The 57,671-nt window shown below is 70.1% G+C and carries 46 protein-coding genes, 9 tRNA genes, 1 other RNA gene and 1 pseudogene (2 of these 57 cut by a window edge); 34 read left to right on the forward strand and 23 right to left on the reverse strand.

Annotated elements, in window-relative coordinates; translation table 11 throughout:
* Positions 1-278: the 3' end of a class IV adenylate cyclase gene (locus tag ACZ601_RS20700; protein ID WP_469539936.1), read on the forward strand. 310 nt of this gene lie to the left of the window's left edge; the window shows 278 of its 588 coding nt (coding positions 311-588); the start codon falls outside the window, past its left edge; the stop codon is at positions 276-278.
* 168 nt (positions 279-446) lie between these two features.
* Here ACZ601_RS20700 and ACZ601_RS20705 read toward each other — a convergent pair.
* Positions 447-534, reverse strand: a tRNA-Ser gene (locus ACZ601_RS20705).
* A 131-nt stretch (positions 535-665) separates the two neighbouring features.
* On the opposite strand from ACZ601_RS20705, the gene ffs reads away from it, so the two are divergent.
* The 6 genes from ffs to ACZ601_RS20735 all read left to right on the forward strand — a co-directional run bounded on the left by ffs (position 666) and on the right by ACZ601_RS20735 (position 9,697).
* Positions 666-762: signal recognition particle sRNA small type (ffs, locus tag ACZ601_RS20710), an RNA gene on the forward strand.
* A 120-nt stretch (positions 763-882) separates the two neighbouring features.
* Positions 883-3,084 (forward strand): DNA polymerase III subunit gamma and tau, encoded by a 2,202-nt coding sequence (locus ACZ601_RS20715; protein WP_469539938.1) that lies wholly within the window; start codon positions 883-885, stop codon positions 3,082-3,084.
* 200 nt (positions 3,085-3,284) lie between these two features.
* The gene (gene purD / locus ACZ601_RS20720) at positions 3,285-4,538 is read left to right on the forward strand and encodes a phosphoribosylamine--glycine ligase (RefSeq protein WP_469539940.1); all 1,254 of its coding nucleotides are present in this window, start codon (positions 3,285-3,287) and stop codon (positions 4,536-4,538) included.
* Between the two features lie 382 nt (positions 4,539-4,920).
* Positions 4,921-6,804, forward strand: coding sequence for a M48 family metalloprotease (locus ACZ601_RS20725; protein WP_469539943.1), 1,884 nt, complete (start codon positions 4,921-4,923; stop codon positions 6,802-6,804).
* Positions 6,805-7,155: 351 nt separating this feature from the next.
* Positions 7,156-8,619 carry a N,N-dimethylformamidase beta subunit family domain-containing protein gene (locus tag ACZ601_RS20730; RefSeq protein WP_469539945.1) on the forward strand — a complete coding sequence of 488 codons (1,464 nt, stop codon included), beginning with the start codon at positions 7,156-7,158 and terminating at the stop codon, positions 8,617-8,619.
* 163 nt (positions 8,620-8,782) lie between these two features.
* The gene (locus ACZ601_RS20735; protein ID WP_469539948.1) at positions 8,783-9,697 is read left to right on the forward strand and encodes a phosphoribosylaminoimidazolesuccinocarboxamide synthase; all 915 of its coding nucleotides are present in this window, start codon (positions 8,783-8,785) and stop codon (positions 9,695-9,697) included.
* 71 nt (positions 9,698-9,768) lie between these two features.
* On the opposite strand, the gene ACZ601_RS20740 is transcribed toward ACZ601_RS20735, so the two are convergent.
* The 8 genes from ACZ601_RS20740 to ACZ601_RS20775 all read right to left on the reverse strand — a co-directional run bounded on the left by ACZ601_RS20740 (position 9,769) and on the right by ACZ601_RS20775 (position 14,681).
* Positions 9,769-9,841: transfer RNA gene (locus ACZ601_RS20740), tRNA-Gly, on the reverse strand.
* A 22-nt stretch (positions 9,842-9,863) separates the two neighbouring features.
* Positions 9,864-10,475, reverse strand: coding sequence for a response regulator (locus ACZ601_RS20745; RefSeq protein ID WP_469539950.1), 612 nt, complete (start codon positions 10,473-10,475; stop codon positions 9,864-9,866).
* On the reverse strand, positions 10,472-11,920 hold the full coding sequence (locus tag ACZ601_RS20750) for a sensor histidine kinase (protein WP_469539954.1): 1,449 nt from the start codon (positions 11,918-11,920) through the stop codon (positions 10,472-10,474). The genes ACZ601_RS20745 and ACZ601_RS20750 overlap by 4 nt, the downstream gene beginning before the upstream one ends.
* A gap of 13 nt (positions 11,921-11,933) precedes the next feature.
* On the reverse strand, positions 11,934-12,749 hold the full coding sequence (locus ACZ601_RS20755; RefSeq protein ID WP_469539957.1) for an ABC transporter permease: 816 nt from the start codon (positions 12,747-12,749) through the stop codon (positions 11,934-11,936).
* Positions 12,746-13,786, reverse strand: coding sequence for an ABC transporter ATP-binding protein (locus ACZ601_RS20760; protein ID WP_469539959.1), 1,041 nt, complete (start codon positions 13,784-13,786; stop codon positions 12,746-12,748). The genes ACZ601_RS20755 and ACZ601_RS20760 overlap by 4 nt, the downstream gene beginning before the upstream one ends.
* 168 nt (positions 13,787-13,954) lie before the next feature.
* Positions 13,955-14,027, reverse strand: a tRNA-Gly gene (locus ACZ601_RS20765).
* Between the two features lie 81 nt (positions 14,028-14,108).
* Positions 14,109-14,180 (reverse strand) — tRNA-Gly (locus tag ACZ601_RS20770).
* 165 nt (positions 14,181-14,345) lie between these two features.
* Entirely contained in the window at positions 14,346-14,681 is a 336-nt protein-coding gene (locus ACZ601_RS20775) for a histone-like nucleoid-structuring protein Lsr2 (RefSeq protein WP_199884437.1), read from the reverse strand.
* A gap of 471 nt (positions 14,682-15,152) precedes the next feature.
* Between ACZ601_RS20775 and purS the strand changes: the two genes are divergently transcribed.
* The 4 genes and pseudogenes from purS to ACZ601_RS20795 form a co-directional block, all read left to right on the forward strand.
* A complete protein-coding gene (purS, locus tag ACZ601_RS20780; RefSeq protein ID WP_311304249.1) occupies positions 15,153-15,419 on the forward strand; it encodes a phosphoribosylformylglycinamidine synthase subunit PurS in 267 nt (88 codons plus the stop codon).
* The gene (gene purQ, locus ACZ601_RS20785) at positions 15,416-16,096 is read left to right on the forward strand and encodes a phosphoribosylformylglycinamidine synthase subunit PurQ (protein ID WP_469539962.1); all 681 of its coding nucleotides are present in this window, start codon (positions 15,416-15,418) and stop codon (positions 16,094-16,096) included. The genes purS and purQ overlap by 4 nt, the downstream gene beginning before the upstream one ends.
* Complete coding sequence (purL, locus tag ACZ601_RS20790; RefSeq protein WP_440574933.1) at positions 16,093-18,342, forward strand: phosphoribosylformylglycinamidine synthase subunit PurL; 2,250 nt, start codon at positions 16,093-16,095, stop codon at positions 18,340-18,342. The genes purQ and purL overlap by 4 nt, the downstream gene beginning before the upstream one ends.
* A gap of 82 nt (positions 18,343-18,424) precedes the next feature.
* Positions 18,425-18,742: pseudogene (locus ACZ601_RS20795) on the forward strand (M23 family metallopeptidase); the annotation flags it as partial.
* A gap of 51 nt (positions 18,743-18,793) precedes the next feature.
* Here the strand turns inward: ACZ601_RS20795 and ACZ601_RS20800 are convergent.
* Positions 18,794-20,374, reverse strand: coding sequence for an MFS transporter (locus tag ACZ601_RS20800; protein WP_469540101.1), 1,581 nt, complete (start codon positions 20,372-20,374; stop codon positions 18,794-18,796).
* A 133-nt stretch (positions 20,375-20,507) separates the two neighbouring features.
* On the opposite strand from ACZ601_RS20800, the gene ACZ601_RS20805 reads away from it, so the two are divergent.
* From ACZ601_RS20805 to purM, 4 genes are all read left to right on the forward strand, one after another.
* Positions 20,508-21,158: a TetR/AcrR family transcriptional regulator gene (locus ACZ601_RS20805; protein WP_440574931.1), complete on the forward strand. Its 651-nt coding sequence runs from the start codon at positions 20,508-20,510 to the stop codon at positions 21,156-21,158.
* Positions 21,159-21,271: 113 nt separating this feature from the next.
* On the forward strand, positions 21,272-22,072 hold the full coding sequence (locus ACZ601_RS20810; protein ID WP_469539965.1) for a maleylpyruvate isomerase family mycothiol-dependent enzyme: 801 nt from the start codon (positions 21,272-21,274) through the stop codon (positions 22,070-22,072).
* Between the two features lie 611 nt (positions 22,073-22,683).
* A complete protein-coding gene (gene purF / locus ACZ601_RS20815; RefSeq protein WP_327338096.1) occupies positions 22,684-24,210 on the forward strand; it encodes an amidophosphoribosyltransferase in 1,527 nt (508 codons plus the stop codon).
* A 60-nt stretch (positions 24,211-24,270) separates the two neighbouring features.
* The gene (gene purM / locus ACZ601_RS20820) at positions 24,271-25,344 is read left to right on the forward strand and encodes a phosphoribosylformylglycinamidine cyclo-ligase (protein ID WP_440574929.1); all 1,074 of its coding nucleotides are present in this window, start codon (positions 24,271-24,273) and stop codon (positions 25,342-25,344) included.
* 162 nt (positions 25,345-25,506) lie between these two features.
* Here purM and ACZ601_RS20825 read toward each other — a convergent pair whose 3' ends face one another.
* On the reverse strand, positions 25,507-25,761 hold the full coding sequence (locus tag ACZ601_RS20825; RefSeq protein WP_266780548.1) for a DUF3073 domain-containing protein: 255 nt from the start codon (positions 25,759-25,761) through the stop codon (positions 25,507-25,509).
* Between the two features lie 334 nt (positions 25,762-26,095).
* Positions 26,096-27,196, reverse strand: coding sequence for a Leu/Phe/Val dehydrogenase (locus tag ACZ601_RS20830; protein WP_469539968.1), 1,101 nt, complete (start codon positions 27,194-27,196; stop codon positions 26,096-26,098).
* A gap of 181 nt (positions 27,197-27,377) precedes the next feature.
* Here ACZ601_RS20830 and ACZ601_RS20835 point away from each other — a divergent pair, with 181 nt between their 5' ends.
* Together ACZ601_RS20835 and bldC are read left to right on the forward strand one after the other, a co-directional pair.
* Positions 27,378-28,223, forward strand: coding sequence for a DUF8083 family protein (locus ACZ601_RS20835; RefSeq protein ID WP_440574927.1), 846 nt, complete (start codon positions 27,378-27,380; stop codon positions 28,221-28,223).
* A 576-nt stretch (positions 28,224-28,799) separates the two neighbouring features.
* The gene (gene bldC, locus ACZ601_RS20840) at positions 28,800-29,006 is read left to right on the forward strand and encodes a developmental transcriptional regulator BldC (RefSeq protein ID WP_003949541.1); all 207 of its coding nucleotides are present in this window, start codon (positions 28,800-28,802) and stop codon (positions 29,004-29,006) included.
* 515 nt (positions 29,007-29,521) lie between these two features.
* On the opposite strand, the gene ACZ601_RS20845 is transcribed toward bldC, so the two are convergent.
* From ACZ601_RS20845 to hrpA, 3 genes are all read right to left on the reverse strand, one after another.
* The gene (locus tag ACZ601_RS20845) at positions 29,522-30,034 is read right to left on the reverse strand and encodes a DUF6274 family protein (RefSeq protein ID WP_469539971.1); all 513 of its coding nucleotides are present in this window, start codon (positions 30,032-30,034) and stop codon (positions 29,522-29,524) included.
* Positions 30,035-30,174: 140 nt separating this feature from the next.
* Positions 30,175-30,249: transfer RNA gene (locus ACZ601_RS20850), tRNA-Asp, on the reverse strand.
* 126 nt (positions 30,250-30,375) lie between these two features.
* Positions 30,376-34,320 (reverse strand): ATP-dependent RNA helicase HrpA, encoded by a 3,945-nt coding sequence (gene hrpA, locus ACZ601_RS20855; protein WP_469539972.1) that lies wholly within the window; start codon positions 34,318-34,320, stop codon positions 30,376-30,378.
* A gap of 166 nt (positions 34,321-34,486) precedes the next feature.
* On the opposite strand from hrpA, the gene ACZ601_RS20860 reads away from it, so the two are divergent.
* The 3 genes from ACZ601_RS20860 (at position 34,487) to ACZ601_RS20870 (ending at position 36,768) form a co-directional block, all read left to right on the forward strand.
* Positions 34,487-34,906 (forward strand): hypothetical protein, encoded by a 420-nt coding sequence (locus ACZ601_RS20860; protein WP_469539975.1) that lies wholly within the window; start codon positions 34,487-34,489, stop codon positions 34,904-34,906.
* Positions 34,907-34,972: 66 nt separating this feature from the next.
* Positions 34,973-35,869: a DsbA family protein gene (locus ACZ601_RS20865; RefSeq protein ID WP_469539980.1), complete on the forward strand. Its 897-nt coding sequence runs from the start codon at positions 34,973-34,975 to the stop codon at positions 35,867-35,869.
* Entirely contained in the window at positions 35,866-36,768 is a 903-nt protein-coding gene (locus tag ACZ601_RS20870) for a cytochrome c biogenesis CcdA family protein (RefSeq protein WP_469539983.1), read from the forward strand. The genes ACZ601_RS20865 and ACZ601_RS20870 overlap by 4 nt, the downstream gene beginning before the upstream one ends.
* Before the next feature lie 38 nt (positions 36,769-36,806).
* Here the strand turns inward: ACZ601_RS20870 and ACZ601_RS20875 are convergent.
* From ACZ601_RS20875 to ACZ601_RS20890, 4 genes are all read right to left on the reverse strand, one after another.
* Positions 36,807-36,883, reverse strand: a tRNA-Phe gene (locus ACZ601_RS20875).
* A 22-nt stretch (positions 36,884-36,905) separates the two neighbouring features.
* A tRNA-Asp gene (locus ACZ601_RS20880) sits at positions 36,906-36,980 on the reverse strand.
* 39 nt (positions 36,981-37,019) lie between these two features.
* Positions 37,020-37,092 (reverse strand) — tRNA-Glu (locus tag ACZ601_RS20885).
* A gap of 80 nt (positions 37,093-37,172) precedes the next feature.
* A complete protein-coding gene (locus ACZ601_RS20890) occupies positions 37,173-38,732 on the reverse strand; it encodes a metallophosphoesterase family protein (RefSeq protein ID WP_469539986.1) in 1,560 nt (519 codons plus the stop codon).
* A gap of 125 nt (positions 38,733-38,857) precedes the next feature.
* On the opposite strand from ACZ601_RS20890, the gene ACZ601_RS20895 reads away from it, so the two are divergent.
* The 6 genes from ACZ601_RS20895 (at position 38,858) to ACZ601_RS20920 (ending at position 47,711) form a co-directional block, all read left to right on the forward strand.
* Positions 38,858-39,208, forward strand: a complete 351-nt coding sequence (locus ACZ601_RS20895; RefSeq protein ID WP_311304231.1) for a metallopeptidase family protein — start codon at positions 38,858-38,860, stop codon at positions 39,206-39,208.
* A 350-nt stretch (positions 39,209-39,558) separates the two neighbouring features.
* The gene (locus tag ACZ601_RS20900; protein ID WP_469539991.1) at positions 39,559-40,047 is read left to right on the forward strand and encodes a hypothetical protein; all 489 of its coding nucleotides are present in this window, start codon (positions 39,559-39,561) and stop codon (positions 40,045-40,047) included.
* Between the two features lie 210 nt (positions 40,048-40,257).
* Entirely contained in the window at positions 40,258-42,573 is a 2,316-nt protein-coding gene (locus ACZ601_RS20905) for a DEAD/DEAH box helicase (protein ID WP_469539993.1), read from the forward strand.
* A gap of 321 nt (positions 42,574-42,894) precedes the next feature.
* Entirely contained in the window at positions 42,895-45,888 is a 2,994-nt protein-coding gene (locus ACZ601_RS20910; RefSeq protein WP_469539995.1) for an FG-GAP-like repeat-containing protein, read from the forward strand.
* A gap of 138 nt (positions 45,889-46,026) precedes the next feature.
* Complete coding sequence (locus tag ACZ601_RS20915) at positions 46,027-47,547, forward strand: amino acid permease (protein ID WP_469539999.1); 1,521 nt, start codon at positions 46,027-46,029, stop codon at positions 47,545-47,547.
* 90 nt (positions 47,548-47,637) lie between these two features.
* A tRNA-Lys gene (locus ACZ601_RS20920) sits at positions 47,638-47,711 on the forward strand.
* A gap of 147 nt (positions 47,712-47,858) precedes the next feature.
* Here the strand turns inward: ACZ601_RS20920 and ACZ601_RS20925 are convergent.
* Both ACZ601_RS20925 and ACZ601_RS20930 read right to left on the reverse strand, forming a co-directional pair.
* Positions 47,859-48,416, reverse strand: a complete 558-nt coding sequence (locus ACZ601_RS20925; protein ID WP_469540002.1) for a flavoprotein — start codon at positions 48,414-48,416, stop codon at positions 47,859-47,861.
* The gene (locus ACZ601_RS20930) at positions 48,413-49,684 is read right to left on the reverse strand and encodes a helix-turn-helix domain-containing protein (protein WP_469540104.1); all 1,272 of its coding nucleotides are present in this window, start codon (positions 49,682-49,684) and stop codon (positions 48,413-48,415) included. The genes ACZ601_RS20925 and ACZ601_RS20930 overlap by 4 nt, the downstream gene beginning before the upstream one ends.
* 175 nt (positions 49,685-49,859) lie before the next feature.
* On the opposite strand from ACZ601_RS20930, the gene ACZ601_RS20935 reads away from it, so the two are divergent.
* From ACZ601_RS20935 to ACZ601_RS20970, 8 genes are all read left to right on the forward strand, one after another.
* A complete protein-coding gene (locus tag ACZ601_RS20935) occupies positions 49,860-50,294 on the forward strand; it encodes an ATP-binding protein (RefSeq protein WP_469540004.1) in 435 nt (144 codons plus the stop codon).
* A 39-nt stretch (positions 50,295-50,333) separates the two neighbouring features.
* On the forward strand, positions 50,334-51,617 hold the full coding sequence (locus tag ACZ601_RS20940; RefSeq protein ID WP_469540106.1) for a UDP-N-acetylglucosamine 1-carboxyvinyltransferase: 1,284 nt from the start codon (positions 50,334-50,336) through the stop codon (positions 51,615-51,617).
* Complete coding sequence (locus tag ACZ601_RS20945) at positions 51,614-52,846, forward strand: metallophosphoesterase (protein ID WP_469540006.1); 1,233 nt, start codon at positions 51,614-51,616, stop codon at positions 52,844-52,846. Before ACZ601_RS20940 ends, ACZ601_RS20945 begins: the two co-directional genes overlap by 4 nt.
* Positions 52,846-53,385 (forward strand): dCTP deaminase, encoded by a 540-nt coding sequence (dcd, locus tag ACZ601_RS20950; RefSeq protein ID WP_469540008.1) that lies wholly within the window; start codon positions 52,846-52,848, stop codon positions 53,383-53,385. Before ACZ601_RS20945 ends, dcd begins: the two co-directional genes overlap by 1 nt.
* Entirely contained in the window at positions 53,382-53,918 is a 537-nt protein-coding gene (locus ACZ601_RS20955) for a dCTP deaminase (RefSeq protein ID WP_469540011.1), read from the forward strand. The genes dcd and ACZ601_RS20955 overlap by 4 nt, the downstream gene beginning before the upstream one ends.
* A complete protein-coding gene (locus tag ACZ601_RS20960) occupies positions 53,915-55,036 on the forward strand; it encodes a glycosyltransferase family 4 protein (RefSeq protein WP_469540014.1) in 1,122 nt (373 codons plus the stop codon). The genes ACZ601_RS20955 and ACZ601_RS20960 overlap by 4 nt, the downstream gene beginning before the upstream one ends.
* Before the next feature lie 99 nt (positions 55,037-55,135).
* The gene (locus tag ACZ601_RS20965) at positions 55,136-56,218 is read left to right on the forward strand and encodes a serine hydrolase domain-containing protein (protein WP_469540016.1); all 1,083 of its coding nucleotides are present in this window, start codon (positions 55,136-55,138) and stop codon (positions 56,216-56,218) included.
* An 84-nt stretch (positions 56,219-56,302) separates the two neighbouring features.
* The gene (locus ACZ601_RS20970) at positions 56,303-56,455 is read left to right on the forward strand and encodes a hypothetical protein (RefSeq protein ID WP_469540018.1); all 153 of its coding nucleotides are present in this window, start codon (positions 56,303-56,305) and stop codon (positions 56,453-56,455) included.
* An 83-nt stretch (positions 56,456-56,538) separates the two neighbouring features.
* Here the strand turns inward: ACZ601_RS20970 and ACZ601_RS20975 are convergent, their stop codons facing one another.
* Complete coding sequence (locus ACZ601_RS20975) at positions 56,539-57,111, reverse strand: GNAT family N-acetyltransferase (RefSeq protein ID WP_469540021.1); 573 nt, start codon at positions 57,109-57,111, stop codon at positions 56,539-56,541.
* Positions 57,112-57,369: 258 nt separating this feature from the next.
* On the reverse strand, positions 57,370-57,671 hold the 3' portion of the coding sequence (locus tag ACZ601_RS20980; RefSeq protein WP_469540022.1) for a hypothetical protein. It continues 61 nt past the right edge of the window; 302 of the gene's 363 nt are visible here — the last part of the coding sequence; the start codon falls outside the window, past its right edge — the gene reads right to left on this strand; it ends in the stop codon at positions 57,370-57,372.

Below are 57,671 nucleotides of genomic sequence, written 5' to 3' on the forward strand. Positions count from 1 at the left end.
AGGAGAACTACCGCGAGGAGTGGCGCCTGGGCGAAGTCGCCTTCGATTTCGACACCTGGCCGGACCTCCCCACCTTCGTCGAGATCGAGGGACCCGACGAAGCATCCGTCCGGCGGGCTGCAGATCTGCTCGACCTCGACTACGCACTAGCCCGGTTCGGCAGCGTCGACGAGGTCTACAAGAGCGAGGCAGGCCGGGACATCCTCGCCGAACCCACCCTCCTCTTCGCCGATGCCGACAAGCAGGAGTCGGCGAAGGCCGCCGCCCCGAGCGAGTGATCGTGAGTGCCGGTTCCGCGCTCGGGGTCCCGGTGCAGGAGGACGTCCTTCCCCTGTGGTGGTGGTCGGTGAGTGCCGGCGACTGCTGGAGACAACTTCAACGGGTCAACGTCGAAGGCCCCCGCAGCGAGCTGCGGGGGCCTTCGACGTATTGCCCGGTGAGAGCAATGGCGGAGGATACGAGATTCGAACTCGTGAGGGGTTGCCCCCAACACGCTTTCCAAGCGTGCGCCCTAGGCCACTAGGCGAATCCTCCGGGGCAAACAATACAAGACGTTGAGGAGTGCTCGCGAACCCGTTCCCCGTCGGCGGTCCCGAGGGGGTTCCGGCGGGGGTGTGAGGGGTGGGGAGGTGGACTTGTGGGGGCGGGGATCGGCTAAGGTGGGCGTCAGCCCCTCACGTGGCGCTATCTGACTGAACTCCCCCAGGGCCGGAAGGCAGCAAGGGTAGGTTGGCTCTGGCGGGTGCGTGGGGGGTCCTTGCGTTTCCGGGACCGTTCGGTACGTGTCCGGGGCGCCGGGTTTTCGGGGTGGTCGTGCCCTCGGGGCCGGTGGTGTGCCTGGCCCGGGGCCGGTTGTCGGTCCGCCCCTATAGCCTCGTATGTGTGTCGTCCCTTGCGCTGTACCGCCGCTACCGCCCCGAGTCGTTCGCCGAGGTCATCGGTCAGGAGCATGTCACTGAGCCGTTGATGCAGGCCCTGCGGAACAACCGGGTCAATCACGCGTACCTGTTCAGTGGTCCGCGCGGCTGCGGCAAGACGACCAGCGCGCGCATCCTCGCCCGCTGTCTGAACTGCGAACAGGGGCCGACGCCCACGCCCTGCGGGGAGTGCCAGTCCTGCCAGGACCTGGCGCGCAACGGGCCGGGCTCGATCGATGTGATCGAGATCGACGCCGCTTCGCACGGTGGTGTGGACGATGCCCGTGATCTGCGGGAGAAGGCGTTCTTCGGGCCCGCGTCGAGTCGTTACAAGATCTACATCATCGACGAGGCGCACATGGTCACCTCTGCGGGGTTCAACGCCCTGCTGAAGGTGGTCGAGGAGCCGCCGGAGCACCTCAAGTTCATCTTCGCGACCACGGAGCCCGAGAAGGTCATCGGGACCATCCGGTCGCGCACCCACCACTATCCGTTCCGGCTGGTGCCGCCGGGGACGCTGCGCGACTACCTCGCGGAGGTGTGCGCCAAGGAGAACAGCTTCGTCGAGGACGGGGTGTTCCCGTTGGTGGTGCGGGCCGGGGCCGGCTCCGTGCGTGACTCGATGTCGGTCATGGACCAGCTGCTGGCCGGCGCCGCCGACGACGGTGTGACATACGCCATGGCGACGTCGCTGCTCGGTTATACGGACGGCTCGCTGCTCGACTCCGTCGTGGACGCCTTCGCGTCGGGCGACGGGGCCGCGGCCTTCGAGGTCGTGGACCGGGTGGTCGAGGGCGGCAACGACCCTCGGCGCTTCGTCGCCGACCTGCTGGAGCGGCTGCGCGATCTGGTGATCCTGGCCGCGGTGCCGGACGCCGGGGAGAAGGGGCTCATCGACGCCCCCGCCGATGTCGTCGAGCGGATGCAGGCCCAGGCCTCCGTCTTCGGGGCCGCCGAGCTGAGCCGCGCCGCCGACCTGGTCAACGAGGGGCTCACCGAGATGCGCGGGGCGACCTCGCCCCGGCTCCAGGTCGAGCTGATCTGCGCCCGGGTCCTGCTGCCCGCGGCCTTCGACGACGAGCGCTCGCTGCAGGCGCGGCTGGACCGGCTGGAGCGCGGCGCGTCCTTCGCCACCACCGGCCCTGGGCCCGCCATGGGGTACGTCCCCGGGCCCGAGGCGCTCGCCCACGCCCCCGTCGCCCCACAGCCCGCACAGGCGCCACAGGCCCCACAGGCGCCGCAGCCCCCCGCTGCCGCCCCGTACCCCGCCGCGGCGCAGCCGGACCCCGGATCGGGACCCGCCGCCGCGCGTGCCGCCGCCCGGGGGGACGCCCCGCCGCCCGCCCCGGCGCAGGCCGCCCCGCCCACAGAGCCCGTACAGTCGCCGCCCGCCCCGGCTGCCGGTCAGCGGCCCGGCGCCTGGCCCGCCGCGGCCGCGCCCGAGCAGGGGCGCCGGCCCGGAGGCTGGCCGACCGCCTCCACCCCCGGCCAGGCACCGGCCCCGCAGGCCGCCGCCCCCGCACCGCCGGCACCGGCGGCACCCGCTCCGGGGCCCGCCGCCCCGGAACCGGCCCCGGGCATGACGCAGGGCGCCGGACAGGTGCGCAACATGTGGCCCGACATCCTGGAGGCGGTCAAGGGCCGCCGCCGCTTCACCTGGATCCTGCTCAGCCAGAACGCCCAGGTGACCGGCTTCGACGGCACCACCCTCCAGATCGGCTTCCTCAACTCGGGCGCCCGCGACAACTTCACGAGCAGCGGCAGTGAGGACGTGCTGAAGCAGGCCCTGGCCGAGCGGTTCAACGCCCAGTGGAAGATCGAGGCGATCGTCGACCCCTCGGGCGGCGCCGGACAGCCCCCGCCCACCGGCGGTGGCCGCCCCGTGCCCCCGCCCGCACCGCCGCGCCCGGCGCCGGCCGCGCCCCAGCAGCAGTACGAGCCCCGGCCGGCCCAGGAGCGGCCGCAGCAGCCGGGAGGTGGTGAGACGGCTGCGGCGTCGCCCGCGTCGCCGCCGTACACCGCTCCCGAACGGCCCCGTTCGGTCGCCCCGGAGGACGACACCGCAGAGGCCGACGATCCGGACCTGGTCGACTCCGCCCTCTCCGGCCACGAGCTGATCGTCCGCGAGCTGGGCGCCACGGTGGTGGAGGAGTTCACCAACGAGTAGGGCGCGTGCCACAGGGGGAACTTCCCGACGGCGCCCCCGGCGCCCCCGGCGCCCCGACGCCCGTCAAGGCGACCGCGCCCCGGCGTCCGTCAAGGCGACCGCGCCCCGGCGTCCGTCAAGATCGCCCCGCCCCGCGCCCCCGGTGTCCACAACCCGGCGTCCGTCAAGGCCGCCCCGCCCCGGCGGCTAGGCTCCACCCCGTGAAGGTTCTCGTCATCGGCGGCGGCGCCCGCGAACACGCCCTGTGCCGCTCTCTCTCCCTCGACCCCGATGTCACCGCTCTGTACTGCGCCCCCGGCAACGCCGGCATCGCAGAGGTGGCCGAACTGCACCCGGTCGACGCACTCGACGGCGCCGCCGTCGCGCGCCTCGCCACTGATCTGGGCGCCGAGCTGGTGGTCGTCGGCCCGGAGGCGCCGCTTGTCGCCGGGGTCGCCGACGCCGTCCGCGCCGCGGGCATCCCCTGCTTCGGCCCCTCCGGTGAGGCGGCCCGGCTGGAGGGCTCCAAGGCGTTCGCCAAGGACGTGATGGCCGGGGCCGGTGTCCCGACCGCCCGTAGCTACGTATGCGCCACCGCCGCCGAGATCGACACGGCGCTGGACGCGTTCGGCGCTCCGTACGTCGTCAAGGACGACGGTCTCGCCGCCGGCAAGGGCGTCGTCGTCACCGAGGACGTCGACGTGGCCCGCGCCCATGCGCTGGCCTGCGACCGCGTGGTCATCGAGGAGTTCCTGGACGGGCCCGAGGTGAGCCTCTTCGCGATCACCGACGGCACCACCGTGCTGCCCCTCCAGCCCGCCCAGGACTTCAAGCGCGCTCTCGACAACGACGAGGGCCCGAACACCGGCGGCATGGGCGCGTACTCCCCGCTGCCGTGGGCCGACCCCAAGCTGGTCGAGGAGGTCATGCAGTCGGTCCTCCAGCCGACCGTCGACGAGCTCCGCCGCCGAGGTACGCCCTTCTCCGGGCTGCTGTACGCGGGTCTCGCGATCACTTCGCGCGGGGTGCGGGTCATCGAGTTCAACGCCCGTTTCGGCGACCCGGAGACCCAGGTGGTCCTGGCCCGGCTGAAGACCCCGCTGGCCGGTGTCCTGCTGGGTTCCGCCAACGGCACCCTGGACGAGCTGCCGCCGCTGAAGTGGCGCGACGATGCCGCGGTCACCGTGGTCATCGCCTCCCACAACTACCCGGACACCCCGCGAACGGGTGACCCGATCCGGGGCCTCGACGAGGTCGCGGCACAGGATGCGCCGCATGCGTACGTCCTGCACGCCGGAACCCGGCGGGACGGCGACGCGGTCGTCAGCGCGGGCGGCCGGGTGCTCTCCGTGACCGCGACCGCCAAGGACCTCGCGGGCGCCCGCGAGCGCGCCTACGCGGCGGCGGCCCGGATCCGGCTCGACGGCTCCCAGCTCCGCACGGACATCGCGAAGAAGGCGGCGGAGGAGGCCTGAGCCACCCTCCGCCGTAGTGGGCCGCCCACAGTCGTCGCGGACGCGGCAGTCATAGCCGACGCGGCAGCCGTAGCGGCCGCGGACGCGGACCAAGGGGCCCGCCCCACGGCCCGCACGCCGCCGCTCCCCGCCGCTCCGGCCACGGCCCCACCTCCCGCCGACGCGCCGCTGCCCCATGGACAGCGGCGCGTCAGCAGCTTTGCCCAAAGCCATTCCATCGAGTGACGGCTGAGCCATCCGGATGACGCCCGCCGAAGCCCCAACTAGGGTGCGGCGCAAGCTTTCCGGCACATGGCCCACCGGCATTGCGATGTCAGTGACGGGTGCCACAGTGGGGGAGTGAGCAACACCGTCGCGAGGGCAGAGGGGGTGACATCCAGCCGTGTCCGATACCGGTGCAGGTGAGGAGTTGGGTGCGCAGGCGGCGCGCGCCCGTGCGCTGGCCCTGCTGCGCATCCGCAGCAGGGCGACGGCAGTGGCGCTGCTGCCCGCGGCCGTCGCCGTCGTGCTGTTCGCCGCAGGCGCTCAGGGATTCGTCGAAGGCGGTGGCTGGGACGCGGTGCGCTGGGCCGTGACGGCCTGCGCCGTCATCTCCCTGCTGGTCGCGGCGGCCGTCGCCGTCGCGGTCGTACGGGCCAAGCCGGCGGTCAGCCCGACCGTCCCGCTCAGCGAGAAGGCGGCCCCGGATCTCTACCGGCTGGTCCGTGATCTCGCCGATCGCCTCGATGTGCCCGCGCCCTCGGCCATAGCGTTGACGCCCGACTGCGACAGCTGGCTGGAGGACCGCACCCATCCCGCCGCAGACCGTGCGGCCAAGGATGCCGCCCGCCGGGATCCGGGCGGACCCGGGGCGGGCCCGGGGCGCCGCAGGGTGCAGGCCGCGCCCGTGCTGGTCATCGGCTCGCCGTTCCTCTGGTGGATGCGGGTCGCGGAGCTGCGCGCCGTGCTCGCCCCGGTCGTCGCGGGCACCGGCCCCTCCGCCCACCCCGACATAGCCGCCGCCCGGCGCTTCGTCCGGGGACTCGACGGGGTCGTCGCCGACGCGGCCGCCCCTGCCCAGGGAGCCGTACGCGGGGTTCTGCGGCTGCCGCACGCTCTCATCGGCCGGATCGCCCGGCTGCTGCTGCGCAGCTGTCACAGCCACGCCTCGGAGATGGAGCGCGGTGTCGCCGCCGCCGCGTCCACCCGCGCCCAGGCGGTGGACTACGGGCTGCGGATCGTCGCCCAGGAGCAGGTCGGGCTCGCCTACGCGGGCTGGGACCGGCTGCTCACCCGGGTCGCGCTGCCCGCCTGGCGGATGGGGCGCTGGCCCTCCCGGCTGGACGCCGGAGTCGTCTCCGCCCTCACCGAGCTGTCCCGGCGCGACCGGCTGGCCGACGGGTTCACCTCCCGGCTGGGCGAACGGCCCGCCTGCGATCTCCTGGAGGAGCCGGGGGCGGCCGACGAGGCGGCGTCCCTGCTGGCCGCCCGGCTCTTCCACGGCGGCCCCGCGCAGGCGGGGCCCGGCTGGTCCCCGGTGGACTGGCAGCAGTACCCGGAAGAGGTCGTCGACCGGAAGTGGCGCACAGAGGCGGCCCGCCTGCACCGCGTCCTGGACGACATGGGCGTGCCGCCCGCGGCCTCCGCCGGTGTGTCCGACGCGGCTGGTGCTGCGGTGCCCACCCTGGCCCGTGTCGTCGAGCACCTCGTCGCGGGCAACGGCAGCGGTGAGGAGCTCGCGGCAGGGATCAGCGCCGCGGTGGCCCGCGACGAGGCCCAGGCGGAGGCAGAGGCCCAGAACCCCCAACCGGTAGCCGCCGGAACCAACGGCTCCACCAGCTCGAACGGCTCCACCGGAACCAACGACTCCAGCGGCTTCAACGACTCCACCAGCCCCGCCAACGTCAACGGCTCAGGCAGCTCCCCTGGCTCCAACGGCTCCAACGGTTCCAACACCTCCGTCGGCTCCGCGAGCGCCGGTGGGGACGTGCTGGAATTCTGGGGGCCCGACCCCCTCCCGCTGTTCCCGCTCCAGCCGCCCCGTACGGGCACCGAGCTGCTCGCGGACCACGTCGCGGCGATGGTCTGCTGCGCGGCCGTCGACACGGCGGGCGCGGCCCCGGGGCTCGACTGGCTCGACGGGCCCACGCTGCTGGTCGACGGGGAACGCCGGTCCGATCTCGGCACCCCGGTGCTCAGCCTCGTCGAGGACGGTGACGCGGGGCCCCTGCGCTCCTGGCTCTCCTCGGTCGGCGTGCGCACCGACAAACCCGTCCGTCTCGCCTGAAACAGGTTCGAACCTAGAGTGGCCGAAGCGCTCCGGGATGCTCCGTGGTGCTCCGGGAGGTGCCGGAGTGGACGGTCCGGGGTGGATGTTCCGGGGTGGACGTTCCGGAGTGGAAGTTCCGGGATGTCCGGGGCGCTCCGGTCCGATTTCGGGGGCTCCGCGTGTACAACTCTGCTGATATAGAGGCATATCGCCGGTCCGGCACGCCCAATACCCGGAAGCTCAAGTTCCGTTAACGTTAATTCGCGACGAACGGTGACGGAGTGGATGCGTTATGTGATGTGCTGGGGACCGACGCTGACAGTCAGCGCACCACATGTTGTTCCGGGGGCCGAGAGAGGGAAGCGCGTTATGGGGGCGGAGCAGATTCGTCGTTGGGAATCAGGTGCCCTCGCGCACGCGGTCACCGACCCCTTCGGGCAGGGGCCGCTGCCCTGGCTGCGCGGCAGCGAGAACTACTTCGACGACACCGGCCAGGTCGTGCCCTGGTACGCCGATCCGACGCTGCCCCGCGGCTCCACCGGCGGCGGCACCCGTACCGCCGACGACGTGCACCGGCAGATCAAGGGCTTCAGCTCCACCGGCGCGGCGGCCCCCGGCGAGGCGATCGACTTCCACATCACCGTGGACCCGCCCCAGCAGTTCTCCGTGGACATCTACCGCATCGGCCACTACGGGGGCGACGGCGCCGCGAAGATCACCACGAGTCCGCGGCTCTCCGGCATCGTCCAGCCCGCCCCCCTCACCGCCGACCGCACGGTGTCCTGCCACCACTGGTGGCAGTCCTGGCGGCTCCAGATCCCCGCCTACTGGTCGATCGGCGCCTACGTGGCCGTGCTCACGACGGTCGACGGATACCGCTCCCACATTCCGTTCACGGTCCGCGACGACCAGCCGGCCGACCTGCTCCTGATCCTCCCGGACATCACCTGGCAGGCATACAACCTCTACCCGGAGGACGGCCGTACGGGCGCAAGCCTCTACCACGCCTGGGACGAGCAGGGCCGGCTGCTGGGCGAGGAGGACGCGGCGGTCACCGTCTCCTTCGACCGCCCCTACGCGGGCGCGGGCCTCCCGCTGCACGTCGGCCATGCCTACGACTTCATCCGCTGGGCCGAGCGCTACGGCTACGACATCGCCTACGCCGACACCCGCGACCTGCACGCGGGCCGGATCGACCCGACCCGCTACCGGGGCCTGGTCTTCCCGGGCCATGACGAGTACTGGTCGGTTCCGATGCGGCGCACCACGGAACGCGCCCGCGACAACGGCACCTCCCTGGTCTTCCTCTCCGCCAACACCATGTACTGGCAGGTCAGCCTCACACCGTCGGCGTCCGGCGTCCCCGACCGGCTGCTCACCTGCCGCAAGCGGCGCGGCCCGGGAAAGCCCTCGCTCTGGCGCGAGGTCGACCGCGCCGAGCAGCAGCTCCTCGGCATCCAGTACGCGGGCCGGGTCCCCGACCCCCACCCCCTGGTCGTGCGGAACGCCGAGCACTGGCTGTGGGACGCGACCGGCGCGGGCGAGGGCGACGAGATCGACGGGCTGGTCGCGGGCGAGGCCGACCGCTACTTTCCGCGCACCACGCTTCCCGAGCACGACAACCGCATCCTGCTCGCCCACTCCCCGTACCAGGACAGCGAGGGCGTGACGCGGCACCAGGAGACGTCCCTCTACCGCGCCCCGTCCGGTGCGCTCGTCTTCGCCTCCGGCACCTTCGCCTGGTCCCCGGCGCTGGACCGCCCCGGCCATGTGGACCCGCGCATCCAGAAGGCCACCGCCAACCTCCTCGACCGCATCTGCAAGCGCGACTGAGGATCTACGACTGAGGGGCCCACCAAGCGTCCGGATCCCCGCCCGCCCGGATCTCCGCAGGCCCCCCGGGCCACCGGCGCGCCCGTCGTACCCCTCCGCAGCCGTCCGTACCCGGATACGGGACAATCGGAACGACTCCTGGATCAACCTACGCGGAGGCAGCGTGTCCGGATTTGTAGAAAAGCCCGAGCCCGTGCAGGTTCCGGGCCTTACCCACCTGCACACGGGCAAGGTGCGCGACCTGTACCGGAACGAGGCCGGTGACCTCGTCATGGTCGCCAGTGACCGGATCTCCGCGTACGACTGGGTGCTGCCCACCGAGATTCCGGACAAGGGCCGCGTGCTGACGCGGCTCTCGCTGTGGTGGTTCGACCAGCTCGCCGATCTCGTACCGAACCACGTGCTGTCCACGGAGCTGCCGCCCGGCGCCCCCGAGGACTGGGCCGGCCGCACCACGATCTGCAGGTCGCTGCGGATGGTTCCGGTCGAGTGCGTCGCACGCGGCTATCTGACGGGTTCCGGCCTGGTCGAGTACAACGCCTCGCGCACCGTCTGCGGCATCGGCCTCCCCGAGGGCCTCACGGACGGCTCCGAGCTGCCGGGGGCGATCTTCACCCCGGCCACCAAGGCGGCCGTCGGCGACCACGACGAGAACGTGAGCTACGAGGAAGTGGCCCACCAGGTCGGCACCGAGACCGCCGCGGCACTGCGCCGCACGACGCTGGACGTGTACGGCCGGGCCCGTGACATCGCACGCGAGCGCGGCATCGTCCTCGCGGACACCAAGTTCGAGTTCGGCTTCGCGCCCACCGCCGACGGCGGCGAGGAGCTGATCATCGCGGACGAGGTGCTGACCCCGGACTCCTCGCGCTTCTGGCCGGCCGCCACCTGGGAGCCGGGCCACGCGCAGCCCTCGTACGACAAGCAGTTCGTGCGCGACTGGCTGACGTCCCCGGCATCCGGCTGGGACCGCAGGAGCGAGCAGCCGCCGCCGGCGCTCCCGCAGGAGATCGTGGACGCGACCCGGGCCAAGTACCTGGAGGCGTACGAACTCCTCACCGGCACTCCCTGGACGTAACCGCCCCGAGACACCCAGAGGCGCACGAAAGAAGCCCCCGGCCGAAAGGCCGGGGGCTTCTTTCTTCTACGAGCGGACGACCAGGTTCGAACTGGCGACCTCAACCTTGGCAAGGTTGCGCTCTACCAACTGAGCTACGTCCGCAAGCGCCGAAGCGCGAGGACCACTATACCCAACCCCGCTCCCGTGCGAGACGCACCGCGGCATGACGGTTCTCGGCCCCCAGCTTCGAGGCCGCGGAGGAGAGGTAGTTCCGTACCGTCCCCTGCGACAGCGAGGCCCGCTCCGCGATCTCCGCGACCGGCGCCCCGTCCGCCGCCAGTTCCAGCACCTCGGCCTCGCGCACGGTCAGCGGCGAGTCCCCGGCCGCGATCGCGTCGGCCGCCAACTCCGGGTCCACGTAACGGTTGCCGGCGTGCACCGTGCGGATGATCCCGGCCAGCTGGCGGGCGCTGACGGTCTTCGGTACGAACGCCCGCACGCCCGCCGCGAGGGCGCGCTTCAGATGGCCGGGGCGGCCGTGACTGGTCACGATCATGGTGCGGCAGTCCGGGAGTTCGGACCGCAGGGATGTGGCGACGCTCACACCGTCCGCGCCCGGCATCTCCAGGTCCAGGACCGCCACATCGGGGCGGTGCGCACGGGCCATGGCGAGCGCCTCGGGCCCGGTCGCCGCCTCCGCGACCACCACCAGGTCGTCCTCCAGCGCGAGCAGAGCGGCGAGCGCGCCCCGGATCAGGTGCTCGTCGTCGGCGAGCAGCACCCGCACCGTGGTCATCGTCTTTCCTCCAGAGGGGCGGTACGGATCTCCGTGCGCGGGGTGTGCGAGGCGTGCGAGGCGTGCGAGGTGTGCGAGGCGTGCGAAGTACGCGCGGTAGGCGCGGTACGCGGAATTCTCGCCGTCAGCCGGAAGAGCCCGTCGCCCGCCGTCCCTGCGTCCAGCGAGCCGTCGAGCGAGCCGAGCCGTTCACGCAGTCCGGGCAGCCCGGTACCGCTTCCGTCGGTACCGCTTCCGTCGGTACCGCTCCCGTCCGTACCGCTCCCGTCCGTACTGCTTCCGCCCATCCCGCTTCCGTCCGAACCGCTCCCGACGGCGCCGTGCTCCCCCGAGCCGCTGTCCGAGGACGCGGGAGTCATCGGCGCGCCGTCGTTCTCCACGTCCAGCACCACCTCGTCGGCAGCGGCGGTGAGCCGGATCGTGCAGCGTCGGGGGTCGCCGTGCCGCAGCACGTTGGTGGCGGCCTCGCGCACCACCCAGCCGAGGGCGGCCTGCACGGGGGCGGCCAGGTCTGCGCCGCTGTCGCCCACCACCGCGCATTCGATGCCGGCCGCCCGCAACACGCCCTTGGCCCCGGCCAGTTCCGTACTCAGATCGGCCTCCCGGTATCCCCGTACGACATCGCGCACCTCCTGCTGGGAGGAGCGGGCGATCCGCTGCACCTCGACCATCTGGTCCACCGCCTCCGGCCTGCCGCGCCGGGCCAGTTCCATCGCCAGTTCGCTCTTGAGCGCGATGACGGCGAGATTGCGGCCCAGCACGTCGTGCATGTCCCGGCCGAACCGCAGCCGCTCCTCCGCGACGGCCAGCCGGGCCTGTACGTCCCGGGCCTCCTCCGCCTGCCACATCACGCTCAGGCTCCAGGCGCTCGGCCGGTAGGAGACCAGCACCAGCACACAGCCGAAGAGCGTGGCCGGCACCACTCCGGCCAGCACTCCGCCTCGTACCCCCGCTGCGGCGAGGACGCCGGTGGTCAGGGCGACGAGGGCGAGCGACTGGATCAGGAACGTACGGACCGGTACCAGCAGGACCTGCGTCATGACCAGCGCGAGCGGTACGTTCATGGCCATCATCAGCAGCCCCGGTGGGTCGATCCCGTCCACAGCGGCCAGCCCTGCCAGCAGCCCCAGCGCCACCAGCAGCAGGGCCAGCGGTGCCATCATCCGCCGCCGGGGAAACGTGGCGGTGCCGTTGTAATCGGCGCACGACGGCCGCACGTTGCGGTTGCTCAGCACGCACTGGGCCAGGCAGACCACGAGCAGGGCCAGTCCCAGCGTCAGCGGGAGCGGCGTGTGGCGGATGCCCGACGCGAACGGGGCCAGCTGCCACGACAGGGTGAAGATCCAGGGGATCGTCGACATGGTGAGCCGCGTGTACAGGTCGATCCGTTCCAGCTTGCTGCGTTCCTGCCAGCTCCGGCGCCAGCCACGTACGCGCGTCAACACGCCACCACATCCCTCAGCGTCGCGGATCCCAGCGGAACCACCGTCTGCCAGCAAACACCGCGAGCACAGTCCAGACCAACCCGGTCAGCGCGGCCCCCAGTAGCTCGGTGCCCGCCGTGCCGCCCAGCCAGCCGGCCCGTACGAGTGTCATCACGCCGGTCAGCGGCAGCAGCTCACACACCGACGCGATCCGGTCCGGAAGCACTTCCAGCGGTACGAAGAGCCCGGAGCCCGCCATCGAGACGAAGAACAGCGGGAGGGTCGTGAGCTGAGCCGTCTGCACGGTGCGGGTGATCGCTGAAGTGGCCGCGGCCAGTGCCGTCAGCAGCACCAGGCCCATCGCCAGCCCCAGCAGAAGCAGCTCGGGGCGTTCGGGGGCGCCGAGTCCGAGGAAGGCGGTACCGGCCACGATGATCAGCACGGTCTGCGTCAGGGCCAGGGCGCCCGCAGGCAGCGCGGTGCCGGTCAGGATCTCCCCGTCGGTGACCTCGCCGGTGCGCAGCCGCTTCAGCACCAGCTCCTCGCGCCGCGCCACATAGGTGGCGACCATGTTCATGTAGACGGCCTGGACCAGCACCGTTCCGATGCCGCCGGTGAGCGCCGCTCCGGCGACGGTCAGCCCGGTCCCGCCGAGGTCGATCTGCTCGAACGCCGATTTCATGGCCAGGACCATGGCGGCGGGCATGAGCAGGGCTACGAAGACCGCCGTCCGGTTGCGCAGGAGCAGCGTCAGTTCGGCCCGGCCGAGGGCGGTCAGCCTGCCCAGGACCGTGGTGGTGGCAGGGGAGCCGGTCGTCGTGGTGTTCGCGGGCGTCGTCACGGTCGTCATGCCGCAGCCACCTCTTCCGTCTTGTTGCCGTTGCCGTTGCCGTCGCTGTTGCCGTTGCTGTTGCCGGTTTCTTGCGCGTTCGCGTTCGCGGTCCCGCTCCTGGCCCCGGTCTCGTTCTCCGCCGCGGACCTCGCGATGTCGAGGAAGGCCTCTTCGAGCGAGGCCGACCGGGCGTCGAGCCCGGTGAGCCGGACGTCGGACTCCGTGGCCCAGCGCAGCAGTTCGGCCAGCGAATCCTGGAGGCGGTGGGTACGGATCTCGACCCGCGGTCCGTCGGCCGCGGCGCGCAGGCTCAGCGGCAGCTGCCCTGCCGCGATTCCGGCGGGGAGCTCGAACCGGATGCGGGACGGGCGCTCGGCGGTCACCTCCGCGGTGGTGCCCGAGGTCACGATCCGCCCCCGGTGCATGATCGCCAGCCGGTCGGCGAGCGCTTCGGCCTCCTCCAGGTAGTGCGTGGTGAGCAGCACGGTGATGCCGCCCTCCTGGAGCCGGCGCACCAGCGCCCAGGTGTCGCGCCGCCCCTCGGCGTCGAGGCCGGTGGTCGGCTCGTCGAGGAAGAGCACCTCGGGCCTGCCGAGCAGGGCCAGTGCCAGGTCCAGCCGCCGCCGCTCACCGCCGGAGAGCTGCTTGACCCGGACGCGCGCCCGGTGGCCGAGCCCGACCAGATCCAGGGCCTCGCCGGTGGGCCGGGCCCCGCTGGTGCATCCGGCCCACATCCGTACGGTCTCCGTGGTCGTCAGGTCGGAGGGGAAACCGCCCTCCTGGAGCATCACCCCGATCCGGGGGCGGACGGCGGCGCGTTCCTGGAACGGATCGTGGCCGAGCACCCGTACCGTGCCGCCGTCGGGGCGGGCCAGCCCTTCCAGCAGTTCGACGGTCGAGGTCTTGCCGGCGCCGTTCGTGCCGAGCAGGGCGAACAGCTCGCCGCGTGCCACGGAGAAGGAGACGCCGGTCACAGCCTCGAAGCCGCCCGCATAACTGCGTCGGACACCGTCCGCCTCGATCACGCACTCATGGGGAATTTCGTCGAAGGTCATGGCTCAAGGCTTCCTCCCGGACGGCGCCGGGAGCAGTGCGAGCTGTCATCGCAGTGCATGACAAACGTCATGGGGGAAAGACACACGAAGAAGTCCCCGACACACGAAGAAGTCCTCGACACACGAAGAAGCCCCCGATCAAAAGACCGGGGGCTTCTTGCTTCTACGAGCGGACGACCAGGTTCGAACTGGCGACCTCAACCTTGGCAAGGTTGCGCTCTACCAACTGAGCTACGTCCGCATTGCAACCACTCGGCTTTCACCGGTGGAGCGAGCACTACTCTACCCGATCCACCGGAGTGGTTGAGAAAGAGTGATGCAGAGCGGGTGACAGGAATTGCACACTGCGCCTTCCCCCTGGAAGGGGGATGTTCTACTACTGAACTACACCCGCACGCTGCTTGAGGTCCGGCTTTTCGGCCTTGCCCTTCGGCGTGCTCCAGACTCTAGCCGACCTGCGGGGGTGTCGCGCAAGTCGGCTCCCGCGAGGTGTCGTCGAAGCGGCCGGTGCCGGGCGTCGGGCGGCCCGCGTCAGGCGCCGGCCGCCCCGCGCTTCCGCTCAACTGGCTTCCTGGAACGCCTCGTAGACCTTCTTGGGAATCCGGCCGCGGGCCGGCACCTCCATCCGGTGCGAGCGGGCCCAGGCGCGTACGGCCGCCGGGTCGGGCGCGAGCGAGGTGTGCCGGTACGAGACGGGAACCTTGCCGTGCTTGCTGGCGTTTGTCTGCTTTCGGCCGGCCGCCACGTACGGGGCCAGGGCCTTGCGCAGTTTCTTTGCATTGGACGGATTGAGGTCGATCTCGTACGACTTCCCGTCCAGCGCGAAGGTGACCGTTTCCGCTGCCGCTCCCCCGTCGATGTCGTCGGAGAGTGTGACCACTACGCGCTGCGCCACGGATATCGGTCCTTTCCTGCGGCATCTGCACGTCTGACATGCGCGGATGCCGGCCTTCCGGCTGTGAGCGCGGATGAGGGCCGACTGTTGCCGGCCGTTCCGGGGCAATACTGCTTTCCCCGCTAATCATTTGTACAGCGATGAGTACCGCATTGTGAAGCCCACCCAATTACGTGCGCGTGTCAGTCTGCTATCTGTGCGGCTGGTGGGGATTTTTGTCGCAGGATTTTCCGCATCTGCTGTGACATCCGCCGCCGCATCTGCCGTGACATCCGCTGCCGCGTCCGCCGCGACATCCGTCCTGACATCTGGCGTGGCACCCGCCGTGACATCTGCTGTCCATATCCCGGCGTGATCAGGGGCGTCCGATATCTACCCGCGTAGAATTTCGGGACAGGTACGCTGAGAGGACCTGCGGGGGTCCTGGGGAACCCCCCGGAGAAACAGCCGCACCACACCACCACACCGGGAGTGCCAGTGGCACGCGTCGTAGTCGACGTCATGCTCAAGCCCGAGATCCTCGACCCGCAGGGACAGGCTGTGCAGCGTGCGCTGCCCCGTCTCGGCTTCGAGGGAATCGCGGACGTACGTCAGGGAAAGCGTTTCGAGCTGGAGATCGAGGGGCCGGTCGACGAGGCCGCCCTCAGCCGTATTCACGAGATGGCCGAGACGTTCCTCGCCAACACCGTCATCGAGGACTTCACCGTGAAGGTGGAGAAGGCCGAGGAGTCGAAGTGACTGCTCGTATCGGAGTCGTCACCTTTCCGGGCACCCTCGACGACCAGGACAGCCTTCGGGCCGTACGGGTCGCCGGCGCCGAACCCGTATCGCTGTGGCACCGCGACAAGGATCTGCACCAGGTCGACGCGGTCATCCTGGCGGGCGGTTTCTCCTACGGCGACTATCTGCGGGCCGGAGCCATCTCCCGCTTCTCGCCGGTCATGGAGACGGTGATCGAGCAGGCGAAGGCGGGCATGCCGGTTCTCGGCATCTGCAACGGCTTCCAGATTCTGACCGAGGCACACCTGCTGCCCGGCGCGATGCTGCGCAACAACCACCTGCACTTCATCTGCCGCGACCAGAAGCTGCGCGTCGAGAACGCCGGTACCGCCTGGACCTCGGACTACTCCGAGGGCCAGGAGATCTCCGTACCGCTCAAGAACATGGACGGCCGCTACACCGCCGACGAGCACACGCTCGACGAGCTGGAGGCGGAGGGCCGCGTCGCGTTCCGTTACGTGGATGCCAACCCCAACGGCTCACTGCGCGACATCGCCGGCATCACCAACGCCGCGGGCAACGTCGTCGGTCTGATGCCGCACCCGGAGCACGCCGTCGAGCCGCTGATCGGCACCGGTCGCACCGACGGTCTCGGTTTCTTCACCTCGATCATCAAGAAGCTGGTCAACGCATGAGCCTGGACACGGTCAAGCACGCGGCCGAAACCCCGGACACCGAGCAGCCCTGGAAGGAGCTCGGCCTCAAGGAGGACGAGTACGCCCGGGTCCGCGAGATCCTGGGCCGCCGGCCCACCGGCGCCGAGCTCGCCATGTACTCCGTGATGTGGTCCGAGCACTGCTCCTACAAGAGCAGCAAGGTCCACCTCAAGCAGTTCGGCGAGAAGGTCCCCGCCAACGACGCGATGCTCGTCGGCATCGGTGAGAACGCCGGTGTGGTCGACGTCGGCCAGGGTTACGCGGTCACCTTCAAGGTCGAGTCGCACAACCACCCGTCCTACATCGAGCCCTACCAGGGCGCGGCCACCGGCGTCGGCGGCATCGTCCGCGACATCCTCGCCATGGGTGCCCGCCCGATCGCGGTCGTCGACCCGCTGCGCTTCGGCGCGGCCGACCACCCCGACACCCGGCGGGTCCTGCCGGGCATCGTCGCGGGCATCGGCGGCTACGGGAACTGCCTCGGCCTGCCGAACATCGGCGGCGAGGTCGTCTTCGACGCCTGCTACCAAGGCAACCCGCTCGTCAACGCCGGCTGCATCGGCGTGATGAAGCACGAGGACATCCACCTGGCCCAGGCCTCCGGCCCCGGCAACAAGGTGATCCTCTACGGCGCCCGCACCGGCGGCGACGGCATCGGCGGCGTCTCCGTGCTCGCCTCGGAGACCTTCGACGACACCAAGCCCACCAAGCGGCCCGCCGTCCAGGTCGGTGACCCCTTCCAGGAGAAGCTCCTCATCGAGTGCACCCTGGAGATCTTCAAGGAGAAGCTCGTCGCGGGCATCCAGGACCTCGGCGGCGCCGGGCTCTCCTGCGCCACGAGCGAGCTGGCCTCCGCGGGCTCCGGCGGCATGCGCGTCGAGCTGGACACCGTGCCGCTGCGCGACTCCTCCCTCTCGCCCGAGGAAATCCTCATGAGCGAGTCGCAGGAGCGCATGTGCGCGATCGTCGAGCCGCAGCACGTGGACCGCTTCATGGAGATCTGCGAGAAGTGGGACGTCATCGCCACCGTCATCGGTGAGGTGACCGAGGGCTCGCAGCTGGAGATCTTCTGGCACGGCGAACAGATCGTGGACGTGCCGCCGAGGTCCGTCGCCCACGAGGGCCCGACGTACCACCGCCCGTTCGCCCGCCCGTCCTGGCAGGACGCGCTCCAGGCCGACGACGCCGGAAAGCTGGCCCGCCCGGCGAACGGCGCGGAGCTGCGCGAGCAGGTCCTCCAGCTGGTCGCCTCGCCGAACCAGGCGTCGAAGTCCTGGATCACGGACCAGTACGACCGGTTCGTGCAGGGCAACACCGTGCTCGCGATGCCCGAGGACGCCGGAATGGTCCGCATCGACGAGGAGTCCAACCTCGGCGTGGCCATGGCGACCGACGGCAACGGCCGGTACGCGAAGCTCGACCCGTACACCGGCGCGCAGCTCGCGCTGGCCGAGTCGTACCGCAACGTCGCCGCCTCCGGCGCCAAGCCGCTCGCCATCTCGGACTGCCTGAACTTCGGTTCGCCCGAGGACCCGGACGTCATGTGGCAGTTCGCCGAGGCCACCCGCGGTCTGGCGGACGGCTGCCTGGAGCTGGGCACCCCGGTCACCGGCGGCAACGTGTCGCTGTACAACCAGACCGGTGAGACGGCGATCCACCCGACGCCGGTCGTGGCCGTGCTCGGCGTGATCGACGATGTCACCCGGCGCACGCCGGTCGCGTTCAAGGAAGAGGGCCAGCTCCTCTACCTGCTGGGCGAGACGCACGAGGAGTTCGGCGGCTCGGCCTGGTCCGAGGTCGTCCACCAGCACCTCGGCGGCATGCCGCCCAAGGTCGACCTGGGCCGCGAGAAGCTGCTCGGCGAGATCCTGATCTCGGCCTCCCGCGACGGCATGATCGACGCGGCGCACGACCTGTCCGACGGCGGTCTGATCCAGGCGGTGACCGAGTCCTGCCTGCGCGGCGGGAAGGGCGCCCGGCTGGTCGTGCCGGACGGCCTGGACACGTTCACCTTCCTGTTCTCCGAGTCGGCCGGACGCGCGATCGTCTCGGTCCCGCGCAGCGAGGAGCTCCGCTTCAACGACATGTGCGGGGCGCGGGGCCTGCCCGTGACCCGGATCGGTGTCGTGGACGGCGAGGAGATCGAGATCCAGGGCGAGTTCAGCATTCCGCTGAGCGAGCTGCGTACGGCGCACGAGGGGACGATCCCCGCGCTGCTTGCCTGATCCCACCGCTGCTCACCGCTGCTCATAGCGCGCGAAAGCCCCCGCCCGGTCTGCCGGGCGGGGGCTTTCGCGCGCCGGGTGTTCTCCGGCGGACAAGGTCCCCAGCCACGGGGTGCACGCCTGTGGGCAGACGTACGCGAGCGACATCGTGGCCGCGCTCTGTGGCCCGTCGCCCGGCGCAACCACCACTTCCCGGCCTTCGGGGCTCCGGGTGCGGGCGGGGGAGAGGCTCCGGGCCGGGCAGCCTCTCGCCGAGTGCGGAAACTCCGGGAATTCCACCGAACCGCATGTACATTTCCCGCTGATGGACGATCCGGACCTGGATGTGGCGGTCGGAATTCCATTCACCTGGCGGGGTGTGGGCGTTCCTCCCAACGGCGAGATATTCACGGCCGGGGCAGCTGCTCACGGAACTCCCGCCGGAGAATCGGGCCGGGCAATCGGGAGGGGCTCAGGCCTCCTGAGCCCGGACGGCCCCGGGCAGCCGGGTGGCCAGGAACGCCGCGATGATCATCACGCCGGTGGCGCAGCAGAACACCACGTCGGTCGACGAGGTGAAGGCGTGCAGCGCCTGCTGGTGGGCGGCCCCCGTCAGCTCGCTGATCCCGCCGGCCGGGCCGCCCGGTCCGCAGGACGCGTACACCCGGCTCAGCACGGTGCCGAAGATGGCCGCCCCCAGGGCGCTGCCGAGGGTCTGGAAGAACCGGACTCCGGTGGTGGCCACGCCCAGTTGGTGAGCCGGGGCGGTGTCCTGGACCAGCTGGATGAGCTGTCCGACCAGCTGGCCGAAGCCCAGTCCCATCAACAGCATCGCACCACGCACCGTCCACAGGCTGGTGTCCGTGGTGAGGGTGGCGAGCAGGCCGAGGGCTGCGGAGGCCACGACCGTGCCACTGACGACGAAGGTCTTCTGCGACCAGCCGGCCGCGACGAGACGTCCGGAGACGAGACCGACCACCGCCATGCCGGCGGCCATCGGGATCAGGAAGAGCCCGGCCGAGGACGCGGCGACACCCCGTACGACCTGGAGGCAGATCATGACGTAGACGATCGAGCCCATCATCGCGGCGCCGACCAGCCCCTGGATGGCGAAGCCGTTCCGCATGGCCCGGACGGTGAACAGGGAGAGCGGAAGGATCGGTTCGGCCGCGGTCGCCTGGCGCCACAGGAAGAGCCCGAGGCAGACGGCGGTGGTGGCGAGCAGGCCCGCGATCAGCGGCGAGGACCAGGCGTACTGCTGCCCGCCCCACTCGGTGACCAGGAGCAGTGCGGTGGAGAAGGCGGCGGCGAGCCCGGCACCGAGGAAGTCGATGCGGCGACGCGTGGTGCGGGCGGGAAGCCTCAGCAGGATGATGGCCGCGACCAGCACGGCGATGCCGACCGGAAGGTTGACGTAGAAGATCCACCGCCACCCGGCGTGGTCGGAGAGGGTCCCGCCGATCCAGGGCCCGAGTGCCATTCCCGCCCCGGCGATGACACCGCCGATGTTGCCGCCCTTCTCGCCCCCGGCCTTGCCGTTGGCCTCGGCCTCGGCATCGGCCTTCGGCGGTGCTGCGAGTTCGCGCAGGACGACCATGGTGACGCTCATCAGACCGCCGCCACCGATGCCCTGGAGGGCGCGGGCGGCGATCAACTCGCCCATGGACTGGGCCATTCCGCACACGGCCGATCCGGCCAGAAAGGTGGCGAGCGCACCGATGAACACGTTCTTCGAGCCGAGTGAGTCGCAGAGCTTCCCGTACAGGGGGAGCGCGGCGGTCGCGGCGAGCTGGTAGCCGGCGATCAACCAGGCGATCCGGTCGACGCCGTGGACGGGATCGAGGTCGCGGACGATCGGCACGGTCGCCGAGGAAACGATGTTCGAGTCGAGCACGGCCAGCAGGATCGTGGTGATGCAGAGGACGAAGCCGATCGTGCGGTTCCGGGCGGCGGACCGTCGGCCGCCGGTCCGGGAGGCTCCTGCGGCTCCTGCGGCTCCTGCGGCTCCTGCGGCTCCGGCAGCACGTCCGGCCTGTGTCCCGGTCTCGGGCATCGTCTTTTCGGGCATGGCGGTGCTCCCCTCCGGAGCGGCATGGCGCCGCTGTGGTCGGCACCACTCTCTCCATATAAATATACCGAGTCAAGTTTTCGGCCGAGATTAAGTTTCATCCTGGTACACTCATGTCATGACCGAGGGGCTGAGCCTGCGCGAGCGCAAGAAGATCCAGACGCGACGCCGTCTGCTGAGCGAGGCCACGAAGCTCTTCACCGAGCGCGGCTTCGACCAGGTCTCGGTCGCGGAGATCGCTGAAGCGGCCGACGTATCGAAGATGACGGTCTTCAACTACTTCGACAGCAAGGAGCACCTGGTCTTCGCGCCGATGGAGGAACACATCGGTGACGTCGCTCGGGTGGTGCGGGACCGGGAGCCCGGCGAGTCCGCGGTGGCCGCCGTGCGCCGTCACTTCCTGACCGCCCTCGGAAACCGGGACGCCTCGGTGGGGATGAGCGATTCGCCGGTGGCGCTCGGGATCCTTCAGCTGATCCAGCAGACGCCCTCACTGCTCACCCGGGCCCATGCCTTCTTCGTCCTCTCCTTCGATCAGCTGACCGACGTACTGGTCGAGGAGGGTGAGGAGCCGGCGATCGCGTGCATCGTGGCGTCCCAGCTCATCGGCACCCGCAACGCCCTGATCACCGAGAACCACCGGCGGCTGCTGGCCGGGGAGTCGGTCGAGGAGATCGCCGCGGACGCCGTGGTGATCGCCGGGCGCGGGTTCGACCTGCTCGAAAAGGGGCTGGGCGACTATGCGACCCGGCCCCAGGGCGACATCTGAGTCCCGCCGGAAGTCCCGAGCCAGGTCTCGCGCCAAGTCCCGGGCCCAGCACCGTGCCAAGTCCCGTGCCAAGCCCCGGCAGGGCCCGGGGGTGAGGCCGTAGGCTCCTCGTCATGCCGCCGTCCCAGAAGCGCGCCCGCCGCTACGACCCGGCCAGGACCCGCACCGCGGTCCTGGCGCAGTTCGCCCATGTACGAGCAACCGTCGGCGCCCTGACGGCCCAGCAGCTGGAGGGTCCGAGTGGCCTCGGCAGCTGGACGGTGCGTGAGCTGGCCGTCCATCTGACCATGGCGCTCTCGCACGTCAGCCGGAACCTGGAGCTCCCCGAGCCGGCCCTCGCCAAGCCCGAGGTCACGCTCCTGGAGTGGCCGTTCTCCACCGCCGGGCGGGCCGAGCGGATCGCGTACGACACGGCGGAGTCGGCTGCGGACCACCCGGATGTGGACGCGCTGTACGGGGAGGTGGCGGACCGCTTCGAGGCGCTCGTGGCCGATGCCTCCGACGACCGCTTGCTGCCCACCCGGGTCGGCGTGATGCGGCTCGGGGACTTCCTGGTCACCCGGACCGTGGAGCTGGTCGTCCACACGTACGACCTCAACGAGGCGGCCGGGCTCGGTATCCCCTACGACCGCCAGGCCCTTGCCGCCTGCACCCGGTTGCTGGCCGACGCCCTGGCGGAGAAGGCGCCGGGCGGTTCGGTCGAGGTGCGGGTCCCGCCGTTCGCCGTCGTCCAGTGCGTCCAGGGCCCGAAGCACACCAGGGGCACCCCGCCCAACGTCGTCGAGACCGATCCGGTCACCTGGTTCCGACTGGCCACCGGCCGGACGCGGTGGGCGCAGGCCCTCGACGCGGCGAAGGTCAGCGCCAGCGGCGAACGGGCCGACCTCGCCGCCCTGCTGCCGCTCATGGGCTGACTACCTGAGGAGCCGGGAGGGGCCGGGCGGCCGGACTACCTGGCAACAGGACGACCGGACGGTCCGACCGGCCGACGTGAACCGGATCAGCCAGACCGGCCACGGCTGGTTCGAGACCGACCGCCCGGTCTGCAACGTCACGACCGCAGAGGCTCTCCCGGAAACCGGAAGCCGGAAGCCGGAAGCCGGAGCCCCGTGCACCCCGCCCCAACCCAGATGCCGCATACCGGCCTCCGCGCAGGCTCCACGCGGCCCCCGCGCAGGCTCCACGCAGCCTCCCTACAGGCCACGCGCAGGTGTCCCGGTGTGAGGCTCGCCACGAAACGAGCGTTCGGCCACCCCCTCGAACGGCACCCGGGAGCGGCTAACGGAGTGCCACGATCCGGTCAGCCGGGTCCCGGGCCGGCTGGCCGGAACCGGTCGGTAATCCGCCGCTGATCCGGGCGATGACTGTCCTGCAGCCCTCGGCGCCCGCCACCGGCCCTCACGCGACGATCACCCTGCGTGACCGGTCCTGTGGTGCTCGGAGGCGGCTGCGAGGGCATCCGCCCCGGGCCCCGGCCGGGTATCCCCATTCGGACCAGTGGTCGATCTCGCCTACACTCGGTGGCGTGCCTCGTGGTGATGGACGACTCAACCACGACCTGCTCCCCGGAGAGAAAGGCCCCCAGGACGCTTGCGGCGTCTTCGGTGTCTGGGCTCCGGGCGAAGAGGTCGCCAAGCTCACCTATTTCGGACTGTATGCCCTGCAGCACCGTGGACAGGAGTCCGCGGGCATCGCAGTGAGCAACGGGTCCCAGATCCTGGTCTTCAAGGACATGGGACTGGTCTCGCAGGTCTTCGACGAAACTTCTCTGGGATCACTCCAGGGCCATATCGCGGTCGGTCATGCCCGCTACTCCACCACCGGTGCCTCGGTGTGGGAGAACGCGCAGCCGACGTTCCGTGCGACCGCGCACGGCTCGATCGCCCTGGGTCACAACGGCAACCTGGTCAATACGGCCCAGCTCGCCGAGATGGTCGCAGACCTCCCGCGCAAGGACGGCCGGGCCACTCAGGTCGCCGCGACCAACGACACCGATCTGGTGACCGCGCTGCTCGCCGGCCAGACCGACGACGACGGCAAGCCGCTCACCATCGAGGACGCGGCCACCAAGGTGCTTCCCGAGGTGAAGGGCGCCTTCTCCCTCGTTTTCATGGATGAGCACACCCTCTACGCCGCCCGTGACCCGCAGGGCATCCGCCCGCTGGTGCTCGGCCGGCTGGAGCGCGGCTGGGTGGTGGCCTCCGAGTCCGCCGCCCTCGACATCTGCGGCGCCAGCTTCGTCCGCGAGATCGAGCCCGGTGAGCTCGTCGCCATCGACGAGAACGGCCTGCGCACCTCCCGGTTCGCGGAAGCGAAGCCCAAGGGCTGCGTCTTCGAGTACGTGTACCTGGCCCGCCCCGACACCGACATCGCCGGGCGGAACGTCTACCTCTCGCGCGTGGAGATGGGCCGCAAGCTGGCGGCGGAGGCCCCGGTCGAGGCCGATCTGGTCATAGCGACGCCGGAATCCGGCACCCCCGCCGCGGTCGGTTACGCGGAGGCCAGCGGAATCCCGTTCGGCGTCGGGCTGGTCAAGAACGCCTACGTCGGCCGGACCTTCATCCAGCCTTCGCAGACCATCCGGCAGCTGGGCATCCGGCTCAAGCTGAACCCGCTCAAGGAAGTCATCAAGGGCAAGCGCCTGGTGGTCGTCGACGACTCGATCGTCCGAGGCAACACCCAGCGCGCGCTGGTCCGGATGCTCCGCGAGGCGGGCGCCGCCGAGATCCACATCCGGATCTCGTCCCCGCCGGTGAAGTGGCCGTGCTTCTTCGGCATCGACTTCGCGACCCGCGCCGAGCTGATCGCCAACGGCATGTCGGTCGACGAGATCGCCAAGTCGATGGGGGCCGACTCGCTCTCGTACATCTCGATCGACGCGATGATCGAGGCGACGACGATCGACAAGCCGAATCTCTGCCGCGCCTGCTTCGACGGCGAGTACCCGATGGAGCTTCCGGACCCGGAGCTGCTCGGCAAGCAGCTGCTGGAGACCGAGCTGGCGGCAGGCCCTGCGGCGACCGCCGCGGCCGACGCGCTGCGCCGTCCGTGATCCGGACCGTCCGGCAGCCTTCCCACCAGCCCCGTATCTCCACACGAAAGATCCCAGGCAATGTCTGAGACAACAGGTGCTTCCTACGCGGCAGCGGGCGTCGACATCGAGGCCGGCGACCGTGCCGTCGAGCTGATGAAGGAGTGGGTGAAGAAGACCCAGCGCCCCGAGGTCGCGGGCCTCGGCGGCCTCGGCGGCTTCGCCGGACTCTTCGACGCCTCGGCCCTCAAGCGTTACGAGCGTCCGCTGCTGGCCTCCGCCACCGACGGTGTCGGCACCAAGGTCGACCTCGCCCGTCAGATGGGCGTGTACGACACGATCGGCCACGACCTCGTCGGCATGGTCGTGGACGACCTGGTCGTCTGCGGCGCCGAACCGCTCTTCATGACCGACTACATCTGTGTCGGCAAGGTGCACCCCGAGCGGGTCGCGGCCATCGTGAAGGGCATCGCCGAAGGCTGTGTGCTGGCGGGCTGCGCCCTGGTCGGCGGCGAGACCGCCGAGCACCCCGGTCTGCTCGGCCCCGACGACTTCGACGTCGCCGGTGCCGGTACCGGAGTGGTGGAGGCAGAGCTGCTGCTGGGACCGGACCGCATCCGCAAGGGTGACGCCGTCATCGCGATGGCGTCGTCCGGGCTTCACTCCAACGGGTACTCGCTCGTCCGCCACGTCGTCTTCGACCGGGCCGGCTGGACGCTGGACCGCGAGGTCGAGGAGTTCGGCCGGACGCTCGGCGAGGAGCTCCTGGAGCCGACCAGGATCTACTCGCTGGACTGCCTGGCCCTCACCCGCACCACCGAGGTGCACGGCTTCAGCCACGTCACCGGCGGCGGCCTGGCCAACAACCTGGCCCGGGTCATCCCCGACGGACTGCACGCCACGGTGGACCGCTCCACCTGGACGCCCGGCGCGGTCTTCGACCTCGTCGGCAAGGCCGGTCAGGTCGAGCGGCTGGAGCTGGAGAAGACGCTCAACATGGGCGTCGGCATGATCGCGATCGTCCCGGCGGAGTCGGCCGACGCGGCCCTGACGACCCTGGCCGACCGGGGTGTCGACTCCTGGATCGCCGGCGAGATCACCGACCGCGGCGCGCACGCGACGGGCGCGGAGCTCGTGGGCGGGTACGCGCGCTGAAGCGCGAGCAGAGCGGACGGTCCCGGACGCCGGGCGGGCCGACATGGCCCGTCCGCCGGCCGGGGATGGCAGCCGCACCGGATCGGGACAGCACACCGGATCGGGACAGCACAGAACCCGGTCCGGGACAGGCCCGGACCGGGTTGATGTGTCAGCGCGAGGTCAAGCGCCGCGGCGCTGTGACGACGGACCGGACTGGTCGTCCTCGTCCTCGTCATCGTCGTTGTACTGATCCGCGTACTGTGCGTACGGGTCATCTTCCTCGTCGTCGTCCTCGAACGGCTCTGCGTTCGGTGGTTGACTCGAAGGTGATGCGCCCAGCTCATTGGCCAGACGCGACAGGTCAGTCCCGCCGCTGCTGTACTTCAGCTGACGGGCGACCTTGGTCTGCTTGGCCTTTGCCCGGCCGCGCCCCATGGCTCGACCCCCTCGGTGACGGGGCTCGATGGCCCCAGAGTCTTGACACGCGTTCATGTTTCAGGACGGACTCTCGACAGAGAGACCGCGCCTGTAGAGCTTCAACGGTACCTGCTTCCGCGGCCATACGGTACGCCGCCCGCGTCACACGCCCCGGAAGAGGACCCGCGAGGAGCTCTTTCCTCGCTGGTCAACTGCGATTTTAACCTCTTCTGGGCGCGCGACCCGCCGACCGGGGTGAGGCATGTCTCCCCGACCGGCGGGTACAGCAGGCTCTGCCCAGGGAATGACACCCCGTAGGGGCCCCGGCGCGGGCAGCGACGGGCGGCGGCGGTCAGCGGCGGGCGGCGTCGGCCATCCGCTGCTCGGCGATCCGGTCGGCCGCCGCGGCTGGCGGAACGCCATCGCTCTTCGCACGTGCGAATATGGCCAGCGTCGTGTCGAAGATCTTCGCCGCCTTGGCCCGGCACCGGTCGAAGTCGAAGCCGTGCAGCTCGTCCGCGACCTGGATGACGCCACCGGCGTTCACCACGTAGTCGGGTGCGTAGAGGATCGAGCGGTCCGCCAGGTCCTTCTCCACGCCGGGGTGCGCGAGCTGGTTGTTGGCCGCGCCGCACACCACGGATGCGGTGAGCACCGGGACGGTTTCGTCGTTCAGCGCGCCGCCGAGTGCGCACGGGGCATAGATGTCCAGGCCCTCGGTACGGATCAGCGCCCCGGTGCCCGCCGCCACGGCGACCCCGGGGTGCCTCTCGGTGATCCGGCGCACGGACTCCTCGCGCACATCGGTGATCGTGACCTCCGCACCGTCCGCCAGCAGGTGCTCGACCAGGTGGTGGCCGACCTTGCCGACTCCGGCGACCCCCACTTTCCGGCCACGCAGCGTCGGGTCGCCCCAGAGGTGCTGGGCCGAGGCCCGCATGCCCTGGAAGACACCGAACGCGGTGAGCACGGAGGAGTCGCCGGCGCCGCCGTTCTCGGGGGAGCGGCCGGTGGTCCAGCGGCACTCGCGGGCCACGACGTCCATGTCGGCGACGTACGTGCCGACATCGCAGGCCGTCACGTAGCGGCCGCCGAGCGAGGCCACGGCCCTGCCGTAGGCCAGCAGCAGTTCGGTCCGCCGGTCGCCCTCGAAGGCTTCCGGGTCCCCGATGATGACGGCCTTGCCGCCACCGTGGCCGAGCCCGGCCAGGGCGTTCTTGTACGACATGCCGCGCGCGAGGTTCAGCGCGTCCGCGACGGCCGCCTGTTCGGAGGCGTAGGGATAGAAACGGGTACCGCCCAGGGCCGGGCCCAGGGCGGTGGAGTGGATGGCGATCACGGCCTTGAGGCCGCTGGCACGGTCCTGACAGAGCACGACTTGTTCGTGGCCCCCCTGGTCCGAGTGGAACAGGGTGTGCAGTGCGTCTACAGGCTCGCCGGTCACATCGGTCACTGTGGTGACTCCCAATTACGAAGCGGCGGAAAGGCCCTCCTGAAGGTGGGGAGAGCCCCGGACCGCCCGGCGCGGACAGTCCGTGGCATGAGCTTAAGGCCGCCCGTCCCGCACCGGCGGAGATCTGATCCTGTGGGGCGGATCACCCACGACCGGAGTACGGGCGTGACACGATCGCAGCATGTCGGTGGTGTCTTCGGTGCTCGTCCCATACGCGTCCTACCTCCGGGTCTACGAGCCACTGGCCGCCTTCCCGGAGGCCGAACGCGCCCACTGGGCGCGCTACGCGGGCCGTGACCTGATCCCCACGGCCCAGGACGAACTGCGCCGTTCGCTGGCCGACTTGGCGGCGACTCCGCCGGTCGGCGTGCCGGCCCACGAGAGCGCCGACGCGTTCGTCGCCGAGGTGGACGGGGTGGTGTGCGTCTGCCCGTGGCGGACCCGGCTGCGCGGCTGGCTGGCGCTGGACGGTCTCGTGGACATGTTCCCCGGCCCTGTGCTGGACGCGGTGCTGCCGCCGGTGGTGCGGGGGCAGGCCGTCGCCGATCACGAGCGCTGGTCGGAGCGCAATCCGGACGCCCGGCCCTGGATCAGGACGGCGGTCTGGCAGGTCCCGGTGCGCTGGTTCGTGCTCGTCGCGGACGAGGAGCGCGAGTACCGGGCGGCGGGGGAGGACGGCGAACCGGCCGTGCTGCGGTACCGGACGCCGATGGTCCAGGCGCGCCGCCGGCTGGCGCGGGCGCTGAAGACGCTGCGCGAGACGATGGACGAGGGCCCGCTCACCGAGGGACTGGTGGATGTCGGCCGGTGGCTGGAGGAGTTCCATCCGCGCGCCCTGGTCGAGCTGGACTACGGCGGGCTGGTGCACGCCCTGCCGTCGAAGCAGCTGGCCGAGGACCGGAGCGCCGCCGATGTGGCCGAGAGCATCGCGGCGCTGCGGGCCGGTGACGGCGAGGGGGCGAGCGAGGCGTACTCCCGCCTCTCGGAGCGCTGGAGGTCCGTCAGGGATCGTCAGTTCGCGAACTGACGGCGGTTCGACGGGGCTGACAGCGGTCTCAGATCGAACTGACGCCGAACCGACGGCGAACTGACGATCGATGAACCTGCGTCCTCTGTGACACGTGAGGGTGAAGAGGCGGAAGCATACTTCCGTTGCCTTAGGACCTACGTCCCGAACCGGGCCTTTGCCTCAAGCGTGATGGATAGCACTTACGGGGCCCTTGCGTCCTTACCTACTCCTCGTGCCAAAATAGGACAAGGAGTCCGGGGAGGACTCTGTTCGTCCAATTATGGGCGAAGTGCTCTGCATTGCGCTCTATGGGGGGTCTGACGACTCCTGATCGCTCTGTGACTGATCGTCACGGTGGTGTGACTGTCCGCTATGGCATGGTCCATCGGCTTCCGTCGCTGATGAACACCTGGGAGGGCAATTCCATCGGTTTGGCCGACGTGGCTGGACGGATGGTGTAGTTGTAGTGCCGAGGACAAGCCGTTCGTCCTATAACCGACTCGGCCCGCGTCCGCCATTTCGGGCAACGTGGGTCAAGGTGCAGAATTTAGAGGAAAGAACCGAGATGGTTCGGTTCTCCCGAGGAGGCCGCTCATGACCGCTCGCACCCCTGATGCCGAGCCGCTGCTGACCCCGGCTGAGGTTGCCACGATGTTCCGCGTGGACCCGAAGACGGTTACCCGTTGGGCCAAGGCAGGCAAGCTCACGTCCATCCGCACGCTCGGTGGACATCGCCGGTACCGCGAGGCAGAGGTCCGCGCACTGCTTGCGGGTATTCCGCAGCAGCGCAGCGAGGCCTGAAAAACCCCTGTCGCCGCAGCACAACTGGGCTTTTGGGTCCCCCAACCCGACTGGCCCACCCATAGCTCCATATGACGGGCGCCCGCCCCAACGGGCGCCGTACCTGTGCCATGCAGGTCACGTCGTCAGATCGCGCTGGACTCCGCCGGGTCCAGCGCGATCTTTTTTTGTGCCTGTGCGGTCGGCCTCGATCCGGGCTCCGGTCCGCGATGGCCTGCCCGTTCGGGCGCGGGGAAACCGGACGCCCGGTTGGCTCCCGGCGGGTTCTCGTGCGGGCTTGCTCGGGTCTGTGCGGGACTGTGCGTCCTCGTCCGGGAAGGCCGGGCCGGGACGGTTCGGGGGCTCCTGGGCGGGTCCCGTCGGAGTGGTGCAATTGCACATATTAAATTCGCCAGTTGTAGGAAGGGTGTAAAGCCACCCCTTCTCAAAACTGATTCGGTGACTCCCGTCACACGGCAGGACTATTGCCAAGTACGAGCCTGCCACTGCATAGGGGTGCGGGAGCACGCCATTGGTCACGTGGCGGGGGGACTTTCGTCCTCCGCCCGACGGGCGGAGGACCGGCCGTGACGGACCGGTGCTGAGGCTCCCGGTGACGGTGCGTCGGCGCGCGGCGGTGGAGGGGCACCGTCAGGAGTCGCCCCGGTGGCCCGCTTCGGGCCCTCCTGGGGCCCCGTGGGCGGCCCGGACGGACCGGCTGGCTCCTCGTCCGGTCCGGTCGCCGGAGGAGCCGTCACGGGCTCCATGGCGAGCCGCAGCAGTCGGGCGCAGACCGCGCAGTGCCGGGTGAGGTGGCGATAGCCGGTGGCGGCCGCCAGATGGGCGCGCAGCAGGGCGCGGATCTCGCGCCGGGGCGCACTCCGCGCGGCGACCCGGCGCCGGACCGGTTCGCGGGCGCCCGCCGTGGCCGCTGTGCCGGTCGAGCCCGCCATGTCGGTCGAGCCCGCCGTGTCCGTCGCGCCTGCCATGTCCGTCGCGCCCGTCCCGAACGCGTCGTTCCGGAACGCCTCGTCCGTGGATGCCGCCATCCGCGCCACCTCCCGGTGGATGCGCGCTGCCCCGAGCCCGGAAAACAGGGGCAGCCCCTGTTTTCTGAGTACTCGTCGACGGCCACCGGAGTCAATACGCGCGAAAGCCCGGATCCAGGGGATCCGGGCTTTCGTTACTGCGGTCCTGACGGGATTTGAACCCGCGGCCTCCACCTTGACAGGGTGGCGAGCACTCCAAACTGCTCCACAGGACCAGGTTTTCGCTGCTGCCTTGCGGCTGGCTGCGAAGACAGACTGTACAGGAGGTCAGAGGGTGCGGTCGACCTCACTTCCGGTGGCCGGCCGGTCACCCGGCCACCGGCGGGCGGCTGCCCCGGGCGCTACGGGGCCGCGGCGTCGATCGCCTTCACGATCCGCTTGTCGGAGACGGGGAACGCGGTGCCCAGCGCGTGCGCGAAATAGCTCACCCGCAGCTCCTCGATCATCCAGCGGATGTCCAGGACCTCCTGCGGAACCGGCCTGCCCTGCGGCAGCTGTTCGAGCAGCCAGGCGTACTCGTCCTGCATCTCGTGGACCTTCTCCATGCGCGCGGTGTCGCGCTGGACGTTGGTCGGCATCTGCTGGAGCCGGCGGTCCTCCGCGACCAGGTAGCGCATCAGATCGGGCAGCCTGCGCAGCCCGGTCGCGGTGACGAACCCGGGCGGGACGAGACGGGCGAGGTGCTCCCGTACGTCGGTGACGTTGTTGATCAGGACCAGGCTGCTGGTCGCCTTGAGCCGGCGCTCGCACGCCTGCCAGGCCGCCAGGACCTGCTGCACCTGGCCGACCGTGCGGACGGTCAGGTCCACCAGGTCGGCGCGCACCTTGTCGTACAGCTTCCGGAACGACGCCTCGTCCCAGGCGGGCCCCCCGTGCGCGGCGATCAGCCGGTCCGCGGCGGCGGTCGCGCAGTCGTCGAAGAGCGCCTGGATGGAGCCGTGCGGGTTGCGCGACAGGGCCAGCTTCTGCTGGTTGGTCAGCTTCTCGGACGCGAACTTCGCCGGGTTCACCGGGATGTTCAGCAGGATCAGCTTCCGGGTGCCGCGCCACATCGCCTGCTGCTGCTCTGCCTCGGTGTCGAAGAGCCGTACGGCGATCGTCTCGCCCTGGTCGACGAGCGCCGGGTACGCCTTGACCGGCTGGCCCGCCCGCCGCGTCTCGAAGACCCGGTCCAGCGTGCCGATCGTCCAGTCGGTGAGGCCGGCACGCTCGATGGACTCACCGGTGGGGCCCGCGGTCGCCGCGGCGGCCTTGGAGAGCGCCTGCCGGGCCTTGGGGCGCAGTTGCACGCGCAGCGCCTCCAGGTCCTTGTCCTCCGCGACCTTGCGGCGCCGCTCGTCGACGATCCGGAAGGTGATCTTCAAGTGGTCCGGGATCCGGGTCAGGTCGAAGTCGTCCGCCGTGACCGGGACGCCGACCATCCGCTGGAGCTCGCGGGCCAGCGTGAACGGCAGCGGCTCCTGGAGCGGAACGGCCCGGTCCAAGAACTTGTCCGCGTAGTTCGGGGCGGGGACGTAGTGCCGGCGGATCGGCTTGGGCAGGGAGCGGATCAGCTCGGTGACCACTTCCTCGCGCAGCCCCGGGATCTGCCAGTCGAAGCCCTCGGAGGTGACCTGGTTCAGCACCTGGAGCGGGATGTGGACGGTCACACCGTCGGCGTCCGCGCCGGGCTCGAACTGGTACGTCACGCGGAACTTGAGCTTCCCCTGCCGCCAGGAGTCCGGGTAGTCGTCCTTGGTGACGCTCCCGGCCTTCTCGTTGATGAGCATCGAGCGCTCGAAGTCCAGCGCGTCCGGCTCGTCCCGGCGCTTGTGCTTCCACCAGGAGTCGAAGTGCGCACCGGAGACGACGTGCTCCGGGATCCGCTGGTCGTAGAAGTCGAACAGCGTCTCGTCGTCCACCAGGATGTCGCGGCGCCGTGCGCGGTGCTCCAGCTCCTCGACCTCGCCGAGGAGCTTGCGGTTGTCGTGGAAGAACTGGTGGTGCGTACGCCAGTCGCCCTCGACCAGGGCGTTGCGGATGAACAGGTCCCGCGAGGCCTCCTGGTCGATACGGCCGAAATTGATCTTGCGCTGGGCCACGATCGGTACGCCGTACAGCGTGACCCGCTCGTACGCCATCACCGCCGCCTGGTCCTTCTCCCAGTGCGGCTCGCTGTAGGTGCGCTTCAACAGGTGCTGGGCCAGCGGCTCGATCCACTCGGGCTCGACCCGGGCATTGACCCGCGCCCACAGCCGGGACGTCTCCACCAGCTCCGCCGACATCACGAACCGCGGCTGCTTCTTGAAGAGCGCGGAGCCCGGGAAGATCGCGAACTTGGCGTTGCGGGCACCGACGTACTCGTTCTTCTCGGTGTCCTTCAGCCCGATGTGCGACAGCAGACCGGCCAGCAGCGAGGTGTGCACGGACTGCTCGGGCGCGGCGGCGTCGGAGGAGTCATCGATCTCCAGCCCCATCTGCTTGGCGACCGTCCGCAGCTGGGCGTAGATGTCCTGCCATTCGCGGATGCGCAGGAAGTTCAGGTACTCCTGCTTGCACATCCGGCGGAAGCTGGAGGAGCCGCGCTCCTTCTGCTGCTCGCGGATGTAGCGCCACAGATTGAGGAACGCCAGGAAGTCCGACGTCTCGTCCTTGAACCGGGCGTGCTGCTGATCGGCCTGCGTCTGCTTCTCGGACGGCCGCTCGCGCGGGTCCTGGATGGAGAGCGCGGCGGCGATGACCATGACCTCGCGGACACAGCCGTTGCGGTCGGCCTCGATGACCATCCGGGCGAGGCGCGGGTCCACCGGCAGCTGGGAGAGCTTGCGCCCCAGCGGGGTGAGCCGCTGCCCCTTCTTGCCCTCCCCGGCGGACTTCTCCTCCTGCTCCAGCGCGCCCAGCTCCTGGAGGAGCTGCACGCCGTCGCGGATGTTGCGGTGGTCCGGCGGGTCGATGAAGGGGAACTTCTCGATGTCGCCCAGTCCGGCCGCGGTCATCTGGAGGATGACGGAGGCCAGGTTCGTCCGCAGGATCTCCGGGTCGGTGAACTCCGGCCGGGTCAGGAAGTCGTCCTCGGAGTACAGCCGGATGCAGATGCCGTCAGACGTACGGCCGCAGCGGCCCTTGCGCTGGTTGGCGCTGGCCTGCGAGATCCGCTCGATCGGCAGCCGCTGGACCTTGGTGCGGTGGCTGTAGCGGGAGATACGGGCGTTGCCCGGGTCGATCACGTACTTGATGCCGGGGACGGTCAGCGAGGTCTCGGCGACGTTCGTCGCGAGGACGACCCTGCGTCCGGTGTGACGCTGGAACACGCGGTGCTGCTCGGCGTGCGACAGACGTGCGTAGAGAGGGAGCACCTCGGTATGTCTGAGGTTGCGTTTGCCAAGCGCGTCCGCGGTGTCGCGGATCTCCCGCTCGCCGGAGAGGAAGACCAGTACGTCGCCCGGCCCCTCGTCCTGGAGCTCGTCGACGGCGTCGCAGATCGCGGTGATCTGGTCGCGGTCGGCGTCCTCGCTCTCCTCTTCCAGCAGGGGCCGATAGCGCACCTCCACCGGATACGTGCGCCCGCTGACCTCGACGATCGGCGCCTCGCCGAAGTGGCGTGCGAAGCGCTCCGGGTCGATGGTCGCGGAGGTGATGACGACCTTCAGGTCCGGGCGCTTGGGCAGCAGCCGGGCGAGATAGCCGAGCAGGAAGTCGATGTTCAGCGACCGCTCGTGGGCCTCGTCGATGATGATCGTGTCGTACGCGAGCAGCTCGCGGTCCGTCTGGATCTCGGCCAGCAGGATGCCGTCCGTCATCAGCTTGACGAAGGTCGCGTCCTGGTTGACCTGGTCGGTGAACCGGACCTTCCAGCCGACCGCCTCGCCCAGCGGCGTCTTCAGCTCCTCCGCGATCCGCTCGGCCACCGTGCGGGCGGCGATCCGGCGGGGCTGGGTGTGCCCGATCATGCCGCGGACGCCACGGCCCAGCTCCATGCAGATCTTGGGGATCTGGGTGGTCTTGCCCGAGCCGGTCTCACCCGCGACGATCACGACCTGGTGGTCGCGTATCGCCTCCAGGATCTCGTCCTTCTTCTGGCTGACCGGAAGCTGTTCGGGGTACGTGAGGACCGGCAGCCGCCCGGCCCGCAGCGCGAGCCGCTCCGCCGCCTTGGTGGCCTGCGCGGCGATCTCGTCCAGCACGCCCTGCTGGGCCTCTGGCTTACGAATGCGGCGCGCGCCTTCGAGACGTCGGCCGAGCCGGTGGGCGTCGCGCAGCGAGAGCTGCCCGAGCTGGGACTGGAGATCGGCAAAGGAAGTAGACATACGGGTCCCAGGATCTCACCCGGGCCCGAGGAACGGCGAACCTATTTAGCGCGGGATCCGTCACGGGGCCCGCACGGTGGGGTCGGTGACGGTCACAGCACGTACCATTCCGGACAGTTGATCTCCCTCTGCCCTCCCTCTGCTCTCCCCTTCCGGAAGGCCCGTCGTGTCCCGTTCGCAGTGGTGCTGCCTGGTAGCGGCGCTGGCGGTGGTGCTCGGGCTGTTCTGCGGACCGTCCACGGCGGTCGCGGCGTCGGCTCCGGTATCGGCCCCGGCGGCTTCGGGGGCTTCGACGTCTTCGGCTTCGGCGTCGGTGCCGGTGTCGGTCCGGGTGCCGGCAGTGGCCGACCCCGGGGACGACGGGCACGGGGTTCCCGGCTGCGGCAGGAACGGAAAGCGTGACGGCACAGAGCCCGCCGTTCCCGGCCGGGGCCGGACGGCCCAGGACCAGGCGCCGGGCCTCGCCGAATGGGGCCTGCCCGCCGCCACCGGACCCGAGCCGGTGCGGTCACCCGCGCCGATGACACCGCGGGGACCCGACGCGGCGGCGCCGGGCCCGGTGGAACTCTCCGTACTGAGGGTGTAGACGGACCGCCCGCCCCGCGCCGGCCGTCCCGCCCCCTCTTCCCGCACCACCAGTCCGGAGTTCCGCATGCCCGTTTCCACGTCCAGCCCGTCCCCGAAGCCGTCCCGCAAGCCGACTGCGAAGTCCGGTAAACCGACCGGGAGGTCCCGTAAGCCGCTCGTCTACGGCGCCGGGATCGTCGCGGCCGCCGCCCTGTTCGGCTACGTCTCCTACCGGGCCACCGCCCCCGAGCCCTCGGACTCCGGTTCCGCCGCGGTCGCTGACGTCAGCGCGGACCCGGAGGCCGGCGTCTACCCCGAGCTGGCGAAGCTGGCCCGGCGCGATGCCGGGGACAAGCTGGCGCAGGGCCGGGCGGATGCGCCCGTCGTCCTCATCGAGTACGCCGACTTCAAGTGCGGCTACTGCGCGAAGTTCGCCCGGGACACCGAACCGGCCCTGGTGAAGAAGTACGTCGACAACGGCACCCTGCGCATCGAGTGGCGCAACTTCCCGATCTTCGGCGCCGAGTCCGAGGCCGCCGCACGCGCCTCCTGGGCCGCCGGGCAACAGGGCCGCTTCTGGCAGTTCCACCGTGCCGCCTACGCCGAGGGGGTCAAGGAGAAGGGGTTCGGCAAGGACCGGCTGAAGGCGCTCGCCCAGCAGGCCGGGGTGGCCGACCTGGACCGCTTCCAGGCCGACGCGGACGGTGCGGCGGCGGCCGCCGCGGTGAGCAAGGACCAGGAGCAGGGATACGGGATCGGCGCGACGTCCACCCCCTCGTTCCTGATCAACGGCCGCCCGATCGCCGGGGCGCAGCCGGCCGGGACGTTCACCCAGGCCATCGAGCAGGCGGCGGAACGGGCGAAGAACACCGGCAACGCGGGCGAGAACGCCACCGCTTCCACGGGCTCCCCAACTCCCACGGACGCCACCGCTTCCACGGACACCACAGCCCCCACTGACGCGAAGGGCGCCGCGAAGTGACCGCCGGGATCGGCTACTTCGCCGCGCTTCTCGGCGGGCTGCTGGCCCTGCTCAGCCCGTGCAGCGCACTCCTGCTCCCCGCCTTCTTCGCGTACTCCATCAACTCTGCCTCACGGCTGCTCGCCCGCACCGGGATCTTCTACGCGGGGCTGGCCACCACTCTGGTCCCGCTGGGCGCGGCGGGCTCGTACGCCGGACGGCTCTTCTACGGTCACCGCGACGCGCTCGTCCTCGGCGCCGGCTGGCTGATCATCGTCCTGGGCGCCGCCCAGATTGTCGGGCTCGGCTTCGCCTCGCGGCGGATCGCCGCGCTCAGCGGCCGGATCCGCCCCACGACCGCCGTATCGGTCTACGCGCTCGGCGCGGTCTACGGACTGGCCGGCTTCTGCGCGGGACCGATCCTCGGGAGCGTGCTCACCGTGGCGGCCGTCAGCGGCAGCCCGGCGTACGGCGGACTGCTGCTCGCCGTCTACGCCCTGGGCATGGCGGTGCCGCTCTTCCTGCTGGCGCTGGTCTGGGAACGGTTCGAGCTGGGCCGCCGGGCCTGGCTGCGCGGCCGCGTCCTGCGCCTCGGCCGCTTCGAGCTGCACACGACGTCGCTGCTGTCGGGGCTCTTCTTCATCGGGCTCGGCGCCATGTTCCTGGTGTACGACGGGACGACCGCGCTCCCCGGGCTGCTGGACGTGGACCAGTCGTTCGCCGTGGAGCAGTGGGCCCAGGGCGTCGGTGAGCAGGTGCCGGACGCGGTGCTGCAGGGCGCGGTGGTGGCCGTGGTCCTGCTGGTGCTCGCGGTACGGGCCGCGCGCCGCCGGGGCGCTGCCGGTGCGGATGCCGGAGCCGATGCCGATGTGACTGCCGGTGCGGACGAGGCGGCCACCGCTGACCGGGAGGGTGCCTGACACGACGAAGGCCCCGTCCATCGGACGGGGCCTTCGGGTGGTGGCTGGGGCCGGGATCGAACCGGCGACCTATCGCTTTTCAGGCGATCGCTCGTACCAACTGAGCTACCCAGCCACGCAGCTCATACGGGCTGCAGCGGTCCTGACGGGATTTGAACCCGCGGCCTCCACCTTGACAGGGTGGCGAGCACTCCAAACTGCTCCACAGGACCAAGCAATGTGCGAGAACAAGTCTCGCACACGTTAAAGCGTGCCCCCAACGGGATTCGAACCCGTGCTACCGCCTTGAAAGGGCGGCGTCCTGGGCCACTAGACGATGAGGGCTAAGGGCCCACCTGCGCGCTTCCCAGCGCGTCGGGGACGTCCGAAGCATATGGGATGGCGGCAGGGAACGCCAAAACGGTTTACCGGGAGGCCGTGGGGGTCGTCGGGAGCGGGCTCGGGAGCCCCGGTTTCTGCTCCGGCAGATGGCGGCTGACCTCGGCCGTCGTCAGGCCGAGCCCGCCCAGCGTGATCTCGTCCCAGGCTTGCAGGCGCCGGGTGGAGCGGTCCAGGTAGAGCACCGACGCGAGCACCTGTTCCGGCTTCTTGTTCTGCACGGCGCGCAGCCCGCCGCCGCCCGTGGAGCCCTCCACCTTCAGCCGGGTGCCGAGCTTCATCACCTCGTTCTGCCGGTGGTGCACATGACCGGCCAGCACGAGCGGGACCGTGCCGTCCGTCTCCCGGGCCGCCGCCGGCTCGTGGGTGACGGCGATGTCGACCGGGGTGCCGGCCCGCTGCTGCTCGCGCAGGGCGGCCGCCAGCCGCAGGCCCGCCGTCCGCTCGACGTCCTCGGCCTGTTCCGGCCCGGTGCGGTCCGGGGTGAACTCCGGGTCCCCGATGCCGGCCACCCGCAGCCCACCGACGTTCACCGCACGGCCGTCGTCCAGCACGTGCACGTTCTTGAACCGCTTGGCGTCGCGCAGGTACTTCTGGGTGGTCGCGGAGTCGTGGTTCCCCCGGACCCAGACGTAGGGAGCGCCCAGGTCGCTGATCGGGTCCAGGAAGTTGTTCTCCACGGCGGCGCCGTGGTCCATCGTGTCGCCCGAATCGATGATCAGGTCGATGTCGTACTGCTCGACGAGCGAGCCGATGATGTGCCAGGCCGCCGGGTTCAGATGGATGTCCGAGACGTGCAGGACGCGCAGTGTGGCGGGGTCCGGGCTGTAGACGGGGAGCGTCGAGGTGGCGTCGTACAGCTTGGTGACGTTGGTGACCAGCCGGGCCAGCTCCTGCTGGTAGACGTCGAAGTCGGTGACGATCGAGCGGGCGTCACCGACGACGGAGGGGGCGCTGGAGAGCAGTCCGGAGAATTTGGGCTCCAGGACCGACTTCGGGTTCCAGGTGGCGTACGCGCTGACGCCGGAGGCGGCCAGCAGCGCGAGTGCGAGCCCGCCGGCCGCGAGGGCGCGGCGGGGCCTGCGGTAGACCGCGAGTCCCAGTGCGGTGGCCCCGGAGACGACCGCGACGCAGGAGCGCAGGGCGAGCTCGCGGGTGCCGGCGCTGACGTCGCCGGTGACCTCCTCCTCAAGGCCGGACAGCCGTTCCGGGTGCTGGACCAGGGCCTCGGAGCGGACCGGGTCGAGGCGGTCGACGTCGACGTCGAGCCGGACCGGGGCGTGGTGCGAATCCAGTTCCAGGGCGCCGAGCGGGGACACGTTGATCTTGGTGCCGCCGGTCAGCGAGGGGCGCAGGGTCATCGTCGTGTCCATCGGGCCGACGGACGTACGGACACTGCCGACGGCCAGCAGCCCGAGCCAGGCGCCGAGGAGCACGACGGTGACCAGGCCCAGCGCGCGGGCGAGCGGGCGCGGCGAGACGGCGAGCGCACCACCGGAACCATGGAGGCGGCGGCCGGTGCGCGGCCGGGGGCGGAGGCGGTGCCGGACACGGGCTGCTGCGGCACGGAACGGGTCGCGGGCCATTGGGCGACTGTGCCCCGGACCGCGGGCAGGTATGCGCTCCGGGTGCGCCTGGGTGCGCCTGAGTACGTGCCGGCGTTCCCGGTCTCTTCGGCGCGCTTCCGGCGGCGGTACGTGACAATGACGGGGTGCTGGAGATGACGCGGGAAGAGTTCGAGGAACTGGTGGGCGAGGCCCTGGACCGGATCCCGCCGGAGCTGACCAGGCTGATGGACAACGTCGCGGTATTCGTCGAGGACGAACCGGAGGCCGATGATCCGGATCTGCTCGGACTCTACGAGGGCACGCCGCTGACCGAGCGCGGTGAGTGGTACGCGGGTGTGCTGCCGGACCGGATCACCATCTACCGGGGGCCGACGCTGCGGATGTGCGAGTCCCGCGAGCGCGTGGTGGCCGAGACGGAGATCACCGTCGTGCACGAGATCGCCCACCACTTCGGCATCGACGACGAGAGGCTGCACGCCCTCGGTTACGGCTGAGGCACCGGGGTGCGGGCTGCGTGCTGTGGGGTGCGGGACCGGGGCTCCGGGGGCCGGTGCCGGGCTCCGGGTGCCGGGTCGCGGGCTGTGGGCTGTGGGGCGGGCTCCGGGTGCCGGGTTGCTGGGCGCGTGCCGGGGCGGCGAGGTGTGAATGAGGTGTGCGGGCCGGGTCCGGGGGCGTGTCCCCGGCGGGGCGGCGGGAGTTGGGCACAGCGCTCCCCGGCTCGTTTCCGTACCGTCACGTCCTTCCTCGCGCCCCCGGAGGTGCCCCCGTGCGCCAGTTGTCCGTACCCTCTCCCGTCCGCTGGGCGGCCGTCACCGTTGTGACGGTCGCCGCGTCCACAGGCTGTATGAGCGTCGGTGACGACGGCGGGAAGCCGTCGCCCTCACGACCGGCCGCGTCGAAGGGGGCGGTGGCCGGACCCGACGGCTCCACGGTGACCGGTACCGGCCGGTCGGCCCGTACCGGCGGCGCCGAGGCGCACTCGGAGCGGGAGGCCGCCGAGTCCGGCGCCCCGAGCGCCTCCGCGGGCCCCTCGCGCAGTCCCGGCGCGAAGTCCGCCGAGCCCGGCCGGGTCCGGGGCGGCCGGCTGTCGGCCCCGCCGCTCCCGCAGGCGGAGCCCGGGGTTCCGGAGCGGCCGGAGCCCCCGGCGCCCTCCGAGGCGCAGACCCCCGAGCCGCCCGCCCCGCCGGAGGAGCCCGAGCCGGAGCACTCCGAGCCGCCGGAGGTGCCTTCGGCCTCGCCCGCGGCTCAGCTCCGCAATGAGGCGATGGGGGCGCCGGGCCACGCGGAGGACGCACGGACTCCGGAGGCATCGCCGCAGGTGGGACCGGCTTGACGGGGTGGCCGTCGGGGGCCGGTTTGCGCGATGGTGGGGTGAGTGCGTATGGTAGTAGATCGTTTGATCCATTGCCCGGCGCCGACACAGAAGAGCGCCGTGTGGCGCGTACTCTCCCTTGCCGTGGCTGGACCGCATTGAGGCGGTCGAAATTGCGAAAACACGGAGTTACGGGCGCGTGCCGAGACTCCGGAAGGTTTCGCATTTCGCATGTCAATTTCCAGTTCTGACCACACCGTGCTGCCCGAGAACATCGAGAACGACGAGCTCGTCGAGGCGGCCGAGGCCGTAGTCGCAGACTCCGCCGTCTCCATCGAGGACTACCTCAAGGCTCCTCAGACCGAGCAGACCGAGGTCGCCGAGCAGGCCGAGACCAAGGCCCCCGAGGCCGAGGCTCCTCAGGCCGAGCAGACCGACGCCGACTCCGCCGCCGACGAGGCGGACGCCGAGCCGACCGTCACCTTCGCGGACCTGGGCCTCCCGGACGGCATCGTCCGCAAGCTCGCGCAGAACGGTGTGACCGCGCCTTTCCCGATCCAGGCAGCGACCATCCCGGACGCCCTGGCCGGAAAGGACATCCTCGGCCGGGGCCGTACCGGCTCCGGCAAGACCCTCTCCTTCGGTCTGCCGACGCTGGCCTCGCTGGCCGGTGGGCACACCGAGAAGAAGAAGCCCCGCGCGATCATCCTCACCCCGACGCGTGAGCTCGCGATGCAGGTCGCGGACGCGCTTCAGCCGTACGGCGACGTCCTCGGCCTGAAGATGAAGGTCGTCTGCGGCGGTACGTCGATGGGCAACCAGATCTACGCGCTGGAGCGCGGTGTCGACGTCCTCGTCGCCACCCCGGGCCGGCTGCGCGACATCATCAACCGGGGCGCCTGCTCCCTGGAGAACGTCCAGGTCGCCGTCCTCGACGAGGCCGACCAGATGTCCGACCTGGGCTTCCTGCCCGAGGTCACCGAGCTGCTCGACCAGATCCCCGGCGGCGGCCAGCGCATGCTCTTCTCCGCCACCATGGAGAACGAGATCGGCACCCTGGTCAAGCGCTACCTGAGCAACCCGGTCACCCACGAGGTCGACTCCGCCCAGGGCAACGTCTCGACCATGTCGCACCACGTCCTCGTCGTGAAGCCGAAGGACAAGGCGCCGGTCACCTCCGCCATCGCCGCCCGCAAGGGCCGCACCATCATCTTCGTCCGCACCCAGCTGGGCGCCGACCGAATCGCCGAGCAGCTCGTCGAGGCGGGCGTCAAGGCGGACGCGCTGCACGGCGGCATGACCCAGGGCGCCCGTACCCGCGTTCTTGAGGACTTCAAGAAGGGCTACGTCAACGCGCTGGTCGCGACCGACGTCGCCGCCCGCGGTATCCACGTCGACGGCATCGACCTGGTCCTGAACGTGGACCCGGCCGGTGACCACAAGGACTACCTGCACCGCTCGGGCCGTACCGCCCGTGCCGGAAAGTCCGGTGTCGTCGTCTCGCTGGCGCTGCCGCACCAGCGCCGTCAGATCTTCCGCCTGATGGAGGACGCGGGCGTCGACGCCTCGCGCCACATCGTGCAGGGCGCGGGCGTCTTCGAGCCGGAGGTCGCCGAGATCACCGGTGCCCGCTCGCTCACCGAGGTCCAGGCCGACTCCGCGAACAACGCCGCCAAGCAGGCCGAGCGCGAGGCCGCCGACCTGACGAAGCAGCTGGAGCGCATCCAGCGCCGCGCCGTCGAGCTGCGCGAGGAGGCCGACCGCCTGGTCGCCCGTGCCGCCCGCGAGCGGGGCGACGACCCCGAGGCAGCGGTGGCCGAGGTCGCCGCAGAGGCGGAGGCCGCACTGCTGGCCGCCGCTTCCGTGCCGGAGCAGCAGGCAGCGCGCGAAGAGCGTCGCGACGACCGGGGCAACTACGAGCGCCGGGACAACCGTGGCGGCGACCGCGGTGGGTACCGAGGCGGCAACGACCGTACCGGCGAGCGCAGCGGCCGTCCGGCCGGCAGCAGCGGCTACCGGGGCAGCAGTGACCGTCCGTCGTTCCGGGGCAGCAACGACCGCCGCGAGGACCGTCCCGTCGGTGGCGGTTTCCGCTCCGGTGGCGGCGACCGTCGTGACGACCGTGGCGGCCGTTCCTTCGAGCGTCGTGACAACGACCGTCCGGCGTTCAACCGTGACCGTCGTGACGAGCGTCCCTCGGGCGGTTTCCGCTCCGGTGGCGGCGACCGTCGTGACGACCGTGGCGGCCGCTCCTTCGAGCGTCGCGACAACGACCGCCCGGCGGGCGGCTTCAGCCGTGACAACGACCGCCCGGCGTTCAACCGCGACCGTCGTGACGAGCGCCCGTCCGGTGGCTTCCGCTCCGGTGGCGGCGACCGCCCGTTCAACCGTGACCGTCGCGACGACCGCCCCTCCGGCGGCTTCCGCTCGGGCGGCAACGACCGTCCGACCGGCCGCCGCGACGACCACCGCTCCACCGGAACCGGCACGAGCACCGGCTCCTTCGGCCGCCGCGACGACAAGCCGCGCTGGAAGCGCAACGGCTGAACGTAGCTGATCCGCTGAACCGGGAGGCCCTGCCCGACGCACCGCGTCGGGCAGGGCCTCCCGGCATTCCGTGAACAGGTCATGCCAAGCGTGCATCCGCTGGTAACCTGCTCCCTCCAGGTAGGTGGCCCACACACGCGTACCTGCGCGCACAAACTTTCCTGGTCCGTGCCCACGCGCGCCGGACCACCGGAGGGCCCCACCCCTCTTCGCTGTCCGGAAAGCGCCATGTCGCCTTCCGGCCTCCGCAGATTGGGAGGTCCCCCTGTGGGACGCCATGTCCTGGAACGCCCCCGTGCGCTCCGAAACGTCACTGCCGCAGTGGCTGTCGCAGCGGCTCTCGCCGGGGTCCTCGGGCCACTGGGCGGCCCGGCCGGCGCCGCAGTTCCGGCGCCGGAGGCGGTTCTTGAGTCAGCCACCAGAACGATCATCCCCGTCTATCCCGAGATCGTGGGACGCACCGGCTTCGCGTACCGAACGGCAGACGGCGTCCGGTGGACGGACTACGCGAGTGGTGCGACCACGCAGGTGCGACTGCGTCCGGACGACGCTCACCGCCCACTTCTCAACACCATGTCGGATGTGATCGCCTATTACGGCACCGACGGCGCGGTGACCATGGTCGATGTTCCCGGCGGCACCGAACGGACCGCTCAACTGCCCGCGGGATTCCAGCTTATGACGGTGCACGGTGAGACGATCGTGGCCGTTGCCAAGGCGGGGGACGCGGCAGGCGAGTGCCACCTCTTCCGCTTCGACGGTCCGGTTCTCACCGATCGCAAGGTCGCCGGGCTGCCCTCCGGCGCAGTCTGCGGCCCCGCCCTCCTGCCGTCGTACGCGGTCGGTGACCCGTCGAGCACGCTTGTCGCGTATGGGCTCGGCTCAGCCGTTCACTACGGACTCGTCGATCTGGACGACTCCACCTTCACCGAGGTGCCGATCACCGGTCTGACGCAGAACATCCAGGTCACCGAGGACTCCGTGTCCTGGTACGACACCGCGTCCAGGAGCGTCAAGGTGCTCTCCCGCGCTGATCCGCAGGCACCACCTCGCGTCGTGCCCGTCGATCCGTCAGGGAGCGGCAACCTGAAACCGTTCCTGCTCGGCGACTACGTGGTCTGGGTCCGCAGCGGGAACGGTGCGCTCCAGGCCATCGCTCCCGACGGCACGGTCACCACGCTGCTCTCCTTCGCCTACGGGCGCGGCGCGCTGTCCGGCGCGGACGGCAGCCTGATCGTCACGGGCAAGGGCCCCTCGGGCGACTACGCCGTGCATCGCTTCACCGTGGGCCCGGACGGAGCACCCCTGCGCAGCGAGGTGCTCCCCGTGCCGTGGCAGCCGTCCCGGAGTGCGAGGCTCGCTCTGAGCGGGAACCGGCTCCTCACGTACGAGACGGATCCGGCGGGCACGGGCATCGGCTTCTACGAGCGTCGGCCCGCCCTGACGGGCACGCCGACGGTGAGCGGCCAGACGTATCTCGGACGGGCGTCCGATTCGTACCGCGCGGCGTGCCGGGAGGCGCGGGGCTGCCCCGAGCTCTACCCGACAGCCGACGGCTCCGCCGTGTACACGACGTTCGAGGACAACAGATACCTGATCCACGTGGCCGACAAGAACCATCTCGCCCCAGGTCGTCAGATCATCGTCGGCGCCACAGCACCCAAGGTCTACGGCGTGTCCGGCCACTACGTCGCCTACGGGACGGGGACCGGTACCGAGGCACGTACCGAAGTGCGCAACCTGGACTCCATGAAGGTGGTGCGCACCGCGCCCGCCGGGGCGTCCGCCCTCTGGGGCAACACGCTCTGGCAGCTGTCCACGACGGGCAAGCTGACGGCCATCGCTGTGGCGAAGGGCACGCCGATCCGCACGCTCAGCACCGGGGCGTCGTGCGCCGCTCCCGTCCTGCAGGCTTCCGAGCGCTATCTCTACTGGGAGTGCGGTGCGGTACCGACCGCCGCCGGGGTCGTCTCCCTCGCCGACGGGAAGGCCAGGAAGATCAGTGCCGGCGCCACTCCGGGCCGGCTCGGCGACGGTTTCGTCTCCCGGCTGGACGCCGGGAACCGAGTGGTCGTCACGGACCTCGCCACGTCGGCCGCCGGCCCGGTGACAGGCACGGCCGACTCGTCCGTTCCCGGTGCCGGCTGGACGGCAGACCCGCACAGCGGCCTGGTGGCGTACAGCGGCACGGACCACAAGGTGCACCTCGTGCGGACCGGGACCGGTTCGTCCGCACTCGTCCAGATCGACTCCTCGGTGAAGGACGCCGTGGACGTGGACGACGAAAGCTCTCCCTGGACCCCGAGATGGTGGCTGTCGAAGGCGGTGGGGTCGTGGAAGCTGTCGCTGAGGAACAAGGCGACGGGCGTCACCGCGCAGACACTCTCCGGAGGGGAGACGGGCGGGCTGGTCGCCCCCTCCTGGTCCGGCGTGCCGTCGGCTGGCCACCCGGTGGCCGACGGGACGTACACCTGGACACTGACGGCACAGCCCGCCGACGGTTCGGGCGCACCGCTGACGAGGTCGGGCACGCTCAAGGTGACGGGCGGCGCCCCGGTGCACCGCGACTACACCGGTGACGGCATCGGAGACGCGCTGACCCTGAACACCAAGGGTGAGTTCACCTTCCAGCACGGCGACGGCGCGGGGAAGTTCTCCGGGAAGACCTCGGGCGGCGGCTGGCCGACGTCGGTGGTCGCCGTCCCGTTCGGGGACCTCACCGACGACCACCGCAACGACGTGCTGGTGCGCATGACGGACGGATCGCTGCGGGGCTACGGACCGGCGCGCGGGAAGGCCATCACGCCCACGACCAACTACACGAAGCTCGGCACGGGCTTCCAGGTGTACAAGACCCTCACCACGGCCGGTGACCTGACCGGTGACGGCCACGCGGATCTGCTCGGCTGGGAGAAGACGACCGGTGACCTCTACCTCTTCCCGGTGAAGAGCGACGGGACCCTGGCGGCCAGGAAGAAGATCCGCTCCAAGTGGACCTACACCAAGGTCATGGGGGTGGGCGATCTGAACGGCGACGGGTACGGCGACCTGCTGGCCACGGACAAGTCGAACGAGCTGTGGCGCTACAACGGCACGGCCTCGGGCCAGTTCAAGGAGCGGGTGCTGGTCTTCAAGGACTGGGGTTCCTCGTACGACACCATTGTCGGAGTCGGTGACATCACCGGTGACGGCAAGGCGGACATCATCGAGCGCGACTCGGCGGGCAAGCTGTTCCGCAACAACGGTGACGGCAAGGGGTCCTTCGGCAGCCGCACGCAGATCGCCACCGGGTGGACCTACAAGGGCATCTTCTGACCCGGACGCCGCCCCGGCGCGGGTGAGAACGAGGGCGCGGCCTCCGGGCCGCGCCCTCGTGCCGTCGTACGCCATGTTTTCCCAGTCGTGACCACGGCGGCGGCATGCGCACACCGGGGGCCGGGCATCGCTGGGGTCATGACAACAGACATCAGCGAGGACGAGCCGCCACCGGGCGTTTCCGACGAGGAGCGTCTGGCGCAGCTCGGATACACGCAGACACTCGCCCGCCGGATGTCCGCCTTCTCCAACTACGCGGTCTCGTTCACGATCATCTCGGTGCTCTCCGGCTGCCTGACGCTGTACCTGTTCGGGATGAACACCGGCGGCCCGGTCCTGATCACCTGGGGGTGGGTGGGCGTCGGGCTGATGACGTTGTTCGTCGGGCTCGCGATGGCCGAGATCTGTTCGGCCTACCCGACCTCCGCCGGTCTCTACTTCTGGGCCCACCGGCTGGCCCCGCCGCGCTCGGCGGCGGCGTGGGCGTGGTTCACCGGCTGGTTCAACGTGCTCGGTCAGGTCGCGGTGACCGCCGGGATCGACTTCGGGGCGGCGTCGTTCCTGGGCGCGTACCTCAACCTCCAGTTCGACTTCGGGGTCACGCCCGGCCGCACGATCCTGCTCTTCGCCGCGATCCTGCTCCTGCACGGACTGCTGAACACCTTCGGGGTGCGGATCGTCGCGATCCTCAACAGCGTCAGCGTGTGGTGGCACGTGCTCGGCGTCGCGGTCATCGTCGGCGCGCTCACCTTCGTACCGGACCACCATCAGTCGGCGTCGTTCGTCTTCACGGAGTTCGTGAACAACACCGGCTGGGGCAGCGGGTTCTACGTGGTGATGATCGGGCTGCTGATGGCCCAGTACACCTTCACCGGGTACGACGCCTCCGCCCACATGACCGAGGAGACGCACGACGCCGCGACCGCCGGGCCGCGCGGCATCGTCCAGTCGATCTGGACCTCCTGGATCGCCGGCTTCGTCCTCCTGCTCGGCTTCACCTTCGCCATCCAGTCCTACGACGGGGCCCTGGCCTCCCCGACCGGCGCCCCGCCCGCCCAGATCCTCCTGGACGCCCTGGGCGCCACCACCGGCAAGCTGCTCCTCCTGGTGGTGATCGGCGCGCAGCTCTTCTGCGGAATGGCGTCCGTGACCGCGAACAGCCGCATGATCTACGCGTTCTCCCGGGACGGCGCCCTCCCGTTCTCCCGCGTCTGGCACACGGTCAGCCCTCGCACCCGCACCCCCGTGGCAGCGGTCTGGCTGGCCGCCGCCGGCGCGCTGGTCCTCGGCCTGCCGTACCTGATCAACGACACCGCGTACGCGGCCGTCACCTCCATCGCGGTGATCGGCCTCTACATCGCGTACGTCATCCCCACCCTGCTCCGCCTCCTGCGCGGCGACGACTTCCGGCGCGGCCCCTGGCACCTGGGCCGCTGGTCCCGGCCCATCGGCATCGTCGCGGTGGTGTGGGTGGTGGTCATCACGGTGCTCTTCATGCTGCCCCAGGTCTCGCCCGTCACCTGGGAGACCTTCAACTACGCCCCGATCGCCGTCCTGGTGGTCCTCGGCTTCGCCGCCGCCTGGTGGCTGGCCTCGGCCCGTCACTGGTTCCTCAATCCGGATCACAAGCGCACGATCGCCCGCAATACGCCCCGCTGACCGAAACGCCTCCACGATGGCGGGGCCCGGCAACCGATACCCGATCGGCGGCCGGGTCGCGGCGGGCTATGCTCGTGGGGTGATTGCCGGGGGCCGTTAGCTCAATTGGTCAGAGCAGCGGACTTTTAATCCGTTGGTTGTGGGTTCGAGTCCCACACGGCCTACCTCCGGCAGGGCAGGGTTTCCCCTGTGGCCTGCTCCTGGAGTGCCTCGACCGGCTTCGGCTGGTCGAGGCACTGCGGCTTTCCCGGCCTCTTGAGGGTGCCGCCCTCACCTGGTTGCCGCAGGCACCGCCAGCACGGCGGGGCTGATCAGGCCGGTGCGGACAGCTTGGGAGTAAGCAGCTCCAGCGCCTCCTCCCAGCGGTACTGGTCCGCGCCCCCGCCGGCCTTCGGCTTGTGGGGTTCGTACGAACCGATCAGGACGCCCATCTCGCGCAGCCGCTCCAGGCTCTGGCTGTATGCGGGATGGGCGGCCTGCGCCGAGTTCAGGTAGGGCATGACGGCAGTAGGGATGCCGAAGCCGTACGCCTCGCACAGGATGCCCAGCGCCAGGGTGTCCGAGATTCCGGCAGCCCATTTGTTGATCGTGTTGAAGGTGGCCGGGGCGACCGCGATGGCGTCGGCGGGTGGCAGCGGGCGTGGGTCGCCGGGCGAGCGCCAGGCCGAGCGGATCGGGTAGCCGGTCTGTGTCTCGACCGCCTCGGTGTCTATGAAGCCGAGGCCCTGCGGGGTGGCGACGACACCCACATCCCAGCCCGCCTCCTGGGCAGCGGTGATCAGGATGCCGACGTCGCCGGCGATGCCGGAGGCGCACACGACGACGTACAGGAAGGGCTTCTTGGTCTGCCGGTCCGGCTGATCACTCACGCGGGGACTCCCAGTTGACGGCTGAAACGGTGCAGTTCCGGCAGCGTACGACGACGGTCGCGGGCAGCCATGTCGGCCACCAGCTCACGGACGGCCGGGCGACGGATGTCCTGGGCCGCACAGCTCTCTGCAATGCGAAGGGCCTGGTACCCGTCCGCCAGGCGTCCCTGCTGGCTGTAGGCGCGTCCGGCCTCGATCCACAAAGCGGCACGACGCTCGGGGACGGGGATGTGGCGGCGCATGAGAGGCCGGGCGGTGTCCAATGCGACGCCGGCGTTGCCGAAGACGACGGCCGCGCTGAGTCCGTGCAGGGCGACGTTGGTCGGGCTGAAGTTGGCCCAGGCGTCGGGGCTGTCGAGTGCAACGTAGCGGGCGACTTCCTTCGCCTCGGTGAGGAAGTCCCGGGTGGCGGAGCGGTCGCCGCCGCTGCTGGCGGCGGTGACCCCGCGCAGAAGCAGCAGTCCGAGTGCCGCGAGGTACTTCGGGGAGCGCTGGTCGTACGAGCCCGTGAGCTGGTCTGCGGTGTGCCGGACGAGGGTGACGGCCTGAGCGGTGTGGCTGTCACGGGCCAGGGCGTGGGCGTGAACGCGGACGCTGGAGGCGAGGACGACAGGGTCGCCGGAGCGTTCGGCCTCGGACATGGCGCGTCCGACCGCGAGCCAGGCATTGCCCTGGTCGCTCTGCTTGAGCAGCAGGCTTGCCGAGGTCTGGTACGCCGTGGCGAGGAGCCCGGACAGGTCGCTCGATCCGGGACTGTCGGTGATGGCCTGCCGTAACTGCCCGATCAGGACGGGCAGCGCGCCTTCCAGCTTTGTGTAGTCGCAGGTGCAGAAGAGACGTCGTACACCTGCGACTTGGTCTCGCATGCTTTGGAGATCCGGCACCGGTTCGGCAGTCACACGGGCTGTTCCAGGCAGCAGGGACTGGACCAGGTCCTGATGGGCGGTGCTGGGGAGGGTCGGTGCAGCGAGCGCGGCGATGCCGGCGGCGAGAACGGTACGGCGGTGCATGTCCTCTGTCTCGGGTTCGGAGTGGTTGATGTCCGAGGTGGAGGCGAGGCCGAGGCGGTGGGGCGAAATCGCCAGCACGCGCGAGACCTCGCGCAGGACGTGGATGTCGTCCGTGCCCCTGCCGCCTTCCAGGCGGCTCACCTTGGACTGGTGATACCCCAGGGCGGAGGCGACGTCCTTCTGCGAACGTCGCTGTAATACGCGGGCCTGACGGATCACTTCACCGATCCGTCTCGCCTCGCTGTGCTCTTCGGCCATCTGTGCCACGGCTCCTCCTGCCGTCGCCGATCCTGCCTTCCCCACCGAGCGTAAGGGACTGGCAGTGCACCGTGATGCAGCTCCTGCATAGACGATGCAGCACCCGCACACGCCCTGGCTCGAGGGGCCCGTCCGGCGGTTACGTGGAGTGGCCGAACTAATCAGGAGGCCGCTCATGGAAGCGCACCACATCCGGATCCCCGTCCCCGGCACACCTGCCGGCGCCGCGTCGGCGCGCCGGCAGATCGCCGAGGCGATACGGGATTGGGGTGCCGCTCTCGGACCTGTACTCCTGGATGCGGCTGTGCTGGTGGCCTCGGAACTAATCACCAACGCGGTACGGCACGCACACAAAGGACCGATCACGGCCGGCGCCTACCTCAGCGACGAGGCGCTGCGGATCGCCGTGATCGACACCAGCTTCGACATCCCGGACGTCGGCCTGCCGGATGCGGAAGAGGAAAACGGACGCGGCCTGTTTCTCGTCGCCGCACTGTCCGACCGCCACGGATTCGACCCGCTGCCTTCCGGTAAGCGCTGCTGGGCCGAGCTCGATCTCAGCGCTCCGCTTCCAACCATCGCCACACACGTGCCCCAGATGAGGAGCTGACTGTTGCCAGCCGTACGCATTCCCCCAGTCGCCGCAGAAGTGGTCGCCGTGCGCCCGAGCGTTCCGCTCGCCGGGGCCGTGACCGTAGACGGGTCGAAGAACGCGGCCCTGCCCCTGCTGGCCGCCGCCGCAGCCATGCACCGCCCGGTGCACCTGAGCAACGTCCCGGCCAACACGGATGTGGGAACCATGCTCACCCTCCTCCAACAGTCCGGCTGGCACGCGGCCAGCCCGGTCAACGAGCCGCACACCATGGTGATCCTGCCGAGCGACAAGCGACGGCCCGATCCCGATCCCGAGGTCGCCGCACGTATCAGGGCTTCGTACTACCTGGTCCCGGCACTTCTCGGCGCCTACGGACGGGCCCGGCTGCCGTGGCCGGGCGGCTGCGCTATCGGGGAACGCGGGATGGAGCAGCACTTCAAGGTGTACGAGCGGTTCGGTGACCGCTCGACCGTCGATGACCGCGGCTACCTCGTGGAAGCAGCCACTGGCGGACGCGGCACGGTGTCGATCATGCTCCCCTTCCGCTCCCGTGGAGCGACCATCGCGGCTGTCCTGCGTACGGTCGTCGCCGGACGGCCGCTGCGCTTGGGCCAACCGAATCTGTCGCCCGAAGTACTCAGTGTCGTGTGGGCGTTGAGGGCCTCCGGGTGGGAGTGCCGGGTCAGCGAGGCTGTCCTCACTCTTCAGCCGCCTCGATCCGTCTCCGGCGAGGAGATCGCGTGGCGGGTGCCTGGCGACAAGATCGAAGCGGGCACGCTGGCCTGCGCAGTCGCGGTAACAGGTGGCAACGCGCACATCCTCGGCGTACGCCGCGACGACATCACACCCCTGATCACCGCGCTGCGCTGGCTCGGCATTCCCGCCGACGCCGAGGACGGCACCCTCACCGTGCAGGCCCAAGACGCTCAACCCACCGGCCGACCACTGCGAGCCATTGCCTCCCTGTCCCCCGGCGGCCTGGACGCGGACTTCGAGCCCCCGCTGCTGGCACTGGCCCTCACCCTGCCCGGTACCCACCTGTTCGCCGACGACATCAACCCCGGCCGCCACCGCAACCTGCTGCCCCAGCTCGGCCGCCTCGGAGCCACGATCGACGAGCTGTCGCCCACACAGTGCCGCTTCGCCGGGCCGCAGCAGCTGACCGGTGCCGGAGTGGAGGCCACCGACATCCGCACGGGCTCCGCCCTGCTCATCGCCGGCCTCACCGCTCACGGCGTGACCACCCTCGGCGGCCTCGAACAGCTCCGGCGCGGCCACGCCGACCTGCCCGTCAAGCTGCACGCCCTCGGAGCCGACATCTGCGAGGTGATCCCGTGAACCGGCAACTACGGCAAATCATCGCGACCACCGACGTCCACTCCGCCTTCGACGCGGCCGCACCGATGCTCGCCCACCTCCACGCTGCGAGGCCCAACAGCCTGATCGTGGACTGCGGAGACTTCTTCGAGGGGAGCGGCTACTACCACCTCGGCGAGGGACGCATCGAGCGCGAAGTCCTCACCACCCTGTACGACCTGCTCGCGCCCGGAAACCACGGGTGGCCGCACTACTTCGAGCCGCAGCTGCGCCGGATGACGGTGTGCGCGAACACGACCGATGACAGCGGCACGCCGCTCTTCGACCGCGTACGCATCCAGGACATCGGAGGACGACGAGTCGCTGTCACCGCAGTGATGGGCCCGCAGGCGTTCAACGCCATCCCTGCCGACCAGCGCGCCGGCCACCGCATCAGCAACCCGGCCCAGGCTCTCCACGAAGTGATGCAGGAGAACCACCACCGCGCTGACTCGTGGATGGTGCTGTCCCACTCCGGCTTCGAGGAGGACCTGAAGCTGGCCGCAGCCTGCCCGCGCGCCGATGTCATCTTCGCCGGGCACTGCCACAGCGACAGCTTCGGCCCCGTGCACGTCGGCGACACCCTCGTGGTCAAGGGCCGCGAACTCGGTGTCGGATACGCCGCCGCCGAGCCTGTCGGCAGCGGCTGGGGCGCCCGCATCGGGTCCTTCCCCGACGCTCATTCCGTTCCTCGCGAACTCACCTCGCTGATGGAGAAGATCTCAGCCATCGGACTGCGACTGAGAAGCCCCGTCGGCGCTGTGAACGAGCGGCTCCGCGATGCGCCCTTGGATCGCCGCAGACTGCTCGAAGAGATCGTCGGCCGACTGCACTCCGGCCTCGGCGCTGACGCGGTCATCCTCAACGAGACCGCCCTGCGTCCCACGCCACTCGGCGCCACGCTGACCCTCGGCGACCTGCTGGCCATCGAGCCCTTCGGCAACCAGCTCGTGCATGCCTTCCTCCCCGAGCAGCACGTCCAGGACCACGGCAAGCTGCTCGACCACCTCACCGAACTCGTCGGCCCCCTGATCGTCGCCCCTGCACCTCTTCCCCCGGCGATCCGCACCGTGCTGACCACCGACTACCTCGCCGACAGCTACCTCGGCGGGCGAACTCATCAAGCCGGCTTACGCCTTCGCCAAGCCGTAAGCCATGTCCTGACCACCCCGCTCCCCGGCTCCGCCGACTCCCAAGAAGGAGGCCAGTAATGATCCTCACCGGACCTGAGATCAAGGCCGCCGTGGCCAACGGGCGCATACGGATCACCCCCTTCACTCCGGACCAGACGAACCCCAACAGCTACAACGTCCGCCTCGGGCCGACCTTGCTGACGTATGCCGCCAAGGTGATCGACGCCCACCAGACCAATCCCACGCGCTCGATCCTGATCGGCGACGACGGATACGTCCTGCAGCCCGGCGAGCTGTACCTCGGCCACACCGTGGAGGAGGTCGGCTCGGACATCTTCGTCCCCCTGCTCTTCGGCCGCTCCTCGGTCGGACGCCTCGGCCTGTTCGTCGAGATCACCGCACCGATCGGCGACATCGGCTTCCACGGACAGTGGACCTTGATGCTCTCGCCCATCCGCCCGCTACGGGTGTACGCGGGCATGAAGATCGGGCAGATCATGTTCTTCGTCTCCACCGGTGACGTCGACCTGTACCGCGGCAAGTACCAGGGTGCCGCCGGCCCCCAGTCCTCCCGCTACTGGCAGGACACCGCACCCATCCAGGCGGTCGCCTCGTGATTCTCACGGGGCCGGCCATCGCCGCTGCCGTCAGCACGGGAGAGATCACCATCTTGCCCTATGAGCCCGAGCGGATCTCAACCAACGCCTACGACTGGCGGCTGGGCAACACGATCCGCATCTGTGACGGCGACCTCGACGCAGCCTCCCGCACCACCTTCACCGAACACCTCATCCCCACGTCCGGCCTGGTCCTGAAGCCCGGCGTGCTCTACCTCGGCATCACTCTGGAGAAGACCGGCTCGGAAACGTACGCACAGCTACTCAACGGGGACCGCACCATCGGCGCCCTCGGCATCTGGGTCCACGTCTCCGCTCCGCTCGGTCACCAGGGCCACGCGATCCGCTGGACCTTGGAGATCCGTGTCGCCAAGCCCGCCCGCGTCTACCCGGGGATGACCTTCGGGAAGCTCGTCTTCCTCACCACCGTCGGCAGCCCGTCCAGTTACCAGCAACAACGAGCCAAGTACGCGGCGACGAACGGCATCGACATCTCCCGCCTGTACGAAGAGATCCCTCAAGGAGCTTTGTGAAGTCCGTCGTTCGCTCGACCGCGGGCCCGCTGGCTGCTACCTGCCTCGACCTTCCTGCGGGTAGCCCCGGCGGCAGCGTCGAACTCTTCCTCGATCTCTATACCGGCGACGAGCCCCCTATTCCCGCACGGGCCTTCATGCTGGCACCCCCGGGCCCCAGGCCCCGCCTCCCATCGGGCCTCGACCTGCTGTCCGTGTCCGGGAAGTGCCTGGAAGGTGCCGGCTTCAGTCGCTACGTCGCAGCCCTGCGCCGGGCTCTGGTGACCGCGATCGATCCGGCACAGATCGGCGTTCTGCACCTGCAACATCTCGCTTTCGGCGCCACCCCCGCCTTGCTCCGGGCCCTGCCGGCACACCCGAGGATCGCGATGGTCCACGGCACCGACCTGCTGTTTGCCGAAGCCCACCGCGACCAGCTCCAGGTGCTGCGCGAGACAGCGAGGGCCGCCGACGCCATCGTGGTGTCCACCGGCGCCATGGCCGATTACCTGCTCAAACTCGCCCCGCAAACAGACCGCCGCAAGGTCGTCCACATCCCGTGGGGCATCCCCGACCATCTGCTCACTGATCCACCGGCCAGACCCGCCCGCACGTCAACCAGCCATCTGCGAGTCCTGTACGCAGGACGGCTGACATCCGAGAAGGGGGTCGAGCGCCTCATCACCGGCCTGGCGCCCATTCCGGGCGTCGAGCTGAGCGTCGCCGCCCCCAGAGCCCAGTTCCGCGCCTTGACCCCGCTGCTCCAGCGGGCCGGTGTGCGGGCCCGCTATCTCGGCTGGCTCCGCCGTCCACAGCTGTGGAAAGCCTTCACCGAGCACGACGTGCTGGTCCTGCCGTCCACCACCCTGGAGGCCATGGGCCTGGTCGCGCTGGAGGCCCAAGCCTGCGGCCTGCCTGTCCTGTACCAGCCCGTGCCCGGCCTCACCGAGGTCCTCGCAGGGTCCGGAGTGGCCACCGACTTCACGCAGTCCGCCGCACTCGCCCGCGACATGAACCGGCTGCGGACGGCATCGGGGCTGCTTCCTGCTCTCCGACAGGCGGGCTACGCAAACGCCGCCCGCTACCCACTCTCGACGACCGCTGAAGCCCTGACGGACCTGGGCCGCCAGCTCACATGAACGCCGCACAGCAAACGATGCCGCCACGCCGATCGCCCACCGGACCCGCCGACGTCACTACGCTGACCCGGCGGGATGCACACGGCGAACAGGGAGACCATGACGTACCGCACCGGCAGCATCGAACAGCTCCTGAGCAAAGGCGTCCGCGACAAGGTCTACCCAGGCGCCGTATGGGCCGTCGGTGACGCTGCCGGCATCCACGCCTCCGGCGCGACCGGAGTGCTCGACCCCAACCATCCAGGTACGCCGACGCGGCCCGACACCATTTTCGATGCCGCCAGCCTGACGAAGATCATCGCGGTGTGGGCCTCGATCGGCGCCCTGTGGGAGGAAGGCAAACTCGATCTCGACGTCCCACTCGGCACCTTCTGGTCCGAAGTCGACGGCCACCCGCTTGGGGGCGTCACCGCCCGCCAGCTGCTGACCCATACGGCCGGCGTTCCGCTGCGATCCCAGCTCAAGAACCTCTACGGCACGGACCCGCAAGACGTTCGTGACGGAGTCCTCCACGAAGCCCTGCACCGTCCCCCCGGCGAGGCCGTCGAGTACACCGATCGAGCCGCCCTCATCCTCGGATACCTCGCCGAGCATCTCGCCGGCCAGCGACTCGACGAGCTAGCGACTCAGCAGACGTGGCAGCCACTGGGCATGAACACGACCCGCTTCGGGCCGCTGCCCGCCGAGACTGCCTCACGATGCGCCCCGACCGAACTCGACCCGGAGACCGACACCCACCTCAAGGGCATCGCCCACGACTTCTCCGCACGGCTCCTGGGCGGAGTGTGCGGGATTGCTGGCGCTTTCACCGTTCTGGACGACCTCAGCGCCTTCCTGCGCTACATGCTCGACACCACCACCGCGCCCGTCCGACCAGGCTTCGGCCCCGCCTGGACCGCGGAATCGCTGACCATCCAGACCGGCGAGCTGCAGCCGGTACGCGGTCTGTTCTGGCACCCTGCGCCCGGAACTACCCCCATCGACGATGTCTGGGTCCACTACGGCTTTACGGGCACCGGCATGTGGATCTCGCCTCGTCAGCAACGTTGGGCAGTGCTCCTGACAAACAAGCTCTACTACACCCGCGACCGCCAACCCCTTGCAGACATCCGTAATGCATTTCGCGCACTCTTGTTCCGTTCCCGCTCGTTGCATAGCTGGCCCCCTCATCCCACGAGGTGAGTCTGGTCGGCAGCCCTCGCTGAATGCGCGTCGACAAGAACAGAGACGTCTGAGACGACTGGCAAGAGCCTTTGATGTCCTCCCTTGCCGAGGTTCTCCCCAGCGCTGGAGGTGCACGGCGGCCACGGCCATGCCGCGGGCAAGCGCCGCCGAGTCATCGACCGCGACCAGGCCCGCACCCTGCTCGCCGATGAGGTGCGGGCGCGCGCACTGCTGACCAGACACCGACCTCGCTGACCAGACACCGACCTCGGGGTGCTCGGGTAGCCAATGGCTGCCCACCCCAACACCTGAGCCGTCATCGTTGAAGGGCCGCTACTTCAGTCCTCAACCTCTACGATCTGCCACCAATAGCCCAGCTGAGGGTCCTCGTCGGGAAGCCCAACCTCGTACACAAAGCCCTCCCGCGCCGCCATGCGCTGGCTGGGGATGTTCCCTTCGTGGATCTTGCTAAGCAGGAGAGTGGACTGCTTGTGCTCGCGGACAGCGATGTCCTGAAGGGCATGATCCATTGCCGCGCTGCTCAGCCCTCGACCTCGCCAACGCAGATCCACCGCCAATGCCTGCAAGACCCGAACCGGGCCGTCGAAGAGGAGCTTCTCTTCGACCCATGCCTTGTATTTGGAGTCCACACGCGTGTGTGCGTAGGCGGCCGCCACGTACCCATCCGCCTCGGCGATCCAGAGCCGGGCGTCGAAAGCCCCACCCTCTGGGCACTCCTTTTGGGCTTTGACTCGGAACCAAGTTTGGACCGTCCTCTCCCAAGGCGCAGGGTGGGGAACCGGTCTGCGGTTGAACGACGACTTGGGTGGGGGCTCGGTGCAGGTAAAGCTCTCGAGCAACTTTTGATCACTCTTCGCCTTCGTAGCGAGCCGCCACGAAGGGAGCGTCAACCGGCCAACCGCACCTTGCGCCTCGGAGCGGCGTCAGACTCGATGCGCGCACGCATACGCGCGGCAACCGCATCCGAGGGTGGAGTCCTGAGGCTGCGCGAGTAGGCGTCTGCTGCTGTTTGGTCCGCTGCCGACTCGCTGAAAGGGTGCTCTATGGCACCACTCTGAGCCACGGGCTGCAGGGATCTCGCCCAAGCGCGAAACGTACTCACGCACGGCAAGCCAACACTCGCGGTTCCCGCCGAACTGAAAGACAGCTCAGCCACTGATGCCGTCATCTTCGGTTCCCCCCCAGGCTTGACCGTCGAAGGTGGCCGCGGACTGCTGTAGCAAGGCAATGAGCTCACCCAACCGCTCCCGCGTCAGAACGTAGCGTCCCAGAGTCTCTACAGGAAGAGTACCCAAATCACGCAACTGTTGCGCCATCTCTTCATGCGACCCGCTAATCAGCGGCGGGTCAGCTTGCCCGAAGGTGAGATGGATGCACTCTGACCTGCCGGAGGCTGAAGGCAGACCCAGAGACACGACGAACTGATTCACTGGCTGACTGGCGATCTCTC

This window comes from Streptomyces sp. NPDC104307 (assembly GCF_055584045.1).

What these genes read in the sequence shown, in the direction of transcription:
- ACZ601_RS20825 (WP_266780548.1), bottom strand. Translation starts at nt 25,761, where the DNA reads ATGGGGCGCGGCCGGGCAAAGGCCAAGCAGACCAAGGTCGCCCGTCAG.
- ACZ601_RS20905 (WP_469539993.1), top strand. Translation starts at nt 40,258, where the DNA reads ATGTCAATTTCCAGTTCTGACCACACCGTGCTGCCCGAGAACATCGAG.
- ACZ601_RS20730 (WP_469539945.1), top strand. Translation starts at nt 7,156, where the DNA reads ATGGGGGCGGAGCAGATTCGTCGTTGGGAATCAGGTGCCCTCGCGCAC.
- ACZ601_RS20760 (WP_469539959.1), bottom strand. Translation starts at nt 13,786, where the DNA reads ATGACCTTCGACGAAATTCCCCATGAGTGCGTGATCGAGGCGGACGGT.
- ACZ601_RS20965 (WP_469540016.1), top strand. Translation starts at nt 55,136, where the DNA reads ATGACGTACCGCACCGGCAGCATCGAACAGCTCCTGAGCAAAGGCGTC.
- dcd (WP_469540008.1), top strand. Translation starts at nt 52,846, where the DNA reads ATGATCCTCACCGGACCTGAGATCAAGGCCGCCGTGGCCAACGGGCGC.
- ACZ601_RS20810 (WP_469539965.1), top strand. Translation starts at nt 21,272, where the DNA reads ATGCCGCCGTCCCAGAAGCGCGCCCGCCGCTACGACCCGGCCAGGACC.
- ACZ601_RS20935 (WP_469540004.1), top strand. Translation starts at nt 49,860, where the DNA reads ATGGAAGCGCACCACATCCGGATCCCCGTCCCCGGCACACCTGCCGGC.
- ACZ601_RS20745 (WP_469539950.1), bottom strand. Translation starts at nt 10,475, where the DNA reads ATGACCACGGTGCGGGTGCTGCTCGCCGACGACGAGCACCTGATCCGG.
- ACZ601_RS20890 (WP_469539986.1), bottom strand. Translation starts at nt 38,732, where the DNA reads ATGGCCCGCGACCCGTTCCGTGCCGCAGCAGCCCGTGTCCGGCACCGC.
- ACZ601_RS20930 (WP_469540104.1), bottom strand. Translation starts at nt 49,684, where the DNA reads ATGGCCGAAGAGCACAGCGAGGCGAGACGGATCGGTGAAGTGATCCGT.
- ACZ601_RS20915 (WP_469539999.1), top strand. Translation starts at nt 46,027, where the DNA reads ATGACAACAGACATCAGCGAGGACGAGCCGCCACCGGGCGTTTCCGAC.
- ACZ601_RS20800 (WP_469540101.1), bottom strand. Translation starts at nt 20,374, where the DNA reads ATGCCCGAGACCGGGACACAGGCCGGACGTGCTGCCGGAGCCGCAGGA.
- ACZ601_RS20900 (WP_469539991.1), top strand. Translation starts at nt 39,559, where the DNA reads ATGAGCGTCGGTGACGACGGCGGGAAGCCGTCGCCCTCACGACCGGCC.
- ACZ601_RS20845 (WP_469539971.1), bottom strand. Translation starts at nt 30,034, where the DNA reads ATGGCGGCATCCACGGACGAGGCGTTCCGGAACGACGCGTTCGGGACG.
- purM (WP_440574929.1), top strand. Translation starts at nt 24,271, where the DNA reads ATGTCTGAGACAACAGGTGCTTCCTACGCGGCAGCGGGCGTCGACATC.
- purL (WP_440574933.1), top strand. Translation starts at nt 16,093, where the DNA reads ATGAGCCTGGACACGGTCAAGCACGCGGCCGAAACCCCGGACACCGAG.
- ACZ601_RS20865 (WP_469539980.1), top strand. Translation starts at nt 34,973, where the DNA reads ATGCCCGTTTCCACGTCCAGCCCGTCCCCGAAGCCGTCCCGCAAGCCG.
- bldC (WP_003949541.1), top strand. Translation starts at nt 28,800, where the DNA reads ATGACCGCTCGCACCCCTGATGCCGAGCCGCTGCTGACCCCGGCTGAG.
- ACZ601_RS20755 (WP_469539957.1), bottom strand. Translation starts at nt 12,749, where the DNA reads ATGACGACCGTGACGACGCCCGCGAACACCACGACGACCGGCTCCCCT.
- ACZ601_RS20805 (WP_440574931.1), top strand. Translation starts at nt 20,508, where the DNA reads ATGACCGAGGGGCTGAGCCTGCGCGAGCGCAAGAAGATCCAGACGCGA.
- hrpA (WP_469539972.1), bottom strand. Translation starts at nt 34,320, where the DNA reads ATGTCTACTTCCTTTGCCGATCTCCAGTCCCAGCTCGGGCAGCTCTCG.
- ACZ601_RS20835 (WP_440574927.1), top strand. Translation starts at nt 27,378, where the DNA reads ATGTCGGTGGTGTCTTCGGTGCTCGTCCCATACGCGTCCTACCTCCGG.